General features: G+C 43.5%; 37 protein-coding genes and 1 rRNA gene (1 of these 38 running past the window's edge). 10 read left to right on the forward strand and 28 right to left on the reverse strand.

Annotation, left to right across the window (positions count from 1 at the left end):
- From B050_RS0109955 to B050_RS0110010, 12 genes are all read right to left on the reverse strand, one after another.
- Positions 1-882 carry the 5' portion of a vWA domain-containing protein gene (locus B050_RS0109955; RefSeq protein WP_018473770.1) on the reverse strand. Its footprint begins 813 nt before the window's first position, so only the first 882 of its 1,695 coding nucleotides appear in the window; the start codon lies at positions 880-882; the stop codon falls past the left edge of the window.
- A complete protein-coding gene (locus tag B050_RS0109960; RefSeq protein WP_018473771.1) occupies positions 875-1,882 on the reverse strand; it encodes a VWA domain-containing protein in 1,008 nt (335 codons plus the stop codon). The genes B050_RS0109955 and B050_RS0109960 overlap by 8 nt, the downstream gene beginning before the upstream one ends.
- Positions 1,872-2,372, reverse strand: a complete 501-nt coding sequence (locus tag B050_RS22225; RefSeq protein WP_018473772.1) for a DUF4381 domain-containing protein — start codon at positions 2,370-2,372, stop codon at positions 1,872-1,874. Before B050_RS22225 ends, B050_RS0109960 begins: the two co-directional genes overlap by 11 nt.
- Positions 2,369-3,301, reverse strand: coding sequence for a DUF58 domain-containing protein (locus B050_RS0109970; RefSeq protein WP_018473773.1), 933 nt, complete (start codon positions 3,299-3,301; stop codon positions 2,369-2,371). The genes B050_RS22225 and B050_RS0109970 overlap by 4 nt, the downstream gene beginning before the upstream one ends.
- Positions 3,302-3,311: 10 nt before the next feature.
- On the reverse strand, positions 3,312-4,295 hold the full coding sequence (locus tag B050_RS0109975) for an AAA family ATPase (RefSeq protein WP_018473774.1): 984 nt from the start codon (positions 4,293-4,295) through the stop codon (positions 3,312-3,314).
- A 43-nt stretch (positions 4,296-4,338) separates the two neighbouring features.
- On the reverse strand, positions 4,339-5,370 hold the full coding sequence (locus B050_RS0109980; protein WP_229802498.1) for an HAD family hydrolase: 1,032 nt from the start codon (positions 5,368-5,370) through the stop codon (positions 4,339-4,341).
- A gap of 81 nt (positions 5,371-5,451) precedes the next feature.
- Positions 5,452-6,927 (reverse strand): arylsulfatase, encoded by a 1,476-nt coding sequence (locus B050_RS0109985; protein ID WP_018473776.1) that lies wholly within the window; start codon positions 6,925-6,927, stop codon positions 5,452-5,454.
- 328 nt (positions 6,928-7,255) lie between these two features.
- The gene (locus B050_RS0109990; protein ID WP_018473777.1) at positions 7,256-8,809 is read right to left on the reverse strand and encodes an arylsulfatase; all 1,554 of its coding nucleotides are present in this window, start codon (positions 8,807-8,809) and stop codon (positions 7,256-7,258) included.
- 201 nt (positions 8,810-9,010) lie between these two features.
- Entirely contained in the window at positions 9,011-9,475 is a 465-nt protein-coding gene (locus B050_RS0109995; RefSeq protein ID WP_018473778.1) for a COG2426 family protein, read from the reverse strand.
- 136 nt (positions 9,476-9,611) lie between these two features.
- Positions 9,612-9,968: a hypothetical protein gene (locus B050_RS0110000; protein ID WP_157492692.1), complete on the reverse strand. Its 357-nt coding sequence runs from the start codon at positions 9,966-9,968 to the stop codon at positions 9,612-9,614.
- A 304-nt stretch (positions 9,969-10,272) separates the two neighbouring features.
- On the reverse strand, positions 10,273-11,655 hold the full coding sequence (locus B050_RS0110005; protein ID WP_018473780.1) for an aminopeptidase P family protein: 1,383 nt from the start codon (positions 11,653-11,655) through the stop codon (positions 10,273-10,275).
- A 173-nt stretch (positions 11,656-11,828) separates the two neighbouring features.
- Positions 11,829-13,037 (reverse strand): OprO/OprP family phosphate-selective porin, encoded by a 1,209-nt coding sequence (locus B050_RS0110010; protein WP_018473781.1) that lies wholly within the window; start codon positions 13,035-13,037, stop codon positions 11,829-11,831.
- Between the two features lie 739 nt (positions 13,038-13,776).
- On the opposite strand from B050_RS0110010, the gene B050_RS0110015 reads away from it, so the two are divergent.
- The 6 genes from B050_RS0110015 (at position 13,777) to B050_RS0110045 (ending at position 20,397) form a co-directional block, all read left to right on the forward strand.
- A complete protein-coding gene (locus B050_RS0110015; RefSeq protein WP_018473782.1) occupies positions 13,777-14,706 on the forward strand; it encodes a ribose-phosphate pyrophosphokinase in 930 nt (309 codons plus the stop codon).
- Positions 14,707-14,746: 40 nt separating this feature from the next.
- The gene (locus B050_RS0110020) at positions 14,747-15,334 is read left to right on the forward strand and encodes a 50S ribosomal protein L25/general stress protein Ctc (protein ID WP_018473783.1); all 588 of its coding nucleotides are present in this window, start codon (positions 14,747-14,749) and stop codon (positions 15,332-15,334) included.
- A gap of 93 nt (positions 15,335-15,427) precedes the next feature.
- Positions 15,428-15,988 carry an aminoacyl-tRNA hydrolase gene (pth, locus tag B050_RS0110025; RefSeq protein ID WP_018473784.1) on the forward strand — a complete coding sequence of 187 codons (561 nt, stop codon included), beginning with the start codon at positions 15,428-15,430 and terminating at the stop codon, positions 15,986-15,988.
- 68 nt (positions 15,989-16,056) lie between these two features.
- Positions 16,057-16,353: a thiamine-binding protein gene (locus B050_RS0110030; protein ID WP_018473785.1), complete on the forward strand. Its 297-nt coding sequence runs from the start codon at positions 16,057-16,059 to the stop codon at positions 16,351-16,353.
- Between the two features lie 413 nt (positions 16,354-16,766).
- Positions 16,767-17,936: a hypothetical protein gene (locus tag B050_RS0110040; protein WP_026235778.1), complete on the forward strand. Its 1,170-nt coding sequence runs from the start codon at positions 16,767-16,769 to the stop codon at positions 17,934-17,936.
- Positions 17,937-17,949: 13 nt separating this feature from the next.
- Positions 17,950-20,397, forward strand: coding sequence for an OmpA family protein (locus B050_RS0110045; RefSeq protein ID WP_018473788.1), 2,448 nt, complete (start codon positions 17,950-17,952; stop codon positions 20,395-20,397).
- A gap of 110 nt (positions 20,398-20,507) precedes the next feature.
- Here the strand turns inward: B050_RS0110045 and B050_RS0110050 are convergent, their stop codons facing one another.
- The 7 genes from B050_RS0110050 to lpdA all read right to left on the reverse strand — a co-directional run bounded on the left by B050_RS0110050 (position 20,508) and on the right by lpdA (position 27,443).
- A complete protein-coding gene (locus tag B050_RS0110050; protein WP_026235779.1) occupies positions 20,508-21,770 on the reverse strand; it encodes a replication-associated recombination protein A in 1,263 nt (420 codons plus the stop codon).
- A gap of 279 nt (positions 21,771-22,049) precedes the next feature.
- Entirely contained in the window at positions 22,050-23,069 is a 1,020-nt protein-coding gene (locus tag B050_RS0110055; RefSeq protein WP_044202224.1) for a threonine aldolase family protein, read from the reverse strand.
- 11 nt (positions 23,070-23,080) lie between these two features.
- Positions 23,081-23,983: a glycerophosphodiester phosphodiesterase family protein gene (locus B050_RS0110060; RefSeq protein WP_018473791.1), complete on the reverse strand. Its 903-nt coding sequence runs from the start codon at positions 23,981-23,983 to the stop codon at positions 23,081-23,083.
- Between the two features lie 15 nt (positions 23,984-23,998).
- A complete protein-coding gene (locus B050_RS0110065; RefSeq protein ID WP_026235781.1) occupies positions 23,999-24,433 on the reverse strand; it encodes a DUF2721 domain-containing protein in 435 nt (144 codons plus the stop codon).
- 140 nt (positions 24,434-24,573) lie between these two features.
- The gene (locus tag B050_RS0110070; RefSeq protein ID WP_026235782.1) at positions 24,574-25,419 is read right to left on the reverse strand and encodes an anti-sigma factor; all 846 of its coding nucleotides are present in this window, start codon (positions 25,417-25,419) and stop codon (positions 24,574-24,576) included.
- Positions 25,419-25,952, reverse strand: coding sequence for an RNA polymerase sigma factor (locus B050_RS0110075; RefSeq protein ID WP_018473795.1), 534 nt, complete (start codon positions 25,950-25,952; stop codon positions 25,419-25,421). The genes B050_RS0110070 and B050_RS0110075 overlap by 1 nt, the downstream gene beginning before the upstream one ends.
- Positions 25,953-26,045: 93 nt before the next feature.
- A complete protein-coding gene (gene lpdA / locus B050_RS0110080; protein ID WP_018473796.1) occupies positions 26,046-27,443 on the reverse strand; it encodes a dihydrolipoyl dehydrogenase in 1,398 nt (465 codons plus the stop codon).
- 309 nt (positions 27,444-27,752) lie between these two features.
- Between lpdA and fabG the strand changes: the two genes are divergently transcribed.
- The 3 genes from fabG to B050_RS23240 all read left to right on the forward strand — a co-directional run bounded on the left by fabG (position 27,753) and on the right by B050_RS23240 (position 29,995).
- Entirely contained in the window at positions 27,753-28,499 is a 747-nt protein-coding gene (gene fabG / locus B050_RS0110085) for a 3-oxoacyl-[acyl-carrier-protein] reductase (protein WP_018473797.1), read from the forward strand.
- Positions 28,500-28,723: 224 nt separating this feature from the next.
- A complete protein-coding gene (locus B050_RS0110090) occupies positions 28,724-29,575 on the forward strand; it encodes an SPFH domain-containing protein (protein ID WP_018473798.1) in 852 nt (283 codons plus the stop codon).
- 243 nt (positions 29,576-29,818) lie between these two features.
- Complete coding sequence (locus B050_RS23240) at positions 29,819-29,995, forward strand: hypothetical protein (RefSeq protein WP_018473799.1); 177 nt, start codon at positions 29,819-29,821, stop codon at positions 29,993-29,995.
- A gap of 97 nt (positions 29,996-30,092) precedes the next feature.
- On the opposite strand, the gene B050_RS0110100 is transcribed toward B050_RS23240, so the two are convergent.
- From B050_RS0110100 to B050_RS0110110, 3 genes are read right to left on the reverse strand one after another with little or no spacing between them, the layout of a single operon-like run.
- Positions 30,093-31,589 (reverse strand): TolC family protein, encoded by a 1,497-nt coding sequence (locus tag B050_RS0110100; protein ID WP_018473800.1) that lies wholly within the window; start codon positions 31,587-31,589, stop codon positions 30,093-30,095.
- Positions 31,582-32,949: an ABC transporter permease gene (locus B050_RS0110105; protein WP_026235783.1), complete on the reverse strand. Its 1,368-nt coding sequence runs from the start codon at positions 32,947-32,949 to the stop codon at positions 31,582-31,584. Before B050_RS0110105 ends, B050_RS0110100 begins: the two co-directional genes overlap by 8 nt.
- 10 nt (positions 32,950-32,959) lie before the next feature.
- Positions 32,960-34,336 (reverse strand): efflux RND transporter periplasmic adaptor subunit, encoded by a 1,377-nt coding sequence (locus B050_RS0110110; RefSeq protein WP_018473802.1) that lies wholly within the window; start codon positions 34,334-34,336, stop codon positions 32,960-32,962.
- Between the two features lie 192 nt (positions 34,337-34,528).
- On the opposite strand from B050_RS0110110, the gene B050_RS0110115 reads away from it, so the two are divergent.
- Positions 34,529-35,302: a class I SAM-dependent methyltransferase gene (locus B050_RS0110115; protein ID WP_018473803.1), complete on the forward strand. Its 774-nt coding sequence runs from the start codon at positions 34,529-34,531 to the stop codon at positions 35,300-35,302.
- Here B050_RS0110115 and B050_RS0110120 read toward each other — a convergent pair.
- From B050_RS0110120 to rrf, 6 genes are all read right to left on the reverse strand, one after another.
- On the reverse strand, positions 35,292-36,242 hold the full coding sequence (locus B050_RS0110120) for a glycosyltransferase (protein WP_018473804.1): 951 nt from the start codon (positions 36,240-36,242) through the stop codon (positions 35,292-35,294). The two genes, B050_RS0110115 and B050_RS0110120, sit on opposite strands and share 11 nt — an antisense overlap.
- Before the next feature lie 5 nt (positions 36,243-36,247).
- Positions 36,248-37,204 (reverse strand): glycosyltransferase family 2 protein, encoded by a 957-nt coding sequence (locus B050_RS0110125; protein ID WP_026235784.1) that lies wholly within the window; start codon positions 37,202-37,204, stop codon positions 36,248-36,250.
- A 7-nt stretch (positions 37,205-37,211) separates the two neighbouring features.
- Complete coding sequence (locus B050_RS0110130; RefSeq protein WP_018473806.1) at positions 37,212-37,757, reverse strand: DUF4199 domain-containing protein; 546 nt, start codon at positions 37,755-37,757, stop codon at positions 37,212-37,214.
- Between the two features lie 3 nt (positions 37,758-37,760).
- Positions 37,761-38,276 (reverse strand): DUF4199 domain-containing protein, encoded by a 516-nt coding sequence (locus B050_RS0110135; protein ID WP_018473807.1) that lies wholly within the window; start codon positions 38,274-38,276, stop codon positions 37,761-37,763.
- Positions 38,269-39,510, reverse strand: coding sequence for a dihydroorotase (locus B050_RS0110140; protein ID WP_018473808.1), 1,242 nt, complete (start codon positions 39,508-39,510; stop codon positions 38,269-38,271). Before B050_RS0110140 ends, B050_RS0110135 begins: the two co-directional genes overlap by 8 nt.
- Positions 39,511-40,250: 740 nt before the next feature.
- A 5S ribosomal RNA gene (rrf, locus tag B050_RS0110145) occupies positions 40,251-40,362 on the reverse strand.
- Positions 40,363-40,378 lie beyond the last annotated feature (16 nt).

The raw sequence follows: 40,378 nt of genomic DNA on the forward strand, positions 1-40,378 counted from the left end.
TTCCTGAAATACCAGATTGGTTTTTATCCTTCCGCTGACCTGTTTTACATCACTGTCATCCAAAGTCAAAGGGATGACTTCCACATAATCCATTGCCTGAAGCTGCTGAAGCACCTGCGTATTCATCGCTGAGTTCACCTTCTTCCCTCCTGCGCCAGACACCGAAGCACCTGTGGGGGTATTTATACAAAGTATATTGGTGGTCATACCTTCCGTCAAACCCATAGAACTGATCAGCTCCACTTCCTCAGAACCAAAGTCATCTGCCATTAATAGAATGGAACCTGGTGCATCCGTCCCCTCGATCATCTGATTAGCCAGCTGAAGTCCCGCCTTCATATCTGCGCCCTGCACAGGCATGATATTCGTTGATAAGCTTTTGATATGACTGCTAATAATGCTGTAATCTCTCGTCAGCGGTACCACCACATGGGCGGTTCCTCCATAGACCACCAGACCAAGCCGGGCCCGGGGATTACTATTGATAAAATCTTCAATTTTCAATTTCGCCCGATCCAGCCGACTAGGCTGAATATCCGTAGCCATCATGCTTGGGCTTATCTCCAAACAGATCACGGCTGAAGTCTCCAGGGACTTTTCGGGTAATTCTTCCTTCTCCCAAGCGGGTCCACTTAGGGCCATCAGCCCAAAGCTAAATCCCAGTACAAACAAGCTCAACATGACTATCCGCTGGGTATTACTCCCCTTGCGGATCACATAAGGCCGCAGTGCGGGAGCGATGAATTTCTTCCACTTATTCTGATCCTGAAAAAAGAATAAACTGAGCCCGAACAATAAGAACATCGGTAAGAATAACCATAAGTATTCTGGACGTAAAAAGTGAAATTCACTCCAATTGATTCCAAATAAAGGCTTATCCATTTGCTCCTCCTTCCTTTTTTAGCCGTCTAAGGGCCAAGGAAATCACTCCTATAAGCATTTCTAACAGCATCAGAGCCAAGGCTAATCCCAAAGGATATGGATATAAGAGCTTTAGTGGCTTATTGGTCATTTCCTCATATTCTATGGGTTCGAGACGGTTGATTTCCTCATATACTTGCTCCAGGCTGTGGGTGTCCATCGCCAAGAAATATTTTCCTCCCGTCATATCCGCGATTTCCTGCAAGGTCTTTTCATCCAAATCCCCTTTCTTGGTCTGTGGGTCACCAATACCAATCGTATAAATAATTACCGAATCCTGAGCCGCCAGGTCTGCCGCATCCAAGGGCAATACATCATCTCCGGCATCGACCCCATCGGTCAGCAGCAGCATCACTTTCTCGGGAATAGTATCCTTATCAAATAACTTCCGCCCAAGCGCTATGGCCTTGCCAATATGCGTCATCTGTCCAGCCATACCCACATCTGCCTCCTCTAGCAGCTGATCCACTGTGCTAAGATCCGGGGTAAAGGGAGCCTGAATATAGGCGCTGGACCCAAAGAAGATCAAGCCCATCCGATCGCCCTTTCGCTTAGGAATAAAATCATGCAATAAAGACTTAACGGCATCCCAACGACGCACCTTTTTATCTCCTACCTGCCAGTCAGGAGTGGCCATGCTAAAGGAGATATCTGCCGCAATAAGAAAACTTCTCGAGGTCTTAACCTTCATCTCTGGCTCACCCACCAATCTGGGTGAAGACAGCGCCGCTACCAAACATACCCATATCAATATCACCAATACCCAGGATACAAAGCCTCTTTTCTTCACCAATGCACCGACTCTAGGCTTCTGCTTCGTCTCCTCCACCACCACGGCATACGTAGGAAGAGTTAGGGAGGCGCTTTTCATCCGTAACCTAGGGAAAAGCCAATACACCAATAGAGGTAATGGCAATAAGGCAAAAGCCCATAAATATCCTATTTCAAAATTACCTTCCATGTGTCCTCAGCCATTTAACTGCCTCATCTCTTGCCTTAGAACTCATGCTTCTTTCCAGGGAACGGGAGGTATAATAACTATTCAAAATAGCCTCTTCCATTTTAAGAAATTCCACTCGATCACCTGTCTTATCGAGAAATTGTAACCATCGACTTCCGTCAAGCATAGCTACTTTATCCCTTCCAAAAGTTATAATTGCTGTCTTTTTTAATTCTAACATCAACTTAAATGCAAACTCATTATTATCCTCAATATTTAGCACCGTGGCAATCGCCTGTCTGCGATAGTGATTTTTCTTATAGCGATGGATAAAATAATATACGCTCACTATAATTAGCCCCAGCAACACTACAGCTAAGATCTTCCAGCCTATGGTGTCAAAATGAAAAACTAGTTCCTCAGGTTCTTTCAACTGCGCAGATTGCAATTGTTTGATTACCGCCAGGGAATCCTGCATTAAAGTATCGCTCTCTTGTCTAAAACTAATCATCTCACCAGCCTTTTATACACTTCTTTCAACTGGACCTCCAGTGGATCCACGGTATTCAGCTGCACGATGGGCACTCTATGTTTGCTCATCGCAGCAGCAAAATCATCATAATCCTTCTGCTGGCGCAGCTTGATCTTATCCGCCATCTGCTTGCCTTCATAATCTACCTGGTGCTTCTGATCACCTATTACTATCGTCTGATTAGGAAGCCTCCATTCCAGAGGATCAGATACTTTTATCATCAGCATATCATTATGCTGGGCGATCTGAGCGGAAAACCGTAATACCTCCGGTGAATACCGAACAAAATCACTTATCACCACCACCAAATAATCATGGGTGACGGTGTTTTTAATTTTTTTGAATACCTCCTGCAGCGCCTGGTCTATGCCGGGCGTCTGGGGGCTAGCCAATTCCCTATTGCGAATCACAATGCGTTCAAAAAATTTGAGAATATTCGTTCTATTTCGCTTAGGCAAGACGATATCTACTCCTTGATCAGCAAACACAATTCCTCCTACCCGATCACCCTCTTTCAGTGTTTTTAAGGCTACCAAGGCGGCGGATTGGGCGGCAATGACGGATTTCATATAGCTCTCTGAGCCGAAGAACATGGACTGTGACTGATCAACAACGATCAATACAGGCTTTTCTTTTTCTTCGGTAAACACTCTGGTATGCGTTTTCTGGGTGCGGGCGGTTACTTTCCAGTCGATATTACGAATATCATCTCCTTTTACATATCCTCTTACTTCCTCAAAGTCCAAGCCTCGCCCTCTCAATGAAGACGCATGGCGCCCTCCCAAAATGCTCTTCACCCTTTTTTTTCCGGATGTCCTAGCAAATTGACTTGCATAGCGTTCCATTTTCAGCAATTCTTCCAGAGAGACGAAGATTTTTTCAGGGAAGTGATTGGCTTTATCTTTCATAGGGCAAGATTTAGGCCACTACAGCTACTTTTTTGAGGATCATGTCCAGGACCTGATCAGCATTTATTCCCTCTGCGTGGGCTTCGTAAGTAAGTATCAATCGATGTCTCAGGCAATCGTGCAGCACTGCTCTTACATCCTCAGCAGACACGAAATCCCTGCCTTCCATATAGGCATGGGTTCTGCTGGCACGGTCTATCGCAATGGTCCCCCGAGGACTGGCGCCATAGGCTAGCCAAGTCGCCAGCTCCTTATCATACTTATCTGGATATCGGGTGGCAGACACTAGGTCCACGATGTACTTTTCCATAGGCTCAGCTATGGTCACTTTAGCGATTGAGTCTCTAGCCTGAAATATCACGGAGGCATCCAATCGCTCCGCTGCAGCCTCAGCCTCTGCATGGGTTTGCTCACCTCTGTTCAGCCTCATAATGGCCAGTTCGGAGGCATCATCAGGATAATCAATGATCACATGCATCAGGAATCGATCCATTTGCGCTTCGGGCAAAGGATAGGTTCCTTCCTGCTCCACGGGGTTTTGGGTCGCCATCACCATGAATAAGGGATCCATAGGATACGTCTTACCCGCTACAGACACTTGCCTTTCTTCCATGGCCTCAAGGAGGGCGGACTGCACTTTGGCAGGAGCTCTATTGATCTCATCGGCCAAGATTAAATTACTAAAAATAGGACCTTCCTGAAACACAAATTTCTCCTCCAACTCCGGCTGGTAAATTTCTGTTCCCGTAATATCAGATGGCAGAAGATCGGGTGTAAACTGGATTCTGCTTAGGCCACAATCCAGCTCGGAGGCTAGCGTCTTGATGGCCCTGGTTTTTGCCAATCCCGGCAGGCCTTCCAAAAGCATATTGCCATTGGCGAGTAATACAAGAATAAGCCGATCAATCAGGGCTTGCTGACCGATTATCGATCCGCCCATACGTTTCCTTAGTTGCTGAATGGCTTCCCACGAGGAACTTTTAGATTCTGTCATATTATAAAATTATTCTTAGGCCAAAAAAACCAGATTGCTATACTTACTTGGCAGGAAACACCTGCTTAAAATCATTTTTCATATCGACCACAAGCCATCCTTTTTCGTCGGCTTCGACCAAGGCAGTTTCGAGGTGGCCTGAAGCCGTATGTTTCTCATAGGCAAATTCTCTTTCTGCATCCGTATGCCTTAGCAACATGCAAAAAGATCGATAGTTTGAGGAGCTGGTATATTGCAGCATCGCCTGATCTCCATCGCTATTTCCCGCCGCAAAAATGGGCTTCTTGCCGATAAATCGATGAATAGCTTGGGGTTTGCCGCCTTTATCATCTATATATAAATTGCCTGGCACCTTAGAAAGGACAGGCTTGCCATCGACCACTTCATATTTCACCTCGCCATAGCTTCCTATCACCTGATAAGGTGGGATGCCATACTTCTCCTCAGCCCAGACGCGCATAAAATCCGCTCCTCCACCACTGACGATAAAAGTCTCAAAATCATGCTCACGCAATACATCTAAAAGCTCCAACATGGGTTGGTAAACCAAGTCTATATACCGTCGTTCAAATTTCTTATTTGTAGCCGTATCGGCCCAATTACGAACACTGGCATTAAATTCATCTTCGGTTCTGGAATTATGTGTATCCTGCAGGAGGGCCACCAGTTCCTTCATTCCCATGGATTTCAACACCTCCATATTGCCATTGACCAGGTCAGAATATATTTTGTTTTTGGCCCATTCTGGATGGTCCTTCCATTGGGCTTTTAGCATATCAATGGTAAATACGAGCTGATTGGGGAATGGCTGCTCGGGCCATAATGTGCCATCATTATCAAAAACGGCAATTCTATCGTTAACAGGAACAAAATCACTTGACTGATCATCGGTGACACGGTTCAGCCAAGTTAATATCTTTTGTCTTGGCTCTGCTTGCCAAGAGGCCAAACGCATGGTTTGACCAGTAATTTTTGGATTGGAACTAGGTTCTTCAGCCGTAGGGACATCACTCGGAGTTCCTTGGCAAGCGGAAAATATAAGCGCTATTATAACAGGTAAAAAATGAATTTTCATCTTGGTCATAATTATATGGTGGAGCTGAATACAAAGATAAAAAAAACTCCCTAGTACATTTCGACTAGGGAGTTGAGATGATTATTGAGCTCTAGGATTGCCTCGAGTCATTTGATCTACGACTTTGTCAACAGACAGAGAAGACCCTAATACAGGAGGATAGTCCTTAAACGTTTTTAAGAAATTAGTTGCAAGCGCCTGAGCAGGCACAAACATCCACATATTGTCAGCATACCAACGGGTATATAGAGCGGCTTTCCAAGAAACCTCATACGGATCGGCACGAAGGTTAATAACGATTGGCCAGCTTGGAGACTTTCTGTAAGCTTCTGCAATAGAACCTTCCATAATCGTAAAGTGAAGCTTGAAATCGTTAAATCTAATGGCATTAAGATTGCCACCTGCATCAAAATAGAATATCTCTTTACGAGGAGATTCAGCTTCTTCACCTTTGAAGAAAGGAAGCAGATTGTACCCATCCAGGTGAGCATTGAAGTTTTTACCATTTGCCTGGTAACCGTTCAATAATTTTTCTTTTACCTTAGGCTCGCCAGCGGCAGCTACCAAGGTAGGCATCATATCTTCATGAGAGAAGATATCATTATATACTGTACCCGGCTCGATTACGCCTGGCCATCTGATGGCGCAAGGTACTCTGAATCCACCTTCCCAGGTCGTTCCTTTTTCACCTGCAAATGGAGTGCTTCCACCGTCAGGCCATGTGAATTTCTCCGCACCATTATCAGTAGAATACATGATGATAGTGTTATCGATAATTCCCAATTCCTCCAGCTTAGCCAAAACAACGCCTACAGCCTTGTCATGCTCCACCATACCATCAGGATAAAGACCAATGCCTGTTACCCCTTGACTTTCCTCTTCCAGGTGAGTCCATACGTGCATCCTGGTTGAGTTTAACCATACGAAGAATGGTTTCCCTGCTTCATGCGCACGCTCAATAAAGTCAATGGCAGCCTCGGTAAATTCCTTATCCACGGTTTCCATTCTCTTTCTAGTCAAGGGACCAGTATCCTGAAGTCTTCCATCAGCATAAGAGTGGATCACACCACGAGGACCAAATTTCTTTCTAAACTCAGGATCCTTAGGATAGTAATAACTTTCCGGCTCTTCCTCAGCGTTTAGGTGATATAAGTTTCCGAAGAACTCATCAAAACCATGATTTGTAGGCAAGTGCTCATCTCTATCTCCTAAGTGGTTTTTACCAAATTGCCCGGAGGTATAGCCATGTGGCTTCAATAACTCAGCAATAGTGGGTTGATTTTCCTTGATACCCTGCTCAGAACCTGGCATACCAATAGTCAAAAGGCCTGTTCTGAAAGGGTGCTGACCTAGGATAAATGCAGCTCTACCAGCAGTACATGATTGCTGCGCGTACCAGTCGGTAAACATGGCGCCTTCTTCAGCGATTCTATCAATGTTTGGAGTCTTATACCCCATCATGCCATTATTATACATGCTGGTATTGGACCATCCTACATCGTCTCCCCAGAGAACGAGGATATTGGGCTTATCCTGCGCTTCCGCTAGGTAAGGCATTGATAAGCCAATTAGACAAGATAAAATAATTTTTCTCATAGATAAATAAGTAAATTGAACAAAATCAAATTATAAAACTATGCAGTAATCAAAAACTACTGCAGTGAACATGTGGGCTTAATAAAATGAATTTATGAACTCCTAAGCAACGATTCATCCCATAGGCTTTTCAACTATGCAATGCCCATTGACCCTTCTAACAACAGAAAGCAAATTTTAAGGTTTAATACCATTTGGACCAGTTTTTATTCCCTAGTTGATATTAAAAACGGAAATAATATAAAGGCATTGAATCCTAGCGAAAGGAGTCAATGCCTTAATCAATTAATTATTTTCCTTTTTGGCCTTCTGTCATTGCCTTCATCACCTCTTCCAGGTTGAAGGAAGCTGGGCGTTGTCTTGGAGGGTACTGCTCGAATGAATGAATCATTTGTGCAGCTATACTCTGTCCTGCAACGGCCGCAAACTGCACCATACCTTCCATCCATTCATAATAGGAATTGGCATTATGCTGCGCTTTTTCGAATGGATCCATTCTAAGGTCAAATACCAATGGAATACGCAACTGAACAAATGGATACATCCACACCCCAAATTTGGAAGATTGCTGCTCCATAAACACCAGTTTCCACCGGTCATAACGCATTGCTACTAGCTGCCCATCATCACTCCAATAGAAGAATTCGTGTCTCGGCCAGTTGCTTTTACCATATTGATCTTTCTCAATGGCTTTCTTTTCGGTAAGGAATGGCAAAATATTATACCCATCCAAATGCACCTTATAGTTTTTATTTCCAACCTGATGGCCGGCCTTTAACTCTTCCTTGATATTATCATCTCCCACCGCAGCCATCAGCGTTGGCAGCCAATCATTTCCTGCGACGATCTCATTGATAACGGTTCCACCCGGGATATTTCCAGGCCAACGAATGACACATGGCACTCGGTATCCACCTTCCCAGTTGGTGTTTTTCTCTCCTCTGAAAGGGGTGATACCACCGTCAGGCCACATATTGAAGTGAGGGCCATTATCCGTAGTATAGATAACAATGGTATTGTCGGCTACTCCAAGTTCATCCAATTTCGCAAGGATCTTCCCTACCTGATCGTCATGTTGCATCATGCCATCAGCATAAAAATTTAAGCCAGACTTGCCTTGGTATTCTCCAGGTACGTGAGTGACATAGTGCATTCTTGTGGTGTTGAACCAAACAAAAAATGGCTTATCATCATCCACTGCACGATCCATAAAGCCTGTGGCAGCATCCAAAAATTCCTGATCCACAGTCTCCATACGTTTTTTGTTCAATGGGCCAGTATCTTTAATACTCCCATCAGCAGAACTTCTAATCACCCCTCTAGGGCCAAATTTCTTGCGGAATTCTGGATTTTTAGGATACTCAGGATTTTCTGGTGTCTCCTCCGCATTTAGGTGATAGAGGTTTCCATAAAACTCATCAAACCCATGGTTTGTTGGAAGAAACTCATCCAAATCACCAAGGTGATTTTTACCAAACTGGCCAGTAGCATAGCCGTGTGGCTTAAGTAATTCGGCCAAAGTTGGATCTTCAGATTGGATGCCCAAAGTAGATCCCGGTACGCCTACTTTAGTCATTCCTGTACGCACTGGCATCTGGCCAGTGATAAATGCCGCTCTACCGGCAGTACAGGATTGCTCCGCATAATAATCGGTAAAAATAGCTCCTTCAGCAGCCAGTTTGTCAATATTAGGCGTCCTATAGCCCATCATTCCTTGGTTATTATAACTAAGGTTCCAAAACCCAATATCATCTCCCATTATCACAAGGATATTGGGCTTTTCCTGAGCAGATACTACCCCCGACATAATAAGGCCCATAAAAAACAGTAAAAATCTTTTCATTCTAGAAATTGATTATATACAAAATAATTAACTCAATATAAATAACTTTAAAAAACCTCAAACAGACTAAAAACATAGCTTATTATCTGCCAAAATTCACGTAAAATTGGCAATACCTACACTTAAAAACAAGGCCGAGCGGATTAAAGTAAATTAAATCCTGCCTATATCTAAAAATTCATCTTCCTTCAATAGCTTATTTTAGATCATTTCAAGGCCCATTTTACCAAAATGAGAACCAAATGCCAGGATCATACACGAGATGACCGCACCAATGGCGATGGCGATAAATGACTTTAGCGGTGGCAACTTAAAAATAGCCGCAGCGATGGTACCCATATAGACTCCTGTGAATGGAAGTGGGATCATCACAAAGAACATTAATCCCCAGAATCCATACTTCTGGATCTTATCCCCCACCCCGGTTTTTGCTCGGCGCATCAGCTTTACCGATTGCGATTTATAAGGTCTATATTTCCATAATTTGGAGTCAAAGGTGTTGATTAGGAACATCAATATGGGAAAGACCAGCAGGTTTCCTGCCAAGCCCACCAATAAGGCCGTAAGGGGACTAAGTCCGTTAATTATTCCGTAAGGAATGCCCACCCGAGATTCTCCAAAAGGAGAAAGGCTTATAAGAAAGGTATGTATGATAATCGAGAACATAATTTTTAAGTCCGGTAAAATGCTGCTGAAGAACACAATAATGAATGTATCTCAGTTTTCAAACAACATGGTAATAGTGTGTGTTTGGAGATGGGTAATAAGCTCCTCTAAATTTGAAGTACGAATGCTTGGGTAATTAACAAGCTGGTGGGCCACGGGAGTAGGTAGCCAGCTGAGGGATAGATCCCCCGCCTACACTTAGGTGAATATAAAAAGCTTTTTTGTGTGCAGAATAACCCGATTTGAGTGATTCAGTAAGCAGAATTAGTTTTTTGCCAGGGTGATGCTCCAGATCGTTCCAATCCTTAGCGGCAAAAGTAGCAGGTGAAAGCTGCTCGGTCAGGGTGGACCAGCTGGTAGTTTCCCGATTGAAATCAATCAATAGAGACTCCTCAAGCGATTTTTTGACAGAATGCTCCTCTGCTTCGCCTATCAAATAGGTGAAGAAGGTGAGTCCAAAAAGGACCATTAATATTTTGGAACATTTATTCATTGCTGCGAAACTAGAAACTTTTGAAATAAAAAGCATCATTTACCACCGATTATACGCAAAAAGTGCACCAGTAGTCACAATACTTCTACTATTAATCCAAAATAATTATCAACACCATAATTCAGCTTCATGGCTATTCGCCTCTCACCCATCTATAACCGTAAAAAGGCTATTCACAGCTTCCCAAAAAGAAGTTGTGAATAGCCTTTTAATTCTATCTTAATATATTTCATCAATGTATAAATGATCCCCCACCAGCCATGGGATGAGGGCGGAGATACTCAACCTTGGTAAGGTCGAACCTTCAGCTTTTCAAGGCTTGGCTGCGGACTTTCTCCACTTCCTCAGGTGCGATGGCCACTGAATTACCCAGCAGGGTAGAGCCATCTGCATTGATCACAAAATCTTCCTCCACTCTTATTCCTCCAAAGTCCCGGTAAGTCTCCAGCTTATCATAATTGATAAAATCCTTAAACTTACCATCCGCCTTATTGAGGTCTATCAATTCGGGAATAATATAGATCCCTGGCTCCACAGTAATGACATTATTTTCTTCCAGCTCTTTGCCTAATCGCAAAGATTTCAAGCCAAACACAGTTGACTTCTGCAATTCAGGCGTATAGCCTACGTATTGCTCCCCAAGGTTTTCCATATCATGCACATCCAAGCCCATCATATGGCCCAAACCACATTGGAAAAACATGGTATGTGCCCCGGCATTTACGGCTTCCTCTGCGTCTCCTTTCATTAGACCCACTTCCTTCAGCCCGCTCACCAGTGTTTTGGCGGCTATTAAGTGTACATCAATAAACTTCACTCCTGCATGCAGGGAATCCACCGCAGCACGATGAGCCCTGAATACGATCTCGTATAATTCCCGCTGGCGGCTATCAAAGGTGGCACTCACTGGAAAAGTCCTAGTCATATCCCCCGCATAAAACTCAGGCGACTCCGCCCCACAGTCAAAAAGTACGATATCACCTGCCTCAATGGTATTTCCATAATAATGATTATGAAGCGTCTGCCCATTGATGGTGGCTATAGGAGGAAAAGAAAGCGAAACATTATTCTCGGCAGCTATCCTTCTAGCCACTGCTACTAACTCATACTCCTTCATCCCAGGACGAGCTGCTTTCATCACCGCCAGGTGAATGGCTGAGGTAGTGGTCACCGCCTTATTCATCTCCACGAGTTCTTCCGGAGCTTTGATATTTCGCTGCGCCGCTATTGCTTTGATCAAAGGTATAGAAGCCATGGAACTCACTTCTTCCACCGATTTACTCAGAATCTCTCGAAGCTTGAGCGTATGCTCGCCCCGATAAGGAGGCAAAATATGGACCTTGGCGTTAAGCTGTGCACTTACCTTTGCCAATGGGAAGGTGGATTCCACTCCCACTTTTTCTCCTAGCTCCCGCAAGGTCGGCTGAGGACCGGTCCAGACGATATCATCAATCTGATAGTCATTGCCAAAAAGGTAATCCTGATCGCCATCACAGTCCAGCACTCCAATAAGCCCCGGAATGGAGAGCCCAAAATAATACAAAAAGGTGCTATCCTGCCGGTATGGGTACCAGTTATGGGCAAAATTGATGCTTGCCTCATCATTCCCTAATAATAAAATTTTCCCTGAACCTACTGTGGCTCTAAGCTTCGCTCTTCGGGCTTTATATATCTCTATGTCAAACATTATAACTGGGTTTAGATTTTTAATTCCTTAAACAAAAAACTAGTACATACCCTCTTTATTTGCCTAAAGAGGATTCTTACAAAGTTCTCAAACTAAAAGAATCAAACAAAAAAAGCACAGTCTTTTATTACTGTGCTTTTTTTATAAAATGGGCTATCCCTTTTATATAAGTATCAGAATGAAATATCATATTGTACCCTAAACCGCCACTGGGAGATCTCCCTTGAGAGCGTCAATTCATCAAAATCAAAATAGGTGACATCTGCAGTCAACTTGTTCAGGTGTTCATTAAAGAAGCAATTGAACGCCACACCATATTCCTCTTGTGAATTTTGGGGTAAATTTACTCTTGGCTCATAATAGGAATATCTTCCCGCCAACTCAAACAAAGGCCTTCCTTGCTCTTTTGCCTGATGATTGAGGACATATCCTCCCTGTACATAGAAGCCTTGCAGCTCGGTATGGATATTATTCTCATGATTTAATATATACTTTCGATGAACTTCCGACTGCCAGCTAAAGGATTTGTACTTAAGGGCTGTTTCCCAAACCCATTGTTTTACCTGGTATTGACCGTTGGTGCCGTCTTCGAATCCCACCAATTCCCCGCCACCGCTGGAGGAAAATCGTGTATAAGGACTGGTATTGGTCGCGGCAGCAATTGCCAGGGAAGCATGAGGCCTTTCATAATGCACGAGGTCCGAGCCAGATATATCTACGCCGTCGCCGAGCACATTCCAAAACACCTTCCCCACATACATAAGTTTCTTATCATCATTCTCCTTAGCTCCTAACCCTGTCCCTGTAAGTACGGATAGGTGATAATTGAAGTCTGCCAATCCCCCCTGATCGATCCTACCAAAGACAGACACTCCCTGCTGACGATCCAGGGTAAAGGCGCGATTGATGAGAGATCGCTCAAGCATTTGTTGCTTGCCACTGGAGATCGAGCGCTCTCTAGTGTATTCTATTTTCCACTGGCCGGCCTTAAATTTCAGCCAGGGCCACTTCTCCACCATCACCCGAAAATCCAATAGCCTGTTGACGCTTAAGTCATATTCAAAATAATACTTGAGCCAGGGCTGGTAGGCATGTCCCCCCACCTTTAGCCTTGCCCGATTAATTTTAAATACATTTTGGTCCTCAGACGTAAAGTCATTATAGGTCTCGGGATCCTGATCCATGGGAGTAGCAAACCTTAACTGTAAGCGACCAGCGACCTGCAGCTGAAATTTGTTATCCGCTGAGGTAAACTGGAATCCTTTTGAAGTATGTCTAATATCTGTCCTAAGACTGTCCTTGGCAAGCTCCTGGAATCCATAGGCTGGCACAGCAAACAGCATTATCAACAAGGCATAGACATACACCTTGCCTAATTTCATAAAGCAGAAATCTAATAATATTGTAAAACTAAGAAAATTTATAATCCTATCCCCTCAAGTTCCTTGCATTTCCTGAGAATAATAGGCTGATTATAGGAAGGGTAAGCCCTTAAATCAAGCCGCAAAATTACTCTTTTATTATTTAGGGTAAACAAGGCAAGTGTTAAGCTTTTGTTATGTTAAAGTTATCAAACACATCTTAAAGGTAATATTTCTGGCCATTTTATTTCTAAAATGTTATTTATTAATCAATTATAGCTCACCTATACAGTGCACTCGATGATATCAACCAAGTACTTAGGAGCTGCTTTTGGCAGTATCGTAAAGAAGCCATCCCGTGCGCAGTGGGGCCATATTGGAGCGCCCAGCGAAATGCCGAAATAATTATAACGGCAATATTATAGCTCACAACCGAGCTATCCTGGAAAAGAAAAACCTACCCTTTAAGACTGTCCTTCTCAACAAATAATGTGCCCGGCTAGCTTTAACTTTTTAAGAATTACATCCTTTTCCCTGAGCAAAAGCCTATAAAACCAGAGGAGGAAGGTAATTATAATCCTGATATTACCCCCTAGCAATACGCCTTGCAGAGGGCCTGGGGAATGCTGGATCACTGATATCAAAAATTAAAAAATTTCCTTGAGGTATTCTATCGGTCAACATTATCCAGTTCCCTCTTTTTTTTTATCTTTGTACCGAAAAATTCCTTAATTATTACCTTAACATAATCTACACACACATGCCCGAGGTTAAACTCTTTGCCGGAACCAACACTAAAAACTTGGCTGAAACCATTGCTACGAATTATGGTCAGGATTTAGGTGCGATGACATTATCCAAGTTTAGTGATGGGGAGATGTCCCCAAGCTTTGATGAGTCTGTCCGGGGGTGCCATGTATTCCTTATCCAAGCGACCAACCCCAATGCAGACAATCTGCTGGAGTTATGCTTGATGATAGATGCTGCCAAGAGAGCCAGCGCTTATAAGGTATGCGCAGTGGTTCCTTATTATGGATATGCCCGTCAGGATCGTAAAGACCGCCCAAGAGTATCCATTGCAGCGAAGCTAATAGCCAATATGATCATGTCTGCTGGTGCTGACCGGATTATGACTTGCGACTTACATGCTGGCCAAATACAAGGATTTTTCGACATTCCTTTGGATCATTTAAATGGATCTGCTATTTTTGTGCCCTATTTGAAAAGCCTTGATTTAGGGGATAACCTGATCTTTGCCTCTCCGGATGTCGGAGGAGTAAGCAGAGCAAGGGCCTACGCCAAGCATTTCGAAGTGGAAATGGTGGTATGTGATAAGCACAGAAAGCGCGCCAACGAGGTGGCTTCCATGCAGTTGATCGGTAATGTAGAAGGAAAAGACGTGGTATTGGTAGATGACCTGGTGGACACAGCAGGAACCATGTGCAAAGCCGCCGAAATCATCTTAGACAAAGGTGCCAACTCCGTAAGAGCCATCGCCACACACGGAGTATTATCCGGCAAAGCGTATGATAATATTGAAAAGTCAGTATTATCGGAATTGGTGATCACCGATACCATTCCATCCAAACAGCATTCGTCAAAGATCAAAGTCCTGACCGTCGCAGAATTGTTTGCAAAAGCGATCCATGCCGTCACAGGAAATGACTCGATCAGTGCCCTGTTTGTTTAAATGTGAATTTCAATTTATTTATATCTATTAATACACTATTATGAAATCGTTAGAGATTATAGGGTTTAAAAGAGCAAATCTCGACAAGTCGACATTGACTCAGATCCGTGAAGAAGGAAGCGTTCCTTGTGTCGTTTACGGCCCAGGTATCGAAGAGCAAATTCACTTCCATGCTCCAGCTATCCTTTTCAGAGAGTTGATCTATACTCCTGAAGTACACATGGTAACTTTGAATATCGAAGGAACCATCATCAAAGCTATTCTTCGTGAAGCACAGTATCACCCAGTAAGTGAGACACTTCTTCACGCTGACTTCTTAGCTTATAGTGACACTAAGGCTATCAAAATGGATATCCCTGTGGACCTTAAAGGAAAATCTCCAGGTCTATTGAAAGGTGGTAAACTGGAAATCAAAACCAGAACGCTTACTGTTAAAGGTTTTGCAAACGACCTTCCTGACGTTATCCCAGTATCTATCGACGGTCTGGAACTAGGTAAATCAGTGAAAGTAAACAATGTAAAAGCTGAAGGCTTTGAAATCCTTACCAACCCAAGCGTATCTATTGCTACCATCGGTATCCCTAGAGCTCTTAGAGGTAAGAAATCAACGGATGAGGACGAAGCTTAATTTAAGCCTCTCCCCATTGAAATCAGAAATTCTATCCTGCCAGCAATTACTTTGTTGGCAGGATTTTTATTTTAGCCGCAACTACCATTAAGCATGAAGTACCTAATTATTGGACTTGGAAATATTGGCCCGGAATATGAGCTGACCCGACACAATGTTGGATTCCTCACCCTCGACAGACTCGCTGATCAGGAAGGTGCTTCCTGGTCCAGCAATAGGCTGGCTTTCACTTCTGAAATAAAATATAAAGGCCGCATCCTCCAGCTCATCAAACCTACCACTTATATGAATCTAAGTGGCAAAGCGATGAACTACTGGATGAAGGAATTAAAAATTCCTAAAGAAAACTGCCTCGTCATCGTCGATGATGTCGCCCTGCCCTTCGGGAGCCTGCGCCTACGTGGCAAAGGATCCGCCGCCGGACACAATGGCCTCAAAAATATAGAAGAACTTACTGGCGGTCAAAACTACCCAAGACTGCGCTTTGGAATCGGAGATGACTACCCCAAAGGCCGGCAAGTGGACTATGTCCTCGGGAGATGGTCACAAGCTGAGATTAATGAGCTACCCATCTTTATGGATAAATCCATAGAAATGATAAAATCCTTCGTCACCGCAGGCATCAACCTCACCATGACCCAGTTCAACGATTAAGGTCCACTCGGTGGGCTGAACTCTATTCATTATTTCTCTATCCTATCCACCTATATAAACTACTCATCATGAGCAAGAGCATCAATCTTGGCCTACAAATCGTCCCCAAAAGTAAGGATATGGACACCTACGAACTAGTGGACAAGGCCATCGAGGTCATCCAAGCCTCCGGGGTAACCTATGAAGTCAATCCCTTCGAAACAGTAATGGAAGGCCCCGAAGACCAGCTGCTTCAAATCGCTAAAGAGGCTCAGCAAGCGGTACTGGATGCCGGCGCAGACGAAATATTAGTTTATTATAGAATGCAGATCCGGAAAAATGGAGATGTCACCATGGGGGAAAAAACCGATAAGCATAGAAATTAAGTACCCGTCACCTCCTATCCTTTAAGGATCAAATCTTCCATGCACTTTTTATAGAGATAAAGGAATGGCTTCTTCCTTCTTTCCAAATTCAGTATTTCTCGTCCCTTAATTGGTAAAAATGAGAAAAAACAAAGGATGCCAAATAGGCTAAAATCTCTAAATAAACGCCCAAAAACAGGGTAACAATAATTATTTTTAGTAAAAAAAGCCATTTTTAGACGTTTTTCGCATATACTTTTCGGTTTGCGTATATGTGCGTATGTCCCTATTAACCAGCGGCATATAATTTGCCTTATATTGTGTAAAATTTCACACCAAAAGTAAACATGTCCCTACGGCCACCGGGACATGCCCCCAGAAATCTGCTTCTGCAGACAGACCTGGAATCTTTAAAACTATTTCTTAAAATCCATATGAAGAAGTTTACTACATTATTACTTGTAGGACTATTATGTGCTGCGCACAATGTCCATGCCCAGATTGAATCCGTCTATTTTGATGTGGTTAATAATCAAATTAACGAGGGCAATCCTCTTCCATCCGAGGAGATCTTCTATATCAAAGGCATCATCCCCAATGGAATTACCTATGTGGAAGCCAAGGTCTATTTGTCATCCAAATCGGAAAGCAAAGCGAAGAACTATTCCTGGAAACAGCCATTTGACTTTGAAGTCAATCAATATGAAATGCTCGTGGGTGATCCGCTAAGAAGCAATGATAATTATACTATTGCTCTCTATTACTACCAGCGCGCCGATACCACCCAGATGCAGATGCTGAAAGGGGCCATCCACCATAATCTGGAGGCTTATATCCGCGCAAATCTAGAGATCAACAAAGGTAAGATCAAATCCTATAATACCGATAAGGTAATGATCAACCAGCTCAACGAAATCGTAAACGAAGGAGTAGCCAATTATTCCCACTTTATCCAGCAGGACTTCCGTGGCTTCAGTGATATCGTGACCCAAAAACTGGATCAGAGGGAAGAAATCAAGCTTAAGAAAGCCAAATTCAATATTCTAGGCCGTAAGGAGAAGGAGCATGATAACGAAAGAGCAGTATATGCCGCCCAATATGTGGATGAGCTGATCGCACTACTTAATAATGAAACGGACCAATACTTAGCCGACAATATGTTTGCGCTAGTAGATATAAGAGAGATCAAAAGATACCCGACCGAGAAGAAAGCGGTGAGCATTCCTCTAAACTTTGGCTATGGTGGATTCGCTATGAAACGTTCTTTCTCTGATACTGAATATTTCAACGGCATGTATGCTGGCGTATCCCTTCCACTTGGCAATACTACGTTCACCAAGTTTCTAGGAAACGCATCCTTTTCTACAGGGGTATTCTTACAGAATTTCGAGTCCAATAATGGCACCAAGTTGTCAGGACCATTCGTCAACCTTCCCATCTATGCAGGGCTAGGCTATAAGCTCTTCCGGGTATTCCGCTTCAATGCAGGCTTGGTAGGTGTTACTTCCGAAAACCAAGTCACCTTCAAAGAGGAATTTCAACTTCAGCCATATGCTGGCTTTAGCTTAGAATTCAATCTTTGGTTGGGATTAGACAAAAAATAAAAGCTCCATAATAATGAAAAAACTTCAACTCACATTGATGGCCTGTCTGGTGATGATCACCGGATATGCCCAGCAAGCCAATTATAACTGGCGTATAGGAGTAAGCGGGGGATTTTCCAACTATTATGGAGATCTAAGTCCTTATCCCATAGCTAACTTTGGGGATGTATCCCATGCACTTAAATTATTCACGTATAACGACCGTTATGCAAAGGACTTTTCGGGTGAAATTAGTTTAGAACGAAAACTGACCAACACTCTTGGCCTGAAAGCCCATTACGGAATGTACAATTTTGGCATGAGTGATCAATACATTCTGCCAGATGGTAAGGTATATGACCAAAGCCCTAACTTCAATCGGGCGCTGAACTTCAATACCTCAGCAGAAGAGGCTGGATTGTCCTTGGTCATCCGATCAGACAATGGCAAGTTGTTAGGCAAAAATGCCTTTCTCGCTCCCTACCTCACACTAGGAGGCGGTTATATGTGGTATTCCATCAAAGGAGATCTATTGGATGCAGAAGGTAATCAGTACGATTATGCCTCTGGTCCAGTAATTTTGGATGGCAATTATGAAACCGATTTGGCGAAGCTAAATACAGAAACAGGTGATAAATACGAGCTTAATAGCCTCTTTGCCTCTATAGGGCTGGGAGTAAAAATCCGCCTGAGCAATAAATTCGAGCTATTTGCCCAAAGCACTGTAAAAAGAGCTTTCTCTGATCAGTTGGATGATGTAGCAGGCTTATACCGTCCTGCCTATGACGATAGCTTTGTGGCCTATGCTGCACAGCCAAACCAAAGACCAGATAGCAACCAACCCGAATGGAGAGGCAACTCAGATAAATCTGACGACTGGTATATCTATCATGGAGCAGGAATAAAATTCAGCTTTGGCGCAGCCAAAAATAAATTTAGAGCCCCGTCTATATCCTCCACTTATAGCCAATATCAACCAAAAGCGAGCACCAGCCCCCTTCCAAAGCCGGTGGTCAATGATATACCGCAACCTAAGACGGAAAAATTTGAGATCGAAAAAGAGTTCCATACAGGCAGCCCTTCGATAATCAATAATTACTATACCTACTTAAATGGCAAGTCTCCTTTCTGGAACTATACGGACAATCAAATGGCCGCATTAGAAGTGGATATGGCGATACTTGAGCAGGAAAAACTCCGCGCTAAAGTGGGTAGGGATGCCGAAACGAGCAAGGCTGTGATGCTTGGCTACCAAGAAACTATCACCAAAATGGAGGCTGACACCAGCCTTACTAATGCTCAGCAGGCACAACTAAGATCCCTAAAACAATCTCAGTTCCAAGAGCAGCTGAACCTTGATAGCTTGGATCAGGAAAAGGTGTATTTGGATAAGAAAATTGATAAACTGGAAGAAAAGAAAGCTTTATTATTATCTACTGGAATGAATGACTCCATTCCTTTCAATGCTAGCCCATATTTCAATCAGGTACCGGTTTTCATTCCACAGACAGTATATAGTTCTTCCCAGAACCCTGCTTTTGGCGATTCCGCGGTATATTCCCGCACGCTGATAGGCAGTACAGACACTTTGGCGGGGGCCTATCCCTCGCCACCTGTGTATGCCTACGGGCAGGAGGAATATACCCAAGCCCCATTGACCAGCAGTTCTCAGGCCTCCACCCCTACCGGCTATAGCTCTCAGGAGGAGAACTCCTATAATGGAGGATACCAAGGAAGGTCATTGGAAAGTGAGTCGGGCAGCGGCTACCGTCAGGGCGATTATAAGTCCACCTCTGGTGGCTCACACAATAGCTGGATCCCAGTTCCCATTATATTTTCTGGTAACGGAAAGAAGTCTAAAAATGTCCCTGAAGATGCAATCACAGAAAGTGCTGCGGCACCTGCTGGTAATTGGTATGATCTGGTAAGTGCTGAGGATTATCAAAATTATTACCTTCCGGCGATGGCATTGGGAATGACCACTGCAGGATTATATATTGCGGCAGATAAGCCTGCTCAAGCCGAGCAACCGCTGGCCATAGGAGAAAGCTCCGCGCAACCTGCGAGCCCAGCCTTAGCTGGATCTATCAGCCCTCTGGGTGCTGACACGGTATTCGTGACTGGAGAGGATCGCGAAATATTAATCCCTTCCAAAACAGCCATTTACTTTGACACGAATCAAAAAACATTTACCGCTCAGGAGCAGCAAAAGCTAATACCTTTGGTAAACTGGGCAAATCAGCATGCTGAAAGCCAATTGTTCCTTGAAGGATTTGCAGATCAAACTGGAAACCTAAGCTATAACCAGAACCTTATCTCTTTGCGAATTGAGGCGGTAAAGTCAGTATTGATGACAGATTATGGCATTAAAGCTTCTCAGATTCTCACTTCGGTAGGAGGACAAATCCACAGAAAGCCCGACCAAAGTAAGCCCCTTAGTTCGGATCGTAAAGTGGAAGTTGCCATTCTTACCAAGCAATGAAAGGATTAAAGGCTGCTCAGGCCTGCCCTTAATCCTTTCACAAATCCTGGTTTAAGGCTTTGTCTTATAGCTGGCCGTGGAAGGTGGATAGTTACAGCTTTCGGGGGCCATTAATAGTCATATTTTTTACCCCACATTTTTTGCAGGTATTTACGAAGATCATTTTCTCTCGCATTGATGCCCGGCTCATACAACTTCTGCCCTTTGAGCTTTTCAGGCATAAATTCTTCCACCACAAAATTACCTGGATAGTCGTGGGCATATTTATACCCTTTGCCATAATTAAGGTCTTTCATCAACTTAGTAGGGGCATTACGAAGGTGAATAGGGACAGGAAGGTCTCCCTCCTGTCTTACAATGGCCTGAGCTTTATTAATAGCGATATAACTCGCATTACTTTTGGCTGAACTCGCCAGGTAGGTCACACATTGCGAAAGGACTATACGTGCCTCCGGATATCCAATGATCTTGACAGCATCAAAACACTGAGTGGCCAGCAATAGTGCATTAGGATTGGCATTTCCGATGTCCTCGGAAGCTAATATCACAAGTCGCCGAGCAATAAACTTCACATCCTCTCCTCCCTCAATCATTCTGGCCAGCCAATATACTGCTGCATTGGGATCAGAGCCACGAATGGATTTTATAAACGCCGATATAATATCATAATGCTGTTCGCCGGACTTATCATACATTGCCACTTTTTGTTGGGCAATTTCGGTGACCTTATCATTGGTGATCACTATAGGGTCATCAGGAATGCCATTGACCACTATTTCGAATAAATTCAGTAATTTCCGGCCATCTCCACCAGATAGACGCAGCAGGGCCTCAGTTTCCTTTAGCTCTATGGACTTTGACTTCATGAGGATATCCTTTTCCATGGCTTGGACCAGCATCGCTTCCAGTCCATCTCGCTCAAGGTGGTTCAGGGTAAACACCTGGCAACGAGAAAGCAAGGCGGCATTGACCTCAAAAGAGGGGTTCTCGGTAGTGGCACCTATCAGACGAACATGGCCTTTTTCCACCGCTCCGAGCAAAGCATCTTGTTGGGATTTATTAAATCGATGAATCTCATCAATAAAGAGCACCACTCCCTGCTGAAAACGGGCCTTCTCTATAACCTCCCGGATATCCTTCACCCCAGAGCTAATCGCACTCAGGATATAAAAAGGAGCCTTGACCTCATTGGCTATAATATTAGCAATGGTGGTCTTCCCCACCCCCGGAGGTCCCCAAAGGATGAGTGAGGGTACGGTACTGGATTTTATTGCCCGGTACAGAAAGGTCCCCGGCTCACTCAGATGGGGTTGCCCTATTAACTCATCCAGGCTTTTGGGCCTCATACGCTCTGCTAACGGCTCTTGACTCATATCTTTATCTCTTCTCTTTTCTGTAAACAAATTTCTACTACTCACCCATAGTTGACCTTCCCCAATATCGTGCTTGAATAGCTCCAAGAGAATATTCACTATTAGGGAAAAAGGGGTATTCCCTACTTTCTCTCTCATTGAAGCATTTATAAAGCCGAACTTACGCTAGCCAGAGAATTACCGGAAGGTTCCATGGCATGGAAAGTAGTCAGTTCATCGAAAGCACATTCCCTTTTCATTTTAAGGCTAAGTCACCATGGGGCATATTCTGTGCAAATCTTACAAGCCTCCTGCCAACTTCTCGCGTAGTCGGTTCAGGTCTTCATCTCCAAAATCCAAATGGGTCACCAATCGAATACTATCTTCTCCAAAAGTCACTCCTAAAATCCCGATCGCTTTCAGTTTCCCGATCATCATTTCCGGCTTCACCTTAGGCTCCAGTTGGGCAATTACAATATTGGTACGGACAGGCAAAACAGTCCTCACCCCTGATAAGTTTCCCAGGTAGCCCGCCAATATTTCTGCCCGGCGATGATCCTCTGCAAGTCTCTCAATATGATGATCCAAAGCATATATCCCCGCTGCTGCCAATAAGCCTGCCTGCCTCATTCCACCTCCCATTGCCTTTCTGATCTTCCTAGCTCTCCATATAGTCTGCCTATCCCCTAATAGTACTGAGCCTACCGGGCATCCAAGGCCCTTGCTGAGGCATACTGATAGGGTATCGAAACGTGGTCCCCAATCTTCTGCAGCTTCCCCGGAAGCTACCAAAGCATTGAAAATCCTCGCACCATCCAAATGCAGCTTAATGGCATTATTTCTACACCAATCCGAAATAGGCTCAATATCGGCCAATGTATAGATACTCCCGCCTCCCTTATTCATCGTATTCTCCAGGCTTACCAGGGCCGTTTCGGGAGCATATACATCATCTGGCTGCACCGCCGATTGGATATCAGCTAATGATATTTTCCCATATTCTCCTTCCAATAGTCTAACAGAACTCATAGAATTGGCCATTATCCCGCCACCTTCATAGAGGTAAATATGCGATTCTTTATGACAAATCACCTCTTTGTGGGGGCCAGCGTGTAGCTTAATGGCGATCTGGTTGGTCATGGTCCCTGAAGGGCAAAATAAACCTGCTTCCATACCAAACCGCTTGGCAAGTTTCTCCTCTAAAGCAATTACTGTCGGATCCTCCCCAAACACATCATCCCCTATCGCTGCGCTCCACATAGCCTCTTTCATTGCTGCTGTGGGTTTAGTCAGCGTATCACTCCTTAGATCTATTATCATGAGTCCAGCTTTTAATAAATGGATTCCGCTACTTCTATTGGGCGATCTGTCGCCAATATATCCGCTCCATTACTTACAAAATCCCTATATATTTTATCTCCGCGAGCTTCGGCCCGCTTATCCAGGTTCCCCAACACGCCCAAAATAGCGAATATACCCTGCTGGTGTAATTGCTGATTAAACTCAGCACTACGCTCAGCTAGCCCGGTAAAGGCGATTATATTTCCCTTTGGAATACCCGAAGCCAATACCGCAGACAATTCTTGCTCATTTCTGATGGTCACTGACAACATCAAGTCCGGCGCCAGGTGGTTCAGTTTTCTGGCTGCATCCAGGCTATAGGTGATCAATGCCACTGAGGCCTCAGATCGTGTTTGACGGATAGTTTCAATGATTTTCTCATAAGGAACACCTCTTTTGATATCCAGGGTTAGCACCGTCCTGCCCTTTGCCCAGATCAATACCTCTTCCAGCCTGGGGATTTCATAGTCGGTAAGTGCACCTTCCTCGTCCACCAATTTGAGATCTTCTAATTCATCCCAGCGCATCTTAGAAACCTCTCCATTTCCGTTGGTGGTTCGGTTTACTGTATTATCATGCATCATGAGCAGTACAGAATCCTTACTCATCGAGATATCGCATTCGATAATTACAGGGCTATGATCGAGAACATACTGAAAAGTCTCTATGGCATTTTCGGGATATCCAGGATAGCTCCCTCCACGATGAGCGCTGATCAGGGGACTTTGGCCTTCCTTCCAGTTAAAGAACTCCTTGGTCTCCTCCAGAGATTGGAAAGCCAATAAGGAGGAATCGACGGATTTTCCAGCTTCTTGAGACGATGGGCTGGAGCAGGCTACGAGTAGATAGGCGAGTCCTAGTCCAAACAGTTTGATTGGGGTAAACACTTTCATAAGCAGGCTTTTACTTTATTTTTTGAAATTAAATGGATTGGATCTGGATTTTTTGAAGACCTCCTCCATGCCACTGAGTTCTATACTCAAGGCTCTGGTGGAGAGGATTATTTCCCAAAGGGATATTCCTAATGAGATCAAAAGGGCCACCATGCTTAGCATGAAGGTAATATTTGCCCAGGTTTCTATTTCCTTATAGATCAAAAACATGCAGATGACACAAAGCAAAAAGCTCAACACGCCGAAGGTTTGCATATTTTTGATCATTATCGTTCTTTGTCTGAGACTTTTCAGTTGCTCCATAAGCCTTACATCGTCGGGTTTTTCACGATAGCGTTCGCTCAGGCCTCGAATCAGGCTCGCCATTGCCAAAAACCGATTGGTATAGGCCAGCATCAAAAGGGTTATGGCCGAAAAAAGCAGGGCCGGGGTGGACAATTGCAATTCCATAGGTGTGTTTGATTTTACAGGACTAAATTCAGGAATTTTGAAGGTATTAAAAAAGTTTTGGCAAAAAACCAGCAACCCCAGCCAGGAATATTGACAGGGGTTGTCTTAATTTTTTAAATAGGAATAGGATGTTGGCGATATTAAGTCACCTCGCCGAGTACCACGAGTTTCTCTAAGGTAGGCGATTTACTTCCTCCTTTAGGCTCTATGGTGATCGCAAAAGCTCCGGCGGAGGCGGCAGCACTCATCTGTTGGAAGGTCAGCTTCTGCCCGGGCTTTACAATTCCGATCCCCACGGGACCATCATCACCAATCGCCCATAGTTGATAGTCTTGATCTTCCTCCAGGCTGGCCAGTTGATTGACAGATACGAATACTTGTTGGCTTTCCTTATCCCAGAACACATCCACACGTGCCTCTTTCTGGATTTCAAAAGGCTCACCTTTCATCGGGATGCGGCTATAATTACCAGCAAGGAAGGTTTCCATCTGGGTGTCCAGCTCTTGATATTTAGCTTGATTGATTTCCAGGTCCTCGGAGAGGATATTTCTTTCTTGCAATAAGGCGGTAAATCGCTCTTCCACATCATAGAATTTACCTGCAAAGTAAATAGCGGCAGCAGAGGCCAATACAGCTACCACGGAGGCAGCCACGGCGAAGGTTTTCCAGCCGGAGGCATTAATCGCCACTTCTTTGGCCATCGGCGCAGAAGTCACTTTGGTAGTTTGCTTAGGACTGTTGATTATAGGTTTTTCCTGGAGATCTTCCTCCAAGGAATCAAATATCTTGTTTTTGGTATCCAAAGAGGGGGCAAGACCACTTTTCATATCAAAGGTCATCATTGCCTCCTGGATATCATCCAGCTCTTGTTGGATTTCGGGATATTGTTGAGCCAGGCTCAGCACTTCCTCTTGCTCTCTATCACTGAGTTCCCCCAGCACAAAGAGCTCCAACTTTCCTGACGCTATATAAGATTGGATATCCACTATATTCTATTAATATTCTTTTTTAATACCCCTAAGGCTGCACGTATCCTTGATTTCACTGTTCCCAGTGGAATTTCGAATTCTTCAGAAATTTCGGAATGGGTGTATCCTTTAAAATAAATACATTCTATCACAAATCGCTGTTCCTCACTTAGAGAAGTCATGAGTTCCTTTACACCGATACCATCTACTATTTGGGCTGTACCTGAGGCACCTTCCAAACCATATACGTACTGATCTATGGTATTGGTCTTACTATTTTGAGAAAACTCTTTAGAGCGTGTTTTGTCTATTGCTGCGTTTCGACATACGTTAGCCATCCAAGTATAAAGCTTACCTTTGGATTCATCATAGCTATCGATCTTACGGATAATTTTTACGAAGGCATCATGAAACACCTCTTCCGCGATATCGCGATCTCTAATCACCCTTGAGATAACGGCAAACAGTGCATGGGAATATTTATCATATAAATAATCCACGGTCTGCTTATCTCTATCCCTAAGCCCACTTATGAGTTGTTCTTCCTGCAAATGATGCTAAATTTTATGGGTAATTAGTTTCAAAAAAGAAACACGAGGCGGTTTCCCGTCTCGTGTTATAATATTATGATAAGTTTATGACAATTACAAATGTATCACTTCATCATATGCCGCAGCGGCTGCTTCCATGATGGCTTCGGACATGGTCGGATGCGGGTGCACCGTTTTGATCAACTCATGACCCGTGGTTTCCAGCTTACGGATAGCCACGATCTCAGCGATCATTTCTGTGACATTGGCACCGATCATATGACCACCAAGGACCTCACCGTATTTAGCATCAAATATCAATTTAACAAATCCATCCTTGGCGCCAGCAGCAGAAGCTTTTCCTGATGCAGTGAAAGGGAACTTGCCTACCTTGATTTCATATCCAGCTTCCTTAGCTTTTTCTTCTGTATAACCTACTGAGGCTATTTCCGGAGAGCAATAAGTACAGCCTGGGATATTATTATAATCCAATGGCTCCGGCTGTTGACCAGCGATCTTCTCCACGCAGATGATTCCTTCCGCAGAGGCTACGTGTGCCAAGGCTGGACCTGGGATCACATCCCCAATCGCATAGTATCCTGGCATATTAGTTTTATAGTATTCATCGACCTGAACACGGCCTCTGTCCACCAAAATCCCAACATCCTCAAGACCGCAATTCTCCACATTGGCCACTACACCTACCGCTGAGAGTACAATATCGCAATCAATGGTTTCTTCACCTTTCTTGCTTTTCACAGTTACCTTGCAGCCTTCACCGCTGGTATCTACTGCGGTCACTTCCGTACTGGTCATGATCTTCATTCCCGCCTTTTTGTATAGCTTCTCCAGAGTTTTAGAAACCTCAGGATCTTCATTAGGCACGATACGGTCCAAGAATTCAACGATAGTCACCTCAGTACCGATAGCCGCATAAAAATAAGCAAACTCCACTCCAATCGCTCCAGAACCAACAACCACCATTTTCTTAGGCTGCTTATCCAAAGTCATGGCTTTGCGGTATCCGATTACCTTCTCATCGTCAATCTTCACTGCTGGAAGCTCTCTTGATCTAGCTCCAGTAGCGATGATAATATGATCTGCACTGTAGGTGGTTTTATTTCCCTCTTTATCTTCTACCTCTACTTTTTTTCCTGGCTTCACTTTTCCCCAGCCTAAGAGTTGCTCAATTTTGTTTTTCTTAAACAAAAACTGAATCCCCTTGCTCATTCCTTGGGCCACTCCCCTGCTTCGCTTCACCATGCTACCAAAATCAGCCTTGGCGTCACTTACCGTAATGCCATAATCTTCAGAATGATTGATATATTCAAAAACTTGGGCACTTTTCAATAAAGCCTTGGTGGGAATACATCCCCAGTTCAAACAAATACCGCCTAGCTCGGCAGCTTCTACTACGGCAGTTTTGAGTCCTAGCTGTGAGGCCCGAATAGCGGCTACATAACCACCGGGACCACTACCAACTACAATTACATCGAATTTTGTTGAAGACATATGTATATGTTTTAAAATAGCAATTTTACCTTCGCAAATTTAAACTATTTAGCCACAGAAAAAAATTTGGTTTCTATTATCATTCCCTATTCCTGGCCAAATCCAGCAGGTTTCGACCTTGCCAGACCTTATTCAAAGTTCCTATACATTCGCCAAAATTATCCTGTTTCTCGAATATGAATCAGTCTTAAGAAGGATATTTATAGAAAGTGCTCCTTTATCCCCTGCCTATATCCCCTTATCCACGATAGATTTTGCGATAAAATCCCTATTTTTGACTTTCTAAAATGCACAAACTTTAATTTTGATATGGGATTATTAACTGGAAAAACAGCTCTGATCACCGGAGCCTCTAAAGGAATAGGAAGAGCTATCGCTATTAAATATGCTCAGGAAGGTGCTAATGTCGCCTTTACTTTTTTGTCAAGCGTAGAAAAAGGCCAAGCCCTCGAGCAAGAGCTTGCTCAATTCGGAGTAAAAGCCAAAGGCTTTCGTTCTGATGCCTCTGACTTCGCCGCAGCCGAAGAGCTCGTGTCCGAGGTAGTGAAGGAATTCGGCTCCCTCGATGTCCTCATCAACAATGCCGGTATTACCAAAGATAACCTGCTGATGAGAATGACCGAAGAAGCATGGGATCAGGTAATGAATATCAACCTTAAATCCTGCTTTAACACCGTAAAGGCCGCCACCAGAACGTTGATGAAACAAAAATCAGGTTCCATCATTAATATCACCTCCGTGGTCGGTATTAAAGGGAATGCTGGACAAGCTAATTATGCCGCCTCTAAAGCAGGCATCATCGGATTTACCAAGTCTGTGGCCCTAGAACTAGGCTCTCGTGGCATCAGAAGTAATGCCGTGGCACCAGGATTCATCGAAACAGAAATGACAGATGTACTCGATGAGAAAACCGTCCAGGGATGGAGAGACGCCATCCCTATGAAGCGCGGTGGACAACCCGAAGAAGTCGCAAACGCCTGTGTCTTCCTTGGTTCTGACATGAGCTCTTATATCTCTGGTCAGGTGATTCAGGTCGATGGCGCTATGCTAACCTAATACCTAAAAAATAAAAGAGGCAGAACATTCCATTCTGCCTCTTACATCACTTTTTCATCCTCCCGCCTCTCTGATTTCACCTGATGTCTAAATTGATTTGGGTAATAAATCAATAATCTCCTTCCACTTACTCATTTTATTTCCGACAATTAAACGACTAATAATCAACTTTTTGATTGATCTAAACGTATATCAAAATGATATCACTTTTAAATCATACTAACATGGAAAAAACAATCAAACCCATCAATGGATTTCTGATGCTCTTTGTCATATTGCTTCTGATTATTCCTGCCCAAATCGTACTATTTACTTCAGGACAGTTTATCATCGGCATTCTACTGAGTATTCTTATGATCTTTTTTGTACCCGGATTCTTCATTGTAAATCCTAATAAGGCCGTGGTTTTGCTATTATTTGGAGCTTATAAAGGCTCAGTAAAATCAAATGGTTTCTTTTGGGTGAATCCCTTTATGTCAAAAGACAAAATATCATTGCGAGTACGCAATTTCGAAAACCAACCGATGAAAGTAAATGACAAAATAGGCAATCCTGTAATGATTGGAACGATCGTCGTGTGGAAAGTTGAAGATACTTTCAAGGCCTCTTTTGATGTAGAAAATTTCGAAAACTTCGTCCATTTGCAAGCGGATGCAGCGGTGCGAAAGATGGCAGGATTATATCCTTACGATGATTTCGAAGCAGAGGATGCCGAGATCACTTTACGATCTGGCGTGGAAGACATCAATCAATCTCTGGAGCAGGAGATCAGTGAAAGACTGGAGCATGCAGGCATTCAGGTGATCGAAGCAAGAATCAGCCATTTAGCCTATGCCTCCGAAATCGCCAGCGCAATGCTCCAAAGACAGCAGGCATCAGCGATCGTTGCTGCACGGAGGAAAATCGTGGACGGTGCTGTGGGAATGGTGGAAATGGCCTTGGCAGACCTAAAGAAAAATAACATCATAGAATTTGACGAGGATAAGAAGGCTACTATGGTCAGCAACCTAATGGTGGTGCTCTGCTCAGACAAAAGCGCGAGTCCTGTGCTGAATGTCGGAACCTTACATCAATAATTCAGCTGCAAAATATCATAAGTAAAGGGCTCCGGAAGCAGATCCTGCCCTTTTCTTATGAAGGTACAGACCGATATACTACGTCTTTCCTAGCCAAGGGAAGAGTAACGGTACCAACCTATACAATGGAATTTCAATGGCTTCGGGCCTGATTATTGATTCTCAATGAGAGAATAGAAAAAGGGGAAACCCTCAAATAAAATAAGTTAATGTGCATTAAAAACATGAAGGAGGGCTTAGAAAATGGCAAATAAAAAACCTTTCGCTCTGAGAATAGATGAAAGGACCATGAAGGAAGTGGAAAAATGGGCTGCTGAGGAATTCAGAAGCACCAATGGGCAATTGGAATATATCATCTATGAGGCGCTTAGGAAAGCCAAGCGCTTACCAAATAATAAGGCCAGCAGCAAGGGAGAATAGTCTCCTTCACTGCTGACCCTAAGCATATATTCGCCTCCCATCCTCAAAGCCCAGGTGCTGACACCTCACTTTTTAGATTGGAATCCTACTTTCTATTTTACTCCTTATTATTCATTTCAGCTTCGGCATCATAAAGGAGTTTTTGACGCTCAAAATCATATAAGGTAAGCTGACGAAGTTCGTAATAAGCCAACCAATATTCTCTTAGGGAGCTAATATAGCTTTGTTTATTAGAGTCTTTTTCGGTCTGAGCAATATTGAGGTTGGTAATATCCATCTTTCCGCTGAGGTAGCGTTGGCGGGAAATCTCATATCTTTTGGCAGCCACTTCATCGGCTTTTTCGCTTATTATTATCCTGTCTCTTAGCTGTTGGAAGTTTTTCACTTGGGTAAATATCTCTTGTTCAAAAGTGATCATATCCTGCTGCACGGTATAAGTTACCAGTTCCTGATTGGCTCGAGCTATCCCCATTCTTGCTTTATTCCTTCCCCAGTCCAGCACAGGAACACTTACTCCCAGGCTTACCACCGCCTGTTGATCGGGCTGATCATAAATCCCTCCCCAGGTACTTGCGGCATTATTATACCCATATCGGGCATTGACATCGAGGTTAAACCGCTGGCCTTTGGCACGAGCTAATTGCTCATCAGCCTCTTTTCTTCTGATCTCGAAGTCCACTGCATCAGAGCGATTTTCGAAGGCTAGAGAAATGGCCTTGTCCACATCCACATCAAACTGCGGGATCACATCTGGCAGGAGGAGGTCAAACTGTACATTTTCATTCAGACCGATATAAGATCTCAAGGCTAGTGCAGTGCTCTCAAGGGCCAGCTGGGCCGATGCCAAATCCTGATCGGCCTGCAGCACTTGCAGCTCCACCTGCAATAATTGATCCTCTGTGGTGGTACCAATATTATAGCGCCCTTGCTCTATTTTATAGATGCCCTCCATATTGGTTTTATTTTGCATCGCAATGTCATAGCTTACCTGCGAGAGAAGGTAGCTAAAAAACAGCTGGGTAGCCCGCTCGCTGATTTGCTCCATTTCCTCGACATAGCCTTTCTTGCTTTGCTCATATCGTAAGGGCTCGATGAGCTTATCCCACTTTAGCTGGTTGAATGCAAAAATAGGTTGATAAAGTTGCACATTGACCGGCACCCCCTGCCATCTAGTTTTTTGGCTAGGGTCGTCCACGAGGTAGTTATTGTATTGGGTGGTGGAAGTATTGATACTGATATTACCACCAGTAAGCGCAATAGACTGCTGTAATCCCAGTCCTACGTCCACTATGCTCTGCTGCAATGGCAGGTATTCAATGGATCCATCATTTTGCTCCACCGCTCGCACTTCCTGAGAGTAGGAAGGAAGCGTTCCGGAAAGCCGCAGCTGTGGGTTATAGTTAGATTTATAAAACCGGTACTGCCAATATAAATTCTGCCGCTGCGTCTCCGCGCGCAATGCCGCCGGGGACATTGACTTGGCCCGATCGATAATATCTCCCAAAGAATAACGTATTCTTTCCTGAGAAAAAGCCTGGTAATTTACGCCACTAATAATTAAGAGGACTAGTATAATGGTCTTGTACTTATTCATATCTTAAAGAGGTTATAGGGTCTTGACTCGCCGCCCGTCGCGCAGGAGCAATTCCAAAAATCAATCCTACCGTCGCTGCGACACTAAAGGACACCAAGATGGAAGGAATGGTGATGATGGTGGGAAAATCCCCAAAATTAGAAACTAAGCTGGCAAGAACAACCCCTAATATGACGCCGATCACTCCTCCTGACACACTGATCATCATGGCTTCAAACAGGAATTGGTGAACAATATCGGTCTTCTTTGCCCCTAAAGATAGCCTTAAGCCTATTTCCTTGATCCGCTCCATTACCGAAGCGAGCATAATATTCATAATACCAATTCCGCCTACCAGTAAAGATATCCCAGCAATCGCCCCCAGCACTATATTGAATATATTTTGGGTTCTTTGTTGTTGCTTCAATAGTAATTCTGGAATGGTGATTTCAAAATCTACTACATTATAATGCTTTCTTTCCAAAAGCCGCGACAACACATCTGCCGTCGGGTTGAGCAGCTTACTATCACTAACCTGAACGACCAACTTATCGATCTGATGGTAATTGGTAGGTACAGTAGCACTATTTTGTGGCGCCTGACCACCTATAAAAAATCTTGCACTACCACTTCTTCCTGCCGCTAGATTGCCAGAGGTGATCATATCACGGTTTTTGTAGCGCACGAGCATGGTCTGTATTGGGATATAAACATCCATATTAAAATCCCTTATGCCCAACTTAGCCAAACTCTGGTCCGAGACGATTCGCTCTTCCATGACACCGATGACCCGCATCCATTGATTGCCACATTTTATTCGCTTACCGATAGGTTCTTCCTTGCTAAAAAACTTGGTCTGCACCCCTCTGCCTATGATACACACCGGATCGCCATGCAGCAGATTATTATCGGTAAACATACCTCCTTCACGTAACTGGAAATTGGTAACTTTGAAATACTCAGGAGTTACTCCCACCAGTTTTGCCGATCTACGGATACCACTCTTGACAATATAAGTATCCAAAATAATCTCCGGACTGATCCGCTCTATTCCTGGTATGGTTTTTTTCACCGCTTCCACATCTAGCATCCTTAGCCCTGGTGAGAATTTATTCTTCTCTTTCCCTGGGCCATTTCCTGCCGATCCTTCTACCTGCTCTTCCACCTGCTCCACAATAGGCTCCACTATTATATTATTTACACCCACGAGCTTAATCTGCTCTAGAATCTCCTGTTGGGCCCCATTACCAATAGCCATCATGGCAATCACCGCCGCAACACCAAAGATTATCCCCAATGCTGTAAGTAATGATCTCAGTCTGTTGGCCATTACCGCCTCAAATGCTATATAAAAATTAGACAGTAGTCTTGGATTAAACATCATATCTATTTTAAGAAGCAGAGGAATTTCTTTTACCCTTTTGACCAGCAGCAGGTCGGCCTCCCGGTCCTTGTTTAGGTCCAGCATTCCTAGCTGCAGGGGCTTTCTCTTCCTCCTCTTCCAGGTTTCGCTTCCCATTCAATGCCTCTAATAGCCTGATAGATTGATCTTTCTCTCCCCAGTTCGGGATGGATAGGTACACTTTATCACCTTCCTCTAAGCCCATTTCCACCACTACTTCATCATAGTTGGCAAGGCCCAATTTCACTTCCTGCTTGGCTCCATTATTTAGATAAACATAGTTAATGCTATCATTATGAACGTGAACTGCCTCCAAAGGAACGTGGACCACGTCCTTCAGCTCCTGGGCCAATATCGTATTACTAGTGGTCATCGCTGGCCTCATCACATCATCATTTTCATTGACGAGGATCTCCACTTCAAAAACTTTGGCGTCAGAATTTGGTCGCTGCTGACCTACATTGGCCACTCGGGTAACCTTGCCCGTAAATTTCTTTTCTGGAAAAGCATCTAATCCAATCTTTACTTCCTGACCCACTTTTACTTTCCTAATCTCCACCTCATTTACATATGTGATACTCTGCATCTCGGTAAGGTCAGGAAGTGTGGCCACCACCGGATTCCAGGCACTGATTTGAGAGCCTTCGGCAATCTTATTTCCATCCCAGTTAGTCTGATAAATTACCATTCCATCCTGAGGAGCGGTAATGGTAAATTCGCCTAACAAATCATTCATAGCTTGAAACTCCCGCTCTTCTTTCCTGAGTCGGGCCGTCCTTTCAGCCATCTTGGCTAGCGCCTGATTGTATTTGATTTCATAGTTTTGCTTGGCCTGATCCATATCACGCTTGGCCTTCTGCAGGTCGTATTCATTCTGCTTGATCGTTGCCGGTGGCTCGTATTGAGACTGCTCTAAGACCAACTTGCGCTGCTCCACATTATAGTCTAGGTTCAAAATATTATCGCGTTCCTGTCTCAAGGTCAGGGCGGTATCTAGCTTAGCTTGCTCATATTGGGCGGTCTCGGAATCCAGATTATTCTGGCCATCACTTAACTTCCCAAAAAGCTCCGACTTATCCAGTGAAGCAATAAAATCATCCTTCTTCACCACAGTGCCCTCATCGACCATTTTTTCAATGGTCAGTTGATTGACACGAAACTCCCTTGCGCGGGTGGGGCCTAGTATCATCACCGACCTTAAGGCCTTAAGCTCACCTGTGGTGGCTATCTCAACGGTAAAGTCGCTCTTTTCCACTGAGACTATGATATCTGAACCATCACTGGTCACGGATGGAAAAAAAATAAAGTAAAGTATGATAATGGCAACTATACTTCCTGCAGCAACAAATAATAAATTCTTTTTCATGACACTGGGTCTATTAGGTAATTTTAAAGTCTATTATTTACAAAATTAAATTTTTTAAATCTATTAATGCCCCCAACTAAAATCAAATATAGCCATTAACATAATATTTCAAACTAAAAACTTAATTAATAAATGTTAATATACACTGAAATGTTTTACTAAATTGCAGCCCAATTGCATCAAATTCCCTTTATGAAGTCCATAATTAGTTTTGTAATCAGGTATATCCCCAGAAGCTTTTTACAGCGAGTGTCGCCCCTATTTCTTAAGGCGGTCGCACTTGCGAATAAAGGTGATAAGGTAATATGTACTGTATGTGAAAAAGGTTTTAAGAAATTTTTACCTTATGGCAGAAAGGCCCGTGAGAATGCCCTGTGTCCAAACTGCTTAGCTCTGGAGAGGCACCGCTTAATGTGGCTTTATCTTCAGCAAAAAACTAATTTTTTCACGGCTCCATTACGAGTGCTTCATGTGGCGCCTGAGGCTTGCTTTATTGATCGATTTGAGAAGCTTCCCAATATTGATTATATCACAGGAGACATCGAGTCTCCACTGGCAAAGGTGAAAATGGATATTCACCAGATTCCTTTTGAGGATGCCTCTTTTGATGTAGTCTTTTGTAATCACGTCATGGAGCACGTGGACAATGATATTGCCGCTTGTAAGGAAATCAATCGAGTCCTGAAACCTAAGGGCTGGGGAATCATCCAATCCCCGGTATATAATATCCCCACCACCTTTGAGGATCCGAGTATCACCGCTCCAGCGGAACGCGAAAAGGCTTTTGGTCAACGAGATCATGTTCGGAAGTATGGGGATGATTATGCCATTCGGTTGAGTAAATCAGGTTTGATGGTTTCTGAGGACAGGTTTGTTCAGGAATTGCCCAAAGAGGTAGTAGAAAAACACGCCTTGCCCATCACCGAAATCATCTATTTCTGCACCAAAGGATCCACTACCGCCTAATTAACGCCAGCAATAGTCCAATTCCATAGGAAATCAGCTGACCATAGGAAGTAACTAGTGCAAGAGCAGCTACCGCAATCGATTTGCTGGCAGTCAATGCACTTATAAATAAGCCTATGCTCCACACTAAGTATAGACCTAGGAATAAGGAGAAAATTGACAAATTAAATAGATAAGTCCCTAACAAGGCCAATAAACCCAAAAAGAACGCTAAAGGCATTAGGTGAACCAGTTTGATGGCACCAGGATGAAATCTGGCCACATTTACACGGTTTTGACCAAAAGAAAAGCTTTGGCGAAAAAAAGAAGCAAGTGTATTTCTTCTTTTATGATAGACGAAGGCCTCTTCTATAAGCTCCAGCTTAAATCCCGCCTTCCTGATCCGAATGGAAATCTCAATGTCCTCCCCCTTATTGGGATCCAAAAAGCCACCCACCTCATCATAAACATTCCTGCTAAAGCCCATATTAAAACCTCTCGCTTGGTATTTTGCAGGAGCAGAGCCCTTTCCTCTTATCCCACCGGTGGTCCAGAAGGAGGTCATGCTAAAATCAATTGCCTTCTGCAATACCGAAAAGCTATCTTCGGCAGCATCGGGGCCTCCAAAAGCATCAAGCTTCCTTTCAAGAATCGCCTTATAAAGTGTGGTAAAATAAGTAGGAGGAATAATACAATCTGAATCAAAGAACACAAAATAGTGTCCAGTAGCCATTTTAACACCAGTATTTCTGGCAAAACCCTGCCCTTGATTAGCTTGATAATAGTATTTTATATTTAAGGAGCTGCTAAAATCAGCTATCAGGTTTTCACTTTTAAGATCGGATCCATCCTCAATGATGATCACCTCAAAATCATCAAAGAGCTGGCCAGTCAAGCTATTTAATAATTCGTGAAGCTCCTTAGGTCTATTGTAAACGGGAATAATGACCGAGAAAAACATACTTCTTAAAAGTTAATTTCATCGTCAATATTATAATCGCTTTTGCGCGAGCTATTGGAAGTCATCATCTCCGCCATAAATCCGGTCAGAAATAACTGTACTCCGACGATCAAAGCCACGAGAGACAAATAGAACAAAGGCTGATCTGTCACTTCCCTAACGGATAAACCCAGGCGAAGGCTACGTATTTTCTCAATCACCAGCCAACATGTTATTAAGAAGCCACCCAAAAATGAAATAGTCCCCAGGGAGCCAAAGAAGTGCATGGGTTTTTTCTTGTATCTATTGACGAAGGATACAGAAATCAGGTCCAAAAACCCATGAATAAAGCGCTCAATCCCAAATTTGGTAGATCCATATTTACGGGCACGGTGCTCCACCACTTTTTCACCTATCTTAGTAAACCCATTCCACTTGGCGATCAGGGGAATATACCGATGCATTTCTCCATAAAGGTGGATCTGCTTCACCACTTTCCTTCTATAGGCTTTGAGTCCACAATTGAAATCATGTAGTTTAATCCCAGAAATCAAGCGGGTCACCCCGTTAAAAAACTTAGAAGGGATGGTTTTGGTAAAGGGATCGTAGCGTTTTTTCTTCCACCCGGACACCACGTCGTAGCCTTCCTTAGAAATCATATGATATAAAGAGGGTACCTCATCGGGGCTATCCTGAAGGTCTGCATCCATCGTCACCACCACCTCTCCCAGGGCCTTGGAGAAGCCGATATCCAATGCGGCTGACTTTCCATAATTGCGCGAAAAGGCCACGCCCTTCACATGCCCATTGGCATGAGCAAGTTTTTCGATTACCTCCCAGGAATGGTCAGAACTGCCATCATCAATAAATAACAGTTCATAAGTAAGCTGGTGCTGTTGCATCACCCTTTCTATCCATTCTGTCAGCTCAGGAAGTGATTCCTCCTCATTATACACGGGAACAATAATCGAAACTTGTGTCATTTACTCCTTATAAAATATCAGGTTTTTTATTCTTTTTGATAATTGCGGATACAATTAAAGCTATAACTGCGTTAGCAATCAAACTTATACCAAAACCTTTCAATTGCCCTCCAACCGAATAATTGGCTAAAAAATCATTTTTCATTTTAGCAATATCAGCGGAAGACATCTCCCCCTGGCCACCAAAACGTTCAACAATGGCAAGAGTATTATCAAGGTTTGCCTGAGCAAGTACTTCTGGCAAAGAAGGATCAATCACCTGAAACAATAATATCATCCCTATCATATTAATAAAACCGGCGACAACTAAGGCGATAAAGGAAAATTTAAAGGCCTCTCCAAAAGTAATGAATCCGCCTACTTCATTCCTATACTGAAAACCAAAGGCTACAACTAAACCTAAAAACACTATCAGAGTCCCTATGCCAAACCAAAAAGAGGCCAGTAAAGCTGAATTAATAAAGTACGCAACAAAAGTTAATGCGACAGCAATTAGTCCAAGGACCAAACCCCATCTTAGGGCTGCCTGGATGGGGGAATTTGAATTTTCCATAGGTTAATGAGATTTTGTTCTTTTTAAAATTATTGAAATTATAATTGTAAAGAACAATTCAAGTAAGAATATTTTAAGAAATATATCCAATGCTATATCGAAAATATTCATTTCTTCACTCTCCCCTAAAGCCTCCAAATATGCTTGCTCTCCCACAGACTCAGAAATAAAATCCTGTTGGCTATGCAGCCAAGACAATTTTTCCAATTTATAGGATTCAAACACTTCAGGCATTAAATATAGAAAAGTAAGTACGCCCAAGGAAGTTATTACGGCCAACAGTCCATAAATGACAAAACCTACGGTCATCCCTTGACCAAACAGCATCTCTCCACCAGACCACTGTGCACGGAAATTCCTCATTCCCAGGAATACAAAAACCGGCGTAATCATACAGGCGGCAATAGTGGTGAAATCTATCGCATTCAGCTCAGTAAACTGCAGGATCAAAAATGACAAAAGGCACAGTCCCGCACCCGCAAGGCCAAAAGGGTATCCGGCCTTAAAATACTTATTCATGAGATCTATAGATTTGGTCTTTATTGATCACCATTTTTATTCTCCCTTGAAGCAGGGTGTTAAAATAGGGGGAATTGGAGGATAAAGAAGCATTGAAGCTATGATTAAAGTCCTGAGTCCCCTTAGGATCAAAGAGCGTAAGAGAGGACATTTTCTCCTGTGGCACGTTCAGTACGCGTCGTGGACCAGTAGTGATTTTATCAATCAATAAGCCCCATCCCAATTTAGGTTCTAATATGGTCAAGCCATGCAAGAAAGCCCCAAGGCCATTCATACCAAAATCAGCGAGATCAAATTCCATATGTTTGGAATCATAGTCTTTAGGTTGGTGATTAGAAATTAGCGCATCAATAGTCCCATCTCTAAGTCCCTCCAGTAGAGCTTCCTGATCGGCAGCACTCCTAAAAGGCGGCAGGACCTTCAGTTGGGAATCAAAATCATGCAGATCTTCATCGGTAAATAACAATTGGTAAATAGACACATCGGCCGTGACATTAAGGCCTTCGGCTTTGGCCTTTCTTATCAGGTCCACTCCTTTGGCTGTACTTAAAGCCTGGAAATGGATTCTCCCTCCAGCATATCGCAAAATGTCTATATTCTTCTGAATAGCCACTTCCTCTGCCAGGGAAGGTATGCCTTTCATTCCTAATAATGTACTGGTATAGCCTTCATGAATCTGCCCAAAGATGCTGAGAAGCGGATCATAACTATGATCGAAAAGAATTCCATCAAATTTCTGAAGGTACTGTAATACCTTCATCATACGATCAGAATTGGACAAGGGGATGACTCCATCGCCAAATACGGTCACCCCATGGTGATTGATATCAAGAATCTCTGTTAGGTCCTCTCCTTCGCAGCTTTTGGTAACTGCCGCCTGAATATGAAAATCAGGTAAAAGTGATCGTACTTTATTCTTAATAAATTCTACTTCAGATTTGGACTGTACCACCGGATGGGTATTGGGCAGCAGCACAGCTTCTGTAAATCCCGCCTGTGACAAGGCCGCACCGAGGCTCTCTAAGGTTTCCTGATGCTCCAAGCCAGGTTCTCCTACTCCACAACGCAAATCCATCCATCCAGAAGACCCCAGCAGGCCTGAGCAGTCAATTACCTCAGAAGCTCTGGACTCAGCATCAGCCACACTGATATGCTGACCATCATAAAAATAGTCCTGAGCATCTTGAATTTTATTATCGTGAATAAGTTGAAGGGACTTTAGTAGAATTGCCATGCTAATTTTATTTGTGCAAAACTGCCACTTTTTTTATAAAAAATAAACCCTTATCACTTATAAGTTAGGATAAAAATCAATTGAGTGGCCGTATTTCCCCATATGGATGGTTATATACAATAATAGTAGAACAATTCTGAAAGAAAAATAAATGAATGAGCACCCAATACAAGTAGTTGATGCACTATTTAGTAGTGCTATGATTCAGGCTAACCCTAAGCAATAATTGTGGAATCATAAGCTGCCCTCTAGATGAAAAAGATGGTGAGAACTTATCTGTTTTCCCTAATGCCAATTTTAGAGACGGTAGGCGACTTTCTCGTCCATTGAGGGCAATAATGCAGGCTAATACAAACCTATAAAAGCGGGCGGCGACCTATTTCCCCAGGTGTAAGCCTTATGCCATTAGCGCGACAAGGCTTAACTTCTCTGTTCGGAATGTGCGAGGTGGATCCTTGGCGAGGTATCAGTTTAAAGTCATTGGGGAGCAACCCTAAGCATTATATCGGTGCTAATATTTTTAGATTGACTTATTCTAAAGCAATATTAATCGATTCTAAGTAGTAGAACATGGAATAATCCCTATGCAGAATGTTAAAAAGTTAGGCTTAATATCCGTGTGCCCTCAGAAGTTCAGGATGATCATTTATTCTATAGCCATAAAGTTCGATAGCAGATTATTAGCAANGCATTAAACGCAAAAAAGCCTTTCACATTTCTGTAAAAGGCTTTNTAATAAAAGCGGGCGGCGACCTACTCTCCCAGGTGTAACCCCAGTACCATCGGCGCGACAAGGCTTAACTTCTCTGTTCGGGATGGAAAGAGGTGGATCCCTTGCGCCGTACCACCCTAAAGTCGTTGGGACTAG

The organism is Echinicola pacifica DSM 19836 (genome assembly GCF_000373245.1).
Classification (GTDB): domain Bacteria; phylum Bacteroidota; class Bacteroidia; order Cytophagales; family Cyclobacteriaceae; genus Echinicola; species Echinicola pacifica.

Excerpts from the sequence above, each read along its gene's own strand:
- B050_RS0109960 (WP_018473771.1), bottom strand. The coding sequence starts at position 1,882 with ATGGAAGGTAATTTTGAAATAGGATATTTATGGGCTTTTGCCTTATTG.
- B050_RS22225 (WP_018473772.1), bottom strand. The coding sequence starts at position 2,372 with ATGATTAGTTTTAGACAAGAGAGCGATACTTTAATGCAGGATTCCCTG.
- B050_RS0109970 (WP_018473773.1), bottom strand. The coding sequence starts at position 3,301 with ATGAAAGATAAAGCCAATCACTTCCCTGAAAAAATCTTCGTCTCTCTG.
- B050_RS0109975 (WP_018473774.1), bottom strand. The coding sequence starts at position 4,295 with ATGACAGAATCTAAAAGTTCCTCGTGGGAAGCCATTCAGCAACTAAGG.
- B050_RS0109980 (WP_229802498.1), bottom strand. The coding sequence starts at position 5,370 with ATGAAAATTCATTTTTTACCTGTTATAATAGCGCTTATATTTTCCGCT.
- B050_RS0109985 (WP_018473776.1), bottom strand. The coding sequence starts at position 6,927 with ATGCCTTACCTAGCGGAAGCGCAGGATAAGCCCAATATCCTCGTTCTC.
- B050_RS0109990 (WP_018473777.1), bottom strand. The coding sequence starts at position 8,809 with ATGAAAAGATTTTTACTGTTTTTTATGGGCCTTATTATGTCGGGGGTA.
- B050_RS0109995 (WP_018473778.1), bottom strand. The coding sequence starts at position 9,475 with ATGTTCTCGATTATCATACATACCTTTCTTATAAGCCTTTCTCCTTTT.
- B050_RS0110000 (WP_157492692.1), bottom strand. The coding sequence starts at position 9,968 with ATGAATAAATGTTCCAAAATATTAATGGTCCTTTTTGGACTCACCTTC.
- B050_RS0110005 (WP_018473780.1), bottom strand. The coding sequence starts at position 11,655 with ATGTTTGACATAGAGATATATAAAGCCCGAAGAGCGAAGCTTAGAGCC.
- B050_RS0110010 (WP_018473781.1), bottom strand. The coding sequence starts at position 13,037 with ATGAAATTAGGCAAGGTGTATGTCTATGCCTTGTTGATAATGCTGTTT.
- B050_RS0110015 (WP_018473782.1), top strand. The coding sequence starts at position 13,777 with ATGCCCGAGGTTAAACTCTTTGCCGGAACCAACACTAAAAACTTGGCT.
- B050_RS0110020 (WP_018473783.1), top strand. The coding sequence starts at position 14,747 with ATGAAATCGTTAGAGATTATAGGGTTTAAAAGAGCAAATCTCGACAAG.
- pth (WP_018473784.1), top strand. The coding sequence starts at position 15,428 with ATGAAGTACCTAATTATTGGACTTGGAAATATTGGCCCGGAATATGAG.
- B050_RS0110030 (WP_018473785.1), top strand. The coding sequence starts at position 16,057 with ATGAGCAAGAGCATCAATCTTGGCCTACAAATCGTCCCCAAAAGTAAG.
- B050_RS0110040 (WP_026235778.1), top strand. The coding sequence starts at position 16,767 with ATGAAGAAGTTTACTACATTATTACTTGTAGGACTATTATGTGCTGCG.
- B050_RS0110045 (WP_018473788.1), top strand. The coding sequence starts at position 17,950 with ATGAAAAAACTTCAACTCACATTGATGGCCTGTCTGGTGATGATCACC.
- B050_RS0110050 (WP_026235779.1), bottom strand. The coding sequence starts at position 21,770 with ATGAGTCAAGAGCCGTTAGCAGAGCGTATGAGGCCCAAAAGCCTGGAT.
- B050_RS0110055 (WP_044202224.1), bottom strand. The coding sequence starts at position 23,069 with ATGATAATAGATCTAAGGAGTGATACGCTGACTAAACCCACAGCAGCA.
- B050_RS0110060 (WP_018473791.1), bottom strand. The coding sequence starts at position 23,983 with ATGAAAGTGTTTACCCCAATCAAACTGTTTGGACTAGGACTCGCCTAT.
- B050_RS0110065 (WP_026235781.1), bottom strand. The coding sequence starts at position 24,433 with ATGGAATTGCAATTGTCCACCCCGGCCCTGCTTTTTTCGGCCATAACC.
- lpdA (WP_018473796.1), bottom strand. The coding sequence starts at position 27,443 with ATGTCTTCAACAAAATTCGATGTAATTGTAGTTGGTAGTGGTCCCGGT.
- fabG (WP_018473797.1), top strand. The coding sequence starts at position 27,753 with ATGGGATTATTAACTGGAAAAACAGCTCTGATCACCGGAGCCTCTAAA.
- B050_RS0110090 (WP_018473798.1), top strand. The coding sequence starts at position 28,724 with ATGGAAAAAACAATCAAACCCATCAATGGATTTCTGATGCTCTTTGTC.
- B050_RS23240 (WP_018473799.1), top strand. The coding sequence starts at position 29,819 with ATGGCAAATAAAAAACCTTTCGCTCTGAGAATAGATGAAAGGACCATG.
- B050_RS0110100 (WP_018473800.1), bottom strand. The coding sequence starts at position 31,589 with ATGAATAAGTACAAGACCATTATACTAGTCCTCTTAATTATTAGTGGC.
- B050_RS0110105 (WP_026235783.1), bottom strand. The coding sequence starts at position 32,949 with ATGTTTAATCCAAGACTACTGTCTAATTTTTATATAGCATTTGAGGCG.
- B050_RS0110110 (WP_018473802.1), bottom strand. The coding sequence starts at position 34,336 with ATGAAAAAGAATTTATTATTTGTTGCTGCAGGAAGTATAGTTGCCATT.
- B050_RS0110115 (WP_018473803.1), top strand. The coding sequence starts at position 34,529 with ATGAAGTCCATAATTAGTTTTGTAATCAGGTATATCCCCAGAAGCTTT.
- B050_RS0110120 (WP_018473804.1), bottom strand. The coding sequence starts at position 36,242 with ATGTTTTTCTCGGTCATTATTCCCGTTTACAATAGACCTAAGGAGCTT.
- B050_RS0110125 (WP_026235784.1), bottom strand. The coding sequence starts at position 37,204 with ATGACACAAGTTTCGATTATTGTTCCCGTGTATAATGAGGAGGAATCA.
- B050_RS0110130 (WP_018473806.1), bottom strand. The coding sequence starts at position 37,757 with ATGGAAAATTCAAATTCCCCCATCCAGGCAGCCCTAAGATGGGGTTTG.
- B050_RS0110135 (WP_018473807.1), bottom strand. The coding sequence starts at position 38,276 with ATGAATAAGTATTTTAAGGCCGGATACCCTTTTGGCCTTGCGGGTGCG.
- B050_RS0110140 (WP_018473808.1), bottom strand. The coding sequence starts at position 39,510 with ATGGCAATTCTACTAAAGTCCCTTCAACTTATTCACGATAATAAAATT.